The 56,086-nt window shown below is 64.2% G+C and carries 54 protein-coding genes and 3 tRNA genes (2 of these 57 running past the window's edge); 19 read left to right on the top strand and 38 right to left on the bottom strand.

Annotated elements, in window-relative coordinates:
• Nucleotides 1-240, bottom strand: the 5' portion of a protein-coding gene (locus ACIGJG_RS06660; RefSeq protein WP_041679560.1) for a LysR family transcriptional regulator. The gene continues 669 nt to the left of window position 1, outside the view; 240 of the gene's 909 nt are visible here — the first part of the coding sequence; it begins with the start codon at nt 238-240; the stop codon falls past the left edge of the window.
• 119 nt (nt 241-359) lie between these two features.
• Between ACIGJG_RS06660 and ACIGJG_RS06655 the strand changes: the two genes are divergently transcribed.
• The 3 genes from ACIGJG_RS06655 to ACIGJG_RS06645 all read left to right on the top strand — a co-directional run bounded on the left by ACIGJG_RS06655 (nt 360) and on the right by ACIGJG_RS06645 (nt 2,428).
• Nucleotides 360-435, top strand: a tRNA-Lys gene (locus ACIGJG_RS06655).
• A gap of 361 nt (nt 436-796) precedes the next feature.
• The gene (locus ACIGJG_RS06650; protein WP_011297462.1) at nt 797-1,774 is read left to right on the top strand and encodes a tripartite tricarboxylate transporter substrate binding protein BugE; all 978 of its coding nucleotides are present in this window, start codon (nt 797-799) and stop codon (nt 1,772-1,774) included.
• A gap of 267 nt (nt 1,775-2,041) precedes the next feature.
• Complete coding sequence (locus ACIGJG_RS06645; protein WP_011297461.1) at nt 2,042-2,428, top strand: hypothetical protein; 387 nt, start codon at nt 2,042-2,044, stop codon at nt 2,426-2,428.
• A 92-nt stretch (nt 2,429-2,520) separates the two neighbouring features.
• Here ACIGJG_RS06645 and scpC read toward each other — a convergent pair whose 3' ends face one another.
• Entirely contained in the window at nt 2,521-4,038 is a 1,518-nt protein-coding gene (gene scpC / locus ACIGJG_RS06640) for a succinyl-CoA:acetate CoA-transferase ScpC (RefSeq protein WP_011297460.1), read from the bottom strand.
• 393 nt (nt 4,039-4,431) lie between these two features.
• On the opposite strand from scpC, the gene ACIGJG_RS06635 reads away from it, so the two are divergent.
• The gene (locus tag ACIGJG_RS06635; protein WP_011297459.1) at nt 4,432-4,956 is read left to right on the top strand and encodes a MarR family winged helix-turn-helix transcriptional regulator; all 525 of its coding nucleotides are present in this window, start codon (nt 4,432-4,434) and stop codon (nt 4,954-4,956) included.
• A gap of 202 nt (nt 4,957-5,158) precedes the next feature.
• On the top strand, nt 5,159-10,000 hold the full coding sequence (locus ACIGJG_RS06630; RefSeq protein ID WP_011297458.1) for an NAD-glutamate dehydrogenase: 4,842 nt from the start codon (nt 5,159-5,161) through the stop codon (nt 9,998-10,000).
• A gap of 14 nt (nt 10,001-10,014) precedes the next feature.
• On the opposite strand, the gene ACIGJG_RS06625 is transcribed toward ACIGJG_RS06630, so the two are convergent.
• Nucleotides 10,015-10,341, bottom strand: coding sequence for a hypothetical protein (locus ACIGJG_RS06625; protein WP_041679559.1), 327 nt, complete (start codon nt 10,339-10,341; stop codon nt 10,015-10,017).
• A gap of 101 nt (nt 10,342-10,442) precedes the next feature.
• On the bottom strand, nt 10,443-10,715 hold the full coding sequence (locus ACIGJG_RS06620; RefSeq protein WP_235679916.1) for a hypothetical protein: 273 nt from the start codon (nt 10,713-10,715) through the stop codon (nt 10,443-10,445).
• A gap of 209 nt (nt 10,716-10,924) precedes the next feature.
• Here ACIGJG_RS06620 and ACIGJG_RS06615 point away from each other — a divergent pair, with 209 nt between their 5' ends.
• From ACIGJG_RS06615 to ACIGJG_RS06605, 3 genes are read left to right on the top strand one after another with little or no spacing between them, the layout of a single operon-like run.
• The gene (locus tag ACIGJG_RS06615; RefSeq protein WP_235679917.1) at nt 10,925-11,284 is read left to right on the top strand and encodes a hypothetical protein; all 360 of its coding nucleotides are present in this window, start codon (nt 10,925-10,927) and stop codon (nt 11,282-11,284) included.
• Between the two features lie 21 nt (nt 11,285-11,305).
• A complete protein-coding gene (locus ACIGJG_RS06610) occupies nt 11,306-11,818 on the top strand; it encodes a cupin domain-containing protein (protein WP_011297454.1) in 513 nt (170 codons plus the stop codon).
• A gap of 47 nt (nt 11,819-11,865) precedes the next feature.
• Nucleotides 11,866-12,126, top strand: a complete 261-nt coding sequence (locus tag ACIGJG_RS06605) for a hypothetical protein (RefSeq protein WP_041679557.1) — start codon at nt 11,866-11,868, stop codon at nt 12,124-12,126.
• A 184-nt stretch (nt 12,127-12,310) separates the two neighbouring features.
• On the opposite strand, the gene ACIGJG_RS06600 is transcribed toward ACIGJG_RS06605, so the two are convergent.
• From ACIGJG_RS06600 to ACIGJG_RS06540, 13 genes are all read right to left on the bottom strand, one after another.
• Nucleotides 12,311-12,387, bottom strand: a tRNA-Pro gene (locus ACIGJG_RS06600).
• Between the two features lie 55 nt (nt 12,388-12,442).
• Complete coding sequence (locus ACIGJG_RS06595; protein WP_011297452.1) at nt 12,443-12,874, bottom strand: MerR family transcriptional regulator; 432 nt, start codon at nt 12,872-12,874, stop codon at nt 12,443-12,445.
• A 124-nt stretch (nt 12,875-12,998) separates the two neighbouring features.
• Nucleotides 12,999-13,415, bottom strand: a complete 417-nt coding sequence (locus tag ACIGJG_RS06590) for an integration host factor subunit alpha (RefSeq protein ID WP_011297451.1) — start codon at nt 13,413-13,415, stop codon at nt 12,999-13,001.
• An 80-nt stretch (nt 13,416-13,495) separates the two neighbouring features.
• A complete protein-coding gene (gene pheT / locus ACIGJG_RS06585) occupies nt 13,496-15,943 on the bottom strand; it encodes a phenylalanine--tRNA ligase subunit beta (protein ID WP_011297450.1) in 2,448 nt (815 codons plus the stop codon).
• A gap of 59 nt (nt 15,944-16,002) precedes the next feature.
• The gene (gene pheS / locus ACIGJG_RS06580; protein WP_011297449.1) at nt 16,003-17,034 is read right to left on the bottom strand and encodes a phenylalanine--tRNA ligase subunit alpha; all 1,032 of its coding nucleotides are present in this window, start codon (nt 17,032-17,034) and stop codon (nt 16,003-16,005) included.
• 219 nt (nt 17,035-17,253) lie between these two features.
• On the bottom strand, nt 17,254-17,610 hold the full coding sequence (rplT, locus tag ACIGJG_RS06575) for a 50S ribosomal protein L20 (protein WP_008650487.1): 357 nt from the start codon (nt 17,608-17,610) through the stop codon (nt 17,254-17,256).
• 27 nt (nt 17,611-17,637) lie between these two features.
• Nucleotides 17,638-17,835 (bottom strand): 50S ribosomal protein L35, encoded by a 198-nt coding sequence (rpmI, locus tag ACIGJG_RS06570; protein WP_011297448.1) that lies wholly within the window; start codon nt 17,833-17,835, stop codon nt 17,638-17,640.
• Nucleotides 17,836-18,000: 165 nt separating this feature from the next.
• Nucleotides 18,001-18,522 carry a translation initiation factor IF-3 gene (gene infC, locus ACIGJG_RS06565; RefSeq protein WP_084791900.1) on the bottom strand — a complete coding sequence of 174 codons (522 nt, stop codon included), beginning with the start codon at nt 18,520-18,522 and terminating at the stop codon, nt 18,001-18,003.
• A gap of 48 nt (nt 18,523-18,570) precedes the next feature.
• Nucleotides 18,571-20,478, bottom strand: a complete 1,908-nt coding sequence (gene thrS, locus ACIGJG_RS06560) for a threonine--tRNA ligase (RefSeq protein ID WP_011297447.1) — start codon at nt 20,476-20,478, stop codon at nt 18,571-18,573.
• 368 nt (nt 20,479-20,846) lie between these two features.
• A tRNA-Val gene (locus tag ACIGJG_RS06555) sits at nt 20,847-20,923 on the bottom strand.
• Between the two features lie 21 nt (nt 20,924-20,944).
• A complete protein-coding gene (locus ACIGJG_RS06550; protein ID WP_483672923.1) occupies nt 20,945-23,170 on the bottom strand; it encodes a RelA/SpoT family protein in 2,226 nt (741 codons plus the stop codon).
• A gap of 26 nt (nt 23,171-23,196) precedes the next feature.
• Entirely contained in the window at nt 23,197-23,559 is a 363-nt protein-coding gene (locus tag ACIGJG_RS06545) for a RidA family protein (RefSeq protein WP_011297445.1), read from the bottom strand.
• 53 nt (nt 23,560-23,612) lie between these two features.
• Complete coding sequence (locus ACIGJG_RS06540) at nt 23,613-24,497, bottom strand: alpha/beta fold hydrolase (RefSeq protein WP_011297444.1); 885 nt, start codon at nt 24,495-24,497, stop codon at nt 23,613-23,615.
• 196 nt (nt 24,498-24,693) lie between these two features.
• On the opposite strand from ACIGJG_RS06540, the gene ACIGJG_RS06535 reads away from it, so the two are divergent.
• Entirely contained in the window at nt 24,694-25,470 is a 777-nt protein-coding gene (locus tag ACIGJG_RS06535) for a 3-hydroxybutyrate dehydrogenase (protein WP_220631503.1), read from the top strand.
• A 68-nt stretch (nt 25,471-25,538) separates the two neighbouring features.
• Here the strand turns inward: ACIGJG_RS06535 and ACIGJG_RS06530 are convergent, their stop codons facing one another.
• Both ACIGJG_RS06530 and ACIGJG_RS06525 read right to left on the bottom strand, forming a co-directional pair.
• Nucleotides 25,539-26,177 carry a CoA transferase subunit B gene (locus tag ACIGJG_RS06530; RefSeq protein ID WP_011297442.1) on the bottom strand — a complete coding sequence of 213 codons (639 nt, stop codon included), beginning with the start codon at nt 26,175-26,177 and terminating at the stop codon, nt 25,539-25,541.
• 14 nt (nt 26,178-26,191) lie between these two features.
• Nucleotides 26,192-26,893 (bottom strand): CoA transferase subunit A, encoded by a 702-nt coding sequence (locus ACIGJG_RS06525; protein ID WP_011297441.1) that lies wholly within the window; start codon nt 26,891-26,893, stop codon nt 26,192-26,194.
• A 171-nt stretch (nt 26,894-27,064) separates the two neighbouring features.
• Between ACIGJG_RS06525 and ACIGJG_RS06520 the strand changes: the two genes are divergently transcribed.
• A complete protein-coding gene (locus ACIGJG_RS06520; protein ID WP_011297440.1) occupies nt 27,065-27,610 on the top strand; it encodes a PAS and helix-turn-helix domain-containing protein in 546 nt (181 codons plus the stop codon).
• A gap of 28 nt (nt 27,611-27,638) precedes the next feature.
• Here ACIGJG_RS06520 and ACIGJG_RS06515 read toward each other — a convergent pair whose 3' ends face one another.
• From ACIGJG_RS06515 to ACIGJG_RS06495, 5 genes are all read right to left on the bottom strand, one after another.
• A complete protein-coding gene (locus ACIGJG_RS06515; RefSeq protein ID WP_011297439.1) occupies nt 27,639-28,040 on the bottom strand; it encodes an acyl-CoA thioesterase in 402 nt (133 codons plus the stop codon).
• 52 nt (nt 28,041-28,092) lie between these two features.
• Entirely contained in the window at nt 28,093-29,121 is a 1,029-nt protein-coding gene (locus ACIGJG_RS06510; RefSeq protein WP_041679555.1) for a DctP family TRAP transporter solute-binding subunit, read from the bottom strand.
• 53 nt (nt 29,122-29,174) lie between these two features.
• Nucleotides 29,175-30,479 carry a TRAP transporter large permease gene (locus ACIGJG_RS06505; protein ID WP_211951307.1) on the bottom strand — a complete coding sequence of 435 codons (1,305 nt, stop codon included), beginning with the start codon at nt 30,477-30,479 and terminating at the stop codon, nt 29,175-29,177.
• Entirely contained in the window at nt 30,476-31,078 is a 603-nt protein-coding gene (locus ACIGJG_RS06500) for a TRAP transporter small permease (RefSeq protein ID WP_011297436.1), read from the bottom strand. The genes ACIGJG_RS06505 and ACIGJG_RS06500 overlap by 4 nt, the downstream gene beginning before the upstream one ends.
• A 278-nt stretch (nt 31,079-31,356) precedes the next feature.
• Entirely contained in the window at nt 31,357-32,142 is a 786-nt protein-coding gene (locus tag ACIGJG_RS06495) for an SDR family oxidoreductase (RefSeq protein WP_041679554.1), read from the bottom strand.
• Between the two features lie 285 nt (nt 32,143-32,427).
• Here ACIGJG_RS06495 and ACIGJG_RS06490 point away from each other — a divergent pair, with 285 nt between their 5' ends.
• A complete protein-coding gene (locus tag ACIGJG_RS06490; protein ID WP_011297434.1) occupies nt 32,428-34,116 on the top strand; it encodes an electron transfer flavoprotein-ubiquinone oxidoreductase in 1,689 nt (562 codons plus the stop codon).
• 79 nt (nt 34,117-34,195) lie between these two features.
• On the opposite strand, the gene ACIGJG_RS06485 is transcribed toward ACIGJG_RS06490, so the two are convergent.
• Nucleotides 34,196-35,092 carry a flagellar brake protein gene (locus ACIGJG_RS06485; protein WP_140950005.1) on the bottom strand — a complete coding sequence of 299 codons (897 nt, stop codon included), beginning with the start codon at nt 35,090-35,092 and terminating at the stop codon, nt 34,196-34,198.
• Between the two features lie 209 nt (nt 35,093-35,301).
• Here ACIGJG_RS06485 and ACIGJG_RS06480 point away from each other — a divergent pair, with 209 nt between their 5' ends.
• Together ACIGJG_RS06480 and ACIGJG_RS06475 are read left to right on the top strand one after the other, a co-directional pair.
• Nucleotides 35,302-36,009: a FadR/GntR family transcriptional regulator gene (locus tag ACIGJG_RS06480; protein ID WP_483672920.1), complete on the top strand. Its 708-nt coding sequence runs from the start codon at nt 35,302-35,304 to the stop codon at nt 36,007-36,009.
• A 51-nt stretch (nt 36,010-36,060) separates the two neighbouring features.
• Nucleotides 36,061-37,167, top strand: a complete 1,107-nt coding sequence (locus ACIGJG_RS06475; protein WP_140950007.1) for an NAD(P)/FAD-dependent oxidoreductase — start codon at nt 36,061-36,063, stop codon at nt 37,165-37,167.
• Here the strand turns inward: ACIGJG_RS06475 and ACIGJG_RS06470 are convergent.
• The 5 genes from ACIGJG_RS06470 to ACIGJG_RS06450 form a co-directional block, all read right to left on the bottom strand.
• Entirely contained in the window at nt 37,089-38,357 is a 1,269-nt protein-coding gene (locus tag ACIGJG_RS06470; RefSeq protein ID WP_483672919.1) for an MFS transporter, read from the bottom strand. The two genes, ACIGJG_RS06475 and ACIGJG_RS06470, sit on opposite strands and share 79 nt — an antisense overlap.
• Before the next feature lies 1 nt (nt 38,358).
• Nucleotides 38,359-39,471 (bottom strand): chorismate synthase, encoded by a 1,113-nt coding sequence (gene aroC / locus ACIGJG_RS06465; RefSeq protein ID WP_011297429.1) that lies wholly within the window; start codon nt 39,469-39,471, stop codon nt 38,359-38,361.
• A 75-nt stretch (nt 39,472-39,546) separates the two neighbouring features.
• Nucleotides 39,547-40,287 (bottom strand): glutathione S-transferase C-terminal domain-containing protein, encoded by a 741-nt coding sequence (locus ACIGJG_RS06460; protein ID WP_483672918.1) that lies wholly within the window; start codon nt 40,285-40,287, stop codon nt 39,547-39,549.
• A 34-nt stretch (nt 40,288-40,321) separates the two neighbouring features.
• Nucleotides 40,322-42,220, bottom strand: coding sequence for an MFS transporter (locus tag ACIGJG_RS06455; RefSeq protein WP_011297427.1), 1,899 nt, complete (start codon nt 42,218-42,220; stop codon nt 40,322-40,324).
• Between the two features lie 127 nt (nt 42,221-42,347).
• On the bottom strand, nt 42,348-42,794 hold the full coding sequence (locus tag ACIGJG_RS06450) for a CBS domain-containing protein (RefSeq protein ID WP_011297426.1): 447 nt from the start codon (nt 42,792-42,794) through the stop codon (nt 42,348-42,350).
• A gap of 230 nt (nt 42,795-43,024) precedes the next feature.
• On the opposite strand from ACIGJG_RS06450, the gene ACIGJG_RS06445 reads away from it, so the two are divergent.
• The 3 genes from ACIGJG_RS06445 to ACIGJG_RS06435 all read left to right on the top strand — a co-directional run bounded on the left by ACIGJG_RS06445 (nt 43,025) and on the right by ACIGJG_RS06435 (nt 45,575).
• Nucleotides 43,025-44,335, top strand: coding sequence for an O-acetylhomoserine aminocarboxypropyltransferase (locus ACIGJG_RS06445; RefSeq protein WP_011297425.1), 1,311 nt, complete (start codon nt 43,025-43,027; stop codon nt 44,333-44,335).
• On the top strand, nt 44,335-45,159 hold the full coding sequence (locus ACIGJG_RS06440) for an alpha/beta fold hydrolase (RefSeq protein ID WP_140950010.1): 825 nt from the start codon (nt 44,335-44,337) through the stop codon (nt 45,157-45,159). The genes ACIGJG_RS06445 and ACIGJG_RS06440 overlap by 1 nt, the downstream gene beginning before the upstream one ends.
• A gap of 98 nt (nt 45,160-45,257) precedes the next feature.
• Nucleotides 45,258-45,575 (top strand): Mpo1-like protein, encoded by a 318-nt coding sequence (locus ACIGJG_RS06435; RefSeq protein ID WP_011297423.1) that lies wholly within the window; start codon nt 45,258-45,260, stop codon nt 45,573-45,575.
• A 15-nt stretch (nt 45,576-45,590) separates the two neighbouring features.
• Here the strand turns inward: ACIGJG_RS06435 and ACIGJG_RS06430 are convergent, their stop codons facing one another.
• Nucleotides 45,591-46,925, bottom strand: a complete 1,335-nt coding sequence (locus ACIGJG_RS06430) for a YihY family inner membrane protein (RefSeq protein WP_011297422.1) — start codon at nt 46,923-46,925, stop codon at nt 45,591-45,593.
• Between the two features lie 146 nt (nt 46,926-47,071).
• Between ACIGJG_RS06430 and wrbA the strand changes: the two genes are divergently transcribed.
• Genes wrbA through ACIGJG_RS06415 form a run of 3 tightly spaced genes read left to right on the top strand, consistent with a single transcriptional unit; the run spans nt 47,072 to nt 49,520 of the window.
• Nucleotides 47,072-47,674, top strand: a complete 603-nt coding sequence (gene wrbA / locus ACIGJG_RS06425) for an NAD(P)H:quinone oxidoreductase (RefSeq protein WP_011297421.1) — start codon at nt 47,072-47,074, stop codon at nt 47,672-47,674.
• Entirely contained in the window at nt 47,671-48,084 is a 414-nt protein-coding gene (locus ACIGJG_RS06420; protein WP_011297420.1) for a DUF2069 domain-containing protein, read from the top strand. Before wrbA ends, ACIGJG_RS06420 begins: the two co-directional genes overlap by 4 nt.
• Before the next feature lie 17 nt (nt 48,085-48,101).
• Nucleotides 48,102-49,520 (top strand): FAD-binding oxidoreductase, encoded by a 1,419-nt coding sequence (locus tag ACIGJG_RS06415; RefSeq protein ID WP_483672917.1) that lies wholly within the window; start codon nt 48,102-48,104, stop codon nt 49,518-49,520.
• Here the strand turns inward: ACIGJG_RS06415 and ACIGJG_RS06410 are convergent.
• From ACIGJG_RS06410 to ACIGJG_RS06380, 7 genes are all read right to left on the bottom strand, one after another.
• Entirely contained in the window at nt 49,513-50,367 is an 855-nt protein-coding gene (locus ACIGJG_RS06410) for an N-formylglutamate amidohydrolase (RefSeq protein WP_220631499.1), read from the bottom strand. The two genes, ACIGJG_RS06415 and ACIGJG_RS06410, sit on opposite strands and share 8 nt — an antisense overlap.
• 51 nt (nt 50,368-50,418) lie before the next feature.
• Entirely contained in the window at nt 50,419-51,447 is a 1,029-nt protein-coding gene (locus ACIGJG_RS06405) for a porin (protein WP_011297417.1), read from the bottom strand.
• A 142-nt stretch (nt 51,448-51,589) separates the two neighbouring features.
• A complete protein-coding gene (locus ACIGJG_RS06400) occupies nt 51,590-52,579 on the bottom strand; it encodes an ABC transporter ATP-binding protein (protein WP_483672916.1) in 990 nt (329 codons plus the stop codon).
• Nucleotides 52,576-53,538 (bottom strand): ABC transporter ATP-binding protein, encoded by a 963-nt coding sequence (locus tag ACIGJG_RS06395; protein ID WP_011297415.1) that lies wholly within the window; start codon nt 53,536-53,538, stop codon nt 52,576-52,578. Before ACIGJG_RS06395 ends, ACIGJG_RS06400 begins: the two co-directional genes overlap by 4 nt.
• A gap of 11 nt (nt 53,539-53,549) precedes the next feature.
• Nucleotides 53,550-54,500 (bottom strand): ABC transporter permease, encoded by a 951-nt coding sequence (locus ACIGJG_RS06390; protein WP_483672915.1) that lies wholly within the window; start codon nt 54,498-54,500, stop codon nt 53,550-53,552.
• A 37-nt stretch (nt 54,501-54,537) separates the two neighbouring features.
• Nucleotides 54,538-55,509, bottom strand: coding sequence for an ABC transporter permease (locus ACIGJG_RS06385; protein ID WP_011297413.1), 972 nt, complete (start codon nt 55,507-55,509; stop codon nt 54,538-54,540).
• 28 nt (nt 55,510-55,537) lie between these two features.
• On the bottom strand, nt 55,538-56,086 hold the 3' portion of the coding sequence (locus ACIGJG_RS06380) for an ABC transporter substrate-binding protein (protein WP_483672913.1). The gene runs 1,029 nt beyond the window's last position; only the last 549 of its 1,578 coding nucleotides appear in the window; its start codon lies beyond the right edge, outside the window — the gene reads right to left on this strand; it ends in the stop codon at nt 55,538-55,540.

The raw sequence follows: 56,086 nt of genomic DNA, 5'->3' as shown, positions 1-56,086 counted from the left end.
CTCACGCAGCGCCTCATGCTCACGCAGTGTCTGCCGGACGTGCGCGAGCACCATCTCACCAAGCGGTGTCAGGCGCAGACGTTTGTTGATGCGGTCGAAGACCGGCGCACCAAGCTCGGCTTCCAGATCGAGGATCTGCCGGTTGATCGCCGTGGGCGCCACATGCAGAGACTCGGCGGCCTTGCGGATGGAGCCGCGGCGTACCACCTCATCCAGATAGCGCAGGATCCGGGCATGCATGAACGTTGTCGGAACGGCCGTTGGGAACGGTCGGCATTGTAGCCTTGAGTGCATCAAAAGAAATTTCCACTTCCCTATTGCGTCTTACTAGATACCTTGCTAAAATCTTTTTCTTCGTTGGGGCGTTAGCTCAGTTGGTAGAGCAGCGGACTCTTAATCCGTAGGTCGAGTGTTCGAGTCACTCACGCCCCACCAGCGAATTCGAAAAAAGGCCAACCGCAAGGTTGGCCTTTTTGCTTTTCGCCCTCCCTCGTCCACACGGACCGCTGCCTCCCACGGCAGCACGCCTCGTTTCTTGATACGCGGGTTCTTACCGATACCGTTTCCCGCCCTTTCCCTGTTGAATGGCCGTCGGCGCACAACGCGGAACGTAGTTCCGTATTGCGGAACAAATCGTTTCGATGCTGTTGGCTGGCTATCGCATAACGATAATCAGTCCGCTGAGCCAGGACCGGACGCGATTCACCGACAAGCGCAGGCGAACCATAATCGTCCCGAAGAACGCCCCAGTATCCGGACTGGCCGACAATCAGTGAATGAAGAACGGAGGCACTCCTTGAAAGCAGTTCTCAAAGCAGGCGCTGCGGCCTGCATCGCGGCCCTTGGCCTGTTCCACGTCAGCGCGCAGGCGCAGAGCTACCCGACCAAGCCGGTCCGACTAATCGTGCCGTTCGCGGCAGGCGGCACTACCGATATCGTCGCGCGCGCCGTTTCCGACGCGCTCGGCCGTGAACTCGGTCAGCCCGTCGTGGTGGAAAACCGTGGCGGTGGCGGCGGCGCGATCGGCGCCGATGCACTGGCCAAGTCCGCGCCGGACGGCTACACGCTGGGCATCGCCACAGTGAGCACGATGGCCACCAACCCGGCCACCAACGCCCGCAACCCGTATGACCCGATCAAGGACTTCGCGCCGATCACCAACCTGGTAAACGTGCCGAACGTGCTGACGGTCAACCCGAAGGTTCCCGCCAAGACGCTGAAGGAATTCGTCGCACTGCTGAAGGCCAGCCCGGGCAAGTACAGCTACGCGTCGGCTGGCAAGGGCAGCATTTCGCACCTGGATGGCGAGCTGTTCAAGGACATCACCAAGACCGACATGGTCCATATTCCGTACCGCGGATCGGGTCCGGCGCTGAACGACACGCTGGCCGGCCAGGTCAACGTGCAGTTCGATAACCTGCCGTCCTCGATGCCGTTCATCCAGGCCGGCAAGCTGCGCGCACTGGCTGTGGCCGCGCCCAAGCGTGTGGAAGGGTTGCCTGACGTGCCGACCTTTGCGGAAGCTGGCATGAAGGACATGAACAATATGGCATGGTATGGTCTGGTCGCACCAGCCAACACGCCTGCCGCCATTATCACGCGCGTGCATGACGCCGCCGTCAAGGCGCTGCAGGATCCGGCGGTCAAGCGTCGACTGGCGGATAGCGGCGCCTATCCCGACGGCAACACGTCGGCGCAGTATGCCGCCCAGATCAAACGTGAACTGGACCTGCGCAAGAAGATTGCGCATGACCAGAACATCACGCTGGAATAAGCGGTCTCTCGCCAAGCAAGAAGCCGGCTGCGATCCAGCCGGCTTTTTTTATGCTTAAGCCCGCACTATCAGGGATCTCAGATACTTATTTTGCGTCAACTTGATCTTGCACAGTACCGTTCAGGACGAGAAGGCGTTCAATACATTCAGAAGAAAGTTTCACTTTGCGGACCAGCGCCGTCTCGGTAAATTAGCCGTGGAGTCCGCCAAACTCGGCCCCAACCGGATCGCGCAGGCGCTGCGCGACCGCTACTCGCGAGGATGAAGATGCTCAAGAAAACCGTTCCCACCCTGATCGTTGCCGCGCTTGCTGCCTTCGGTGCTACCCAGCTTGCGTACGCGCAGAAGAACTACACGGAGGGCGGCGACTTGTACGGCGGCAGCCACGCCAAGAAGAAGGCCAGTCCGAACCAGAGCGCCGCCAAATCTGGCAAGTTCGACCCATACACGGATGGTGCGAAGCAGTCGACCAAGGCTGACCTGGCTGGCAAGAAGCTCGACCCGAACACCGATGGTGCGAAGGTGGGCAAGTACGATCCGTACACCGACGGTGCCAAGTCCGGCAAGCCTGACCCGTACACCGACGGCGCAAAGGCCGGCAAGTTCGACCCGTACACCGACGGTGCCAAGGCACCTGCGGCCAAGTCGCAGTAAGCCCCTTAGGCCTGCTTTCCAGAGCAGGCCACGGAAACAAGACAGCCCGCATTTGCGGGCTGTTTGCTTATGGCGCTGAAGGAAGCCGGCTATCAGGCAGCCATGGCATGCTGGGGCACGGACTCGCGCATCGTGCCGCGATCGCGATATCGCACGTGCCAGGACAGCGCTTCTTCGAGCAAGTGCGGCGTCTGACCGCCCAGGCGGCTGGCGCGGCGGAAGTAGTCACCCAGCACATCGCGGTAGGCCGGGTCAGCGCAGTTGTCGATGATCTGCCTGGCACGCTCGCGCGGTGCAAGGCCACGCAAGTCGGCCAGACCGTGTTCGGTCACGATGATGTCGACATCATGCTCGGTGTGGTCCACATGCGAGACCATCGGCACGATGCTGGAGATATCCCCGCCCTTGGCCACCGACTTGGTCACGAACACCGACAGATGCGCGTTGCGAGCGAAGTCGCCGGAGCCGCCGATGCCGTTCATCATGTGCGTGCCGCCGACATGCGTCGAATTGACGTTGCCGTAGATGTCGCACTCGAGCGCGGTGTTGATGGTGATCAGCCCGAGCCGGCGCAAGATCTCCGGATGGTTGCTGATCTCCTGCGGCCGCAGCACCAGGCGCGAGCGGTACCGCTCCAGGTTGGCCAGGAAATGCTGGTAGACCGACCGTGACAGTGTCACCGACGAGGCCGATGCGAACGCAAGCCGGCCCGAATCGAGCAACTCGATCGTGCTGTCCTGCAGCACCTCCGAGTACATCTTCAGGTCGTGGAACGGCGAGTCGATCAGGCCGTGCAGCACCGCGTTCGAGATCGTGCCAATGCCGGCCTGCAGCGGCTGCAGCGACGGCGTCAGTCGTCCGGCGCGCACTTCGCGATCCAGGAATGTACTCAGATGTCCCGCAATATCACGCGTGCCTTCGTCGGGCGGCAGCGCGTTGGACGGGCTGTCGTCCTTGCCGGTGATAACGATGGCGGCAATCTTTTCGGGATCGATCGGGATATACGGCAGGCCGATGCGCTGCTCGGCGGAGATCAGCGGAATGGGCTGCCGGTACGGGCGCTGCACCGGGAAGTAGATGTCATGGAAACCTTCGAGCGCGAGCGGCATGTTCATGTTGATCTCGACGATCACCTTGCGTGCCAGCATGGCAAAGCTCGCCGAGTTGCCGACCGACGTGCTGGGCACGATGCCGCCCTGCTCCGTGATCGCCACCGCTTCGACCACCGCTACGTCCACCGGGGCAATCTGGCCGGAGCGCAATTGCTCGACCGTTTCAGACAGATGCTGATCGATGAACATGACCTCGCCCGCGTTGATCTTGCGGCGCAGCGTCTCATCGGACTGGAACGGCAGCCGGCGCGCGATCACATCGGCCTGCGCCAGCACCTTGTCGATGTCGTTGCCGAGCGATGCGCCGGTCATCAGCGTGATGCGCAGCGGCTCGGTGGCGGCGCGGCGCGCCAGCGCAAATGGCACTTCCTTGCAGTCGCCTGCCCGGGTGAAGCCGCTCATGCCCACTGTCATGCCATCGCGGATAAGCTCGGCGGCCACGTCGGCCGAGACCACCTTGTCGAGCAGCCGCGGCAGGCGAATGCGTTCCTTGTACATCAACATCTCCGGTTGCCGGGCGGTTCCGGTCCGCCCGTGCGCCCCTTGGCTTTAGCGCCGGGGTTGGAAAAGCAGTGTAGCCACGCGCATACATTCCCACAGGGATATAAATTCATACGTTTAAGTCGCAATCTTCATAGCTGGTGCGCGAAGTGAAGTGCCGGCAATGTCGCTTGCATTGGGCGCCATGTGACGCTGTGGCTTGGCGCACGACAGGACAAACCCTAGGGAACATACAAAAAACATTCGCTTCTGGTAGTGTCTGCCGCTATCAGGAAAGACCGCCCCGATTTGACCCTGATTTCGAGGCGCGGCACCTGTGCCGCCCGGGCCGGCCAAGCTCCGGCCCAAGAGCGTTGTAATGTCGGCGACAGACATGAGGAGACGCCAATCATGAACCCCAAACCACTCGAACCCAACGAGCCGGTTCTTCTTGCCCTGGTGGACGCTGTCACCGCGTGGCAAAGAGCGCTGGAGCAGACGCTGGCTGCTTCCGGTTTGAATTACGCCAAGTGGCTGTTGTTGCGAGCCATCCGACAAAATACCTTCGTGCGTCATGAGCCGCTTGCCGGTGCCATGCTGATCGATGCCGCCTGTTCGGAGCGTTTGCTGAGCGATCTGCTGCGCGATGGCTGGATCGAATGCGCCGACTCCAACGCCGCTCCGCACATCTGCGCTGCAGCAGAAGGCCGGCTGGAACGCGTATGGCAAGCCGTAAAAGCGCTGCATTCGGTATCGGTATCGCCGTTCAATTCCCAGGAACGCGTAGCGCTGGGCACGCTGTTGCAGCGCATGAAACTGACGCTGAGCGATCATTCCGAGCGCCGCAGCCGCAGCACGACGAACGAGCCGGCCGCCGCACTCGTTTGCGCAAGCCGATCCTCCTGTACCGGCACTTCGCGGCCTGCGTGCGCCTGACGCCGGGGGCCTGATCCCGAGCGCCTGATGGCACTGAACACGCGCCGCACTGGCGGCGCGGGCGCACGGCCGCTCGCCGTGACGACTTTCCCTTCGCATCGTCCTGTTTTTTCCTAAAGTATGAGCATGCCCCGGCACATGCCCCGCCTGCGTACAGGCGCGCGACATCACCGGCCCGCGCCCGATACCGCAAGGAGGCACCATGCCGCAGGAGAACGAAGAAAAAGTCGCACACCTGCAGGAAGAAATGCTGGCGTTCGCGCGGGAGCGGTTGCCCGCCGCAGGGTTCGAGCTGCTCCAACCGATTCTGCGCCATTACTACGACCAGACCGATTCCGATGACCTGATCCACCGCGAAGTCGCCGATATGTATGGCGCCGTGATGGCGCACTGGCAAACCGCGCAGAAGTTCGTACCGGGTACCGCGCGCATTCGCGTGTACAACCCCAACCTGGAAGAGCACGGCTGGCATTCGGACCACACCGTGGTCGAGATCGTCAACGACGACATGCCCTTCCTGGTCGACTCCGTGACCATGGAGATCAACCGGCTGGGCCTGGCCCTGCACTCCGCGATCCACCCTGTGTTCCGTGTGTGGCGGTCCGCCAAGGGCGGCATCGAAAAAATCGAGGTGGGCGGCGCCGGCGGCGATGCATCATCGCGCCTGGAATCGTTTATCCATTTCGAGGTCGACCGGACCGGCGAGCCGGCGCGACTGGAAGCATTGCGCACCGGCATTGCGCGCGTGCTCGGCGACGTACGTGCCGCGGTCGAAGACTGGCAGCGCATGCGCGATATCACCGAGACCACGATCGGCAATATGGCGCAGGCCCCGGATGCCGCCACTGCGGACAGCACCGAAGGCCGCGCCTTCCTGCAGTGGATGCTCGACAACCACTTCACTTTCCTCGGGCAGCGCGATTATCAGTTGGTCTCGCAGGACCAGCGCTATTTCCTGCGCGGCATGCCGGACACTGGCTGCGGCATCCTGCGCGAAAGCCTCCGCCCGCCAGAAGCCGACGACCTCACCCCGCTGCCCGCCGCGGCCACTTCCATCATCCAGGGGAGTTCGCCGATCTTCCTGACCAAGGCAAATTCGCGCGCCACGGTGCACCGGCCTGGCTACCTCGACTACATCGGCGTAAAGCTGCTCGATGCCAACGGCAAGCTGTTCGGCGAGCGCCGCTTCGTGGGCTTGTACACGTCCACAGCCTACACCTCACCGATTGCCGAGATTCCGCAGGTGCGGCGCAAGTGCGCGAATATCCTCGCGCGTGCCGGCTTCCTGACGAAGGGCCACCTGTACAAGTCGCTGGTCACCATCCTCGAACAGTATCCGCGCGATGAGCTGTTCCAGATCGACGAGGACGAACTGTTCGACATCGCGATCGGCATCCTGCGCCTGCAGGAACACCAGCGCACGCGCCTGTTCGTGCGGCGCGACCGCTTCGACCGCTTCGTGTCTTGCCTGGTGTTCGTCCCGCGCGACAAGTACAACACCGACCTGCGCCAGAAGATCCAGAAGATCCTGATGGGCGCATTCCACGGCAGCGCCTGCGAGTTCACGCCGCTGCTGTCGGAATCGCCGCTGGCGCGGATCCAGCTTATCGTGCGTAGCGAGCCCGGCAGCATGCCGCAGGTCGATACGCAGGAACTGGAATCACGCATCGTCCAGGCGAGCCGCCGCTGGCAGGACGACCTGGCCGCTGCCCTGCATGAAAGCCGGGGCGAGGAGCAAGGCAACCGCCTGCTGCGCCAGTACGGCAGCTCTTTCCCCGCAGGCTATCGCGAAGACTATCCGGCCCGCACCGCTGTGCGCGACATCGAGCTGATGGAGCACGCGCTGCACGGCAACGGCATCGCCATGAACCTGTACCGCCCAATCGAGGCAGTCCCTGGCGCGTTTCGCTTCAAGGTGTACCGCGCCGGCGAACCGATTGCGCTCTCGCACAGCCTGCCGATGCTCGAACACCTTGGCGTGCGCGTGGACGAGGAGCGGCCCTACCTGATCGAGCCCGATGGCGGCGCGCCGGTCTGGATTCATGACTTCGGGCTCGAGATCGCAGACAGCGCGAGCGGTGCCGACTTCGATATCGAGCGCATCAAGGCGCTATTCGAAGACGCGTTCGCACGTGCATGGAATGGCGAGATCGAGAACGACGACCTCAACCGGCTGGTGCTGCGCGCCGAGCTTGCCGCGCGCGATGTGACCATCCTGCGCGCGTACGCAAAGTACCTGCGCCAGGTCGGCTCGACCTTCAGCGATGCGTACATCGAACGCGCACTGACCGGCAATCCGGGCATTGCTGCGAAACTGGTGGCGCTGTTTGTCGCACGCTTCGATCCCGCTACGACCGCTACGCGCGACACGCGTTGCCAGCAATTACTTACCGATATCGAGACTGCACTGGACCAGGTACCGAACCTCGACGAGGACCGCATCCTTCGCCTGTTCCTCGGCGTGGTCAATGCGACCGTGCGCACCAACTATTTCCACCGCGATACCGACGGACAACCGAGGCCTTTCGTCTCGTTCAAGTTCAATCCATCGCAAGTTCCCGGGCTGCCTGAACCACGCCCGATGTTCGAGATCTGGGTCTATTCACCGCGCGTGGAAGGCGTTCACCTGCGCGGCGGCCGCGTTGCCCGCGGCGGTCTGCGCTGGTCGGACCGGCGCGAAGATTTCCGCACGGAAGTGCTGGGCCTGATGAAGGCGCAGATGGTGAAGAACACGGTGATCGTGCCGGTTGGCTCCAAAGGCGGCTTCGTCGTCAAGCGCCCGCCGCCGCCGACGGACCGCGATGCCTTCCTGCAGGAAGGCATCGCTTGCTACCAGACATTCCTGCGTGGCCTGCTCGACCTGACCGACAACCTTGTGGCCGGCAGGCTCGTGCCACCGCCTGACGTCGTCCGTCATGACGACAACGACCCGTACCTCGTCGTCGCGGCCGACAAGGGCACGGCCACCTTCTCCGACTTCGCCAACGCGATCTCCGCCGAATATGGCTTCTGGCTAGGCGATGCGTTCGCATCGGGCGGCTCGGTCGGCTATGACCACAAGAAGATGGGCATTACCGCGCGTGGCGCGTGGGAATCAGTCAAGCGGCATTTTCGCGAGATGGGCATCGACACGCAGACCACGGATTTCACAGTAGCTGGTGTCGGTGACATGTCGGGCGACGTGTTCGGCAATGGCATGCTGCTGTCGCCGCATATCCGGCTCGTGGCCGCGTTCGACCATCGGCATATCTTCCTGGACCCTGATCCCGACCCGGCTTCCAGCCTGCAGGAACGCGCTCGCATGTTTGCCCTGCCGCGATCCAGCTGGGCCGACTATGACACCAAACTGATTTCGACCGGCGGCGGCATATTCCCGCGCACGGCCAAGACCATCGCGCTGTCGCCGCAGGTCCAGGCCGTACTGGGTATTACCGCAAGCACCTTGTCGCCGGCGGAGCTGATCCACGCGATCCTGATGGCGCCTGTGGACCTGCTGTACAACGGCGGCATCGGCACCTACGTCAAATCGAGCCAGGAAACGCATTTGCAGGCCGGCGACCGCACCAACGACGCCGTGCGCGTGAACGGCGCGGAGTTGCGCTGCAAGGTTGTCGGCGAAGGCGGAAATCTCGGCTTCACGCAGCTCGGCCGCATCGAGTTCGCGCGCCGTGGCGGACGCATCAACACCGATGCCATCGACAACTCGGCCGGCGTGGATTGCTCGGACCACGAGGTCAATATCAAGATCCTGCTGGGCCAGGTCGTCGCCGAAGGCGAGATGACGGAAAAGCAGCGCAACAAGCTGCTGGCCGAGATGACGGATGAAGTCGGCTTGCTGGTGCTGCAGGACAACTACTACCAGACACAGGCCCTGTCGGTCGCGGGCCGCAGCAGTACTGCGCTGCTCGATGGCGAGGCACGCCAGATCCGCTGGCTGGAGCGCGCCGGCCGCCTGAACCGCGCGCTCGAATTCCTGCCCGGCGACGAAGAGATTGCCGAACGCAAGGCCGCAGGCGAAGGGCTGACCTCCCCGGAGCGTGCGGTGCTGCTCGCCTACAGCAAGATGTGGCTCTACGACGAACTGCTGGCCTCTGACGTCCCTGAAGATGCGCTGGTGGCAGGACTGCTCGTTGACTATTTCCCGGTCCCGCTGCGCCAGCGCTACGGCGACGCCATGCAGCGCCACCCGCTGCGCCGTGAAATCCTGGCCACGCACCTCACCAACCTGCTCGTCAACCGGATCGGCGCGACCTTCGTGCATCGCATCATGGAAGAGACGGATGCGCGTCCGGCGGACATCGTGCGCGCGTGCCTGATCGCGCGCGACGTATTCGGGCTGACTGCGCTGTGGGAGGACATCGACGCCCTCGACAACCGCATAGCCGATGCCGAACAGGCACGGATGTTCAGCGCGGTCGGACAGCTGCTTGAGAGGGCCTGCCTCTGGTTCATCCGGTACCTGCGCACTGGCGGCAGCACTGCAGCGGACATGACTCGCTTCACGCAGGCGGCCCAATGGCTGGTCCCGCAATTGCCGGCCTTGCTACCGCAGGCCGATGCCGCGGCACTGGCCGATCGCACGCGTGCGCTGACCGAAGCCGGCGTCGAGCCGGCGCTGGCCCGGAAGGTAGCCAGCAGCGATATCGCCGCTGCGGCGCTCGATATCGCAGAGGTCGCAGCATCGTGTGATCGCCCGCTGGAACTCGTGGCTGGCGTCTATTTCGCGCTCGACACCCAGCTCAGCTTCGGCTGGCTGCGCGAGCGCGCGCAGGCGCTGCCCGCGGATACGCACTGGGACCTGCTGGCCCGCACCACCACGCTGGATGATCTGGGACGCCTCAAGCGCGCCCTGATGACCAGCGTGCTGGCGCAGGCTGGATCCTATAACACCGCCGAGCCGCTGATCGACAGCTGGCGCGGCAGCCGGCAAACCGCGCTCGAGCGCTTCACCCGCATGCTGACCGACCAGCGCGCATCGGGCGCCACGGGGCTGTCGATGCTGTCTGTGGCTATCCGCGAGATCGGGATGCTGGAACGAAGCTGAGGAGACGCGCGGCCCTATTCCCCTTCCTGTTCCTCGTCGGGCTGGTGCGGGCGGAATTCGAGCCCCAGCAACAGCACCAGTTCGAAGGCGTCCGCGAGCAGGTGTGTCTGCCGTGGCAGCAGGCTGGCGTAGGGCATGTCGTAGATCGACTGGTGCGCGGCGCGCTGGCCCTTTAGGCCACGGTCTCGGGCAATGTCCGAAAGCAGCGCAGCAAAGCCGGACAGGTCCTGAGCGGCCAGCGCGGAATTCAGTACCCTGGCGATCACCTCGGGGGATGCGCCTGCCCAACCGATGAGTTCGGCATTGGAGGCTGACTTGTGAGGGCGGTCGGAAATGTCCATGGGCAGTCTAACGGTCTGCGGACCTGCTCCTTGAGTGCAAAGTGACGCAGCAATTACCCTACATACGAGGGGTTCAGCCAATCCATCGGTTGACGAGTATCTCAGCCATTGTTCTGCACCCACTGGCGTGCCCATGCGATGGTTGCCACGCGCGCTTCTTCCGGTGTCGGATACGTAGTGGGTGGCGAGCCGCCTTCCAGCGCGACGGCGCCGGAATCCCAGATATCGCAGATGCCGCGAAAACGGCCGCCCCCCAGCGCATGGCAGAACACATGGACCACAAAACCGCGGTATTCGATGATATCGGTGGCCGCTTCCGGCAACGGCTCAGGGTCCACCGCCTGCTCCTGCTCCGCGAGCATGGCAGCGGCCATGTCCGCCCCGGCATCGCGACGCGCGCCGTTCGCCAGCCACGCACCCAGACACGCCGCAGCAGCGCCGGAGAGCAAACCCAGCCCAAACCAGCAGGCTCTGTTATGACAATGCGCCATGGCTGCCCCCTTAGATTTCACGGAGCTACGTGGAGCGGCGTTCGTACCCCATATGGTTCAGGTTATACCAAAGCCTGAAACGCAGTCGGCGCATGCCGCATTCGTCACTCAATATCACGCTCAAAGGAGATGACGCACGCGTCCTCGGCATTTATACTGTACATCCATACAGTACTCACAAAGGCACTGCCATGCCGCTCTATCAATCCGATTCCATCTTGCTGGAGGCGCACTATTTCGGGGACGATGCGGAGTACATGCGCCTGTCTTGCGCACACGTCAGCGTCGGCAACGGCGCCATCGTCGTGCAGGGCATCGAGCCAAGGCAATTGCAAGGCTTGCGCTGGACGCCCGATTTCCTGTCATTCGACGTGAGCGGCAACCACCACCGCTACCCGGTTGGCCGACCGGCCTTCATCGGCCCCGACCGCGCGCAATTTGCACTGCTCTGAAAGAGACCTCCCGCCGATACCATGCTAGCTGACTACGCCGCTGATCGACTGATCAAAGCTCTGGATCTGCTGCCCCATCCAGAAGGCGGGTATTTCCGTGAAACCTACCGAAGCGCGGAGAATATCCAATGCAGCGATGGCCGGCAGCGCAGCGCGTCGACGGCCATCTACTACATGCTGCGCGACAGCGATTTCTCCGCATGGCACCGCATCCGGTCGGATGAACTGTGGCACTTCCACGCGGGCACTCCGCTCGATGTGCATGTCCTGACCAGCGACGGCAACCTTGTCACGCATCGGCTTGGCAATCCGCTGGAGCACCACGGGGCTGTGTTTCAGGCCATGGTTCCTGCCAATCATTGGTTTGCCGCCGAACGCGTGCCGTCAGGTTCGCAGGATTTTTCGCTGCTTGGTTGCACCGTTGCACCAGGGTTCGAGTTCAGTGAATTCGAGCTGGCAGATGCATTGGAGCTTGTGGCTATTTTTCCTCGTCAAGCCGACCTGATCCACCGGCTCTCGCGTCGGCATGCGTAAGCGTTATCGGGATGCTACGATGACCTCAAAGAGCCTGGGAGACGCCCATGGTCCTAAAGCGTTATCACGAATTCCCTGCGGAAGAACGGGACGCCTTTGAAACTGCCTGTGCGCGGCATGGTTTTGTTGTCGAAGATTTTGAACTGACCGAAGACGATAACCGACCCGCCGCGCAGCGGACCATCAACGTTGGGCGTGTTGTGGGAAGTCAGTTCGAACGATACACGACAGCGGATGGCGTGCTCTGGGTGGAACGCTTCGAGCGCGACCTGGCTGACGATGTGTTTGGGTTTCCGTTGGCGGATTGAGTGGCGCGCAGCGCTTTTTTTGGACCCCATTACGTTCGATCGCACCGTCTCCCGAGCCCGTGCAAATGAACCTGTACATGACAGCAACGCCCAGAAGCCGATCACAAGGCAGTAGCGCGATTGAGGATGTCGGCCAATTAGACAAAAGGCCTGACAGATAAAACCTGTCAGGCCTTTTATTTACTGGTCGGGGCGAGAGGATTTGAACCTCCGACCACCTGCACCCCATGCAGGTACGCTACCAGGCTGCGCTACGCCCCGAAGAAAAAGATTATAGCAGACGCATTTCCCCGCTGACCAGCGGTGCTGGTGAAATTTATGTGCGCCGCGCGATCTGCTGAAGCTGCGCGAGCAGGTGCTGCACCTCGATGAGTTCACCTCGCAGACTGGCGATATCCACCGACGGCACCGACGTCTCCGCCGCAGTCTCCACAGCCAATTCTTCTGTCTCGGTCTCAGCATGATGATGCGCGTGCCGCCCTTCATCCAGCCGATTGCGCGCACCATTGATCGTGAAGCCCTGCTCGTACAGCAGTTCACGGATGCGTCGGATCAGCAGGACTTCATGATGCTGGTAGTAGCGCCGGTTGCCGCGGCGCTTGACCGGTTTGAGCTGCGTGAATTCCTGTTCCCAGTAGCGCAGTACATGCGGCTTGACTGCGCACAGTTCGCTGACTTCACCAATGGTGAAGTAACGCTTGGCGGGGATGGGCGGTAGCGCTATGCGCTCGCTGGATTTGTCCGACATGAGTGGTGTAGACAGGCGTCAGGCCATGCCGGCCGGTTCGAGTTGGCGCGTGGATCAGCGCGCCATGAAGCATACAGACGCCTGCTGCGCCAAGCAATCCGCCGTTGGGGTGAGGCCCCTTCGGTCAGCCCGGCACGTCCAGGCCCGCACGCTCTTCCACCAGGCTCTTGAGCTTCTGGCTTGCGTGGAATGTCACGACGCGGCGCGCGGTGATGGGAATGACTTCACCGGTCTTCGGATTGCGGCCCGGGCGCTGCGGCTTGTCGCGCAACTGGAAGTTGCCGAAGCCGGAGAGCTTGACGCTGTCGCCCTGCTCCAGCGCTTCCCGAATGACGTCGAAGAAGGCTTCGACCATGTCTTTCGATTCGCGTTTGTTCAGGCCGACCTGGTCGAACAGCATTTCGGCGAGTTCGGCCTTGGTCAGCGTCGGCACCTCGGCGGCGCGGTTTTCCGGCATGGAGTCGTCGCGGGAGGAAGCCTGCCGGTCGCTCATCTCGCCCAAAGCTGCTGCGGTCATGGAGTTCGCGTCTCGATCTTTCATGTCGATCGCTCAAGGAATTCTGTCTGGCGATCCGCCCGGGTGCACTGCCCGGGCGCCCTGTCTGTGGTATGTGCTGGTGGTCAGCCGCGCAAGCGAGCCTGGAAGGCTTCGCCCAATGCGTCGACCATGCAGCGCACCGCGCTGTCGACGGTCTCGTCCTGCAGGGTCGACCCAGTATCTTGCAAGGTCACCCGGAACGCAAGGCTTTTCTCGTCGGCCCCAATGGCGGCCGAAGCAGCCTTCGGACGGAACTCGTCGAACAGCACGAGGCTCTGGCAGAAGCGGCCACAGCCCTGCTTGTCGAGCGCGGCGCGCATGCTGTCAAGCATGTCCTGCACGCGTACCGATTGCTTCACCACTACCGCCAGATCACGCACGGCGGCAGGGAACTTCGAGATCTCGGCGTAGGTCGGCAGACCTGCTTCGCGCAGTGCGTCAAGCTCGAGTTCGAACAGTACCGGCGCCTGCGTCAGTTCATACTCCTGCAGCCAGCGCGGATGCATTTCGCCCACGACGCCGACCGGCTTGCCGTCGATCAGCATGCGTGCCGCGCGGCCCGGGTGCAAAGCCGGATGTTCGACCGGTTCGAAGCGAGCAACACGCGGATAGAACAGCGTTTCCACATCGCCCTTCACGTCGAAGAAATCGACGTTGCGCGTGGTGATGCCCCATTGCTCTTCGAATGCGGGACCGTAGGCGATACCGGCAGCCATCATCGGTTGATGGTAGCCGGCCACCGTCAGGCCGCCGTCCTTCACATCGGCATCGCGATGGAACACGCGGCCGACTTCGAACAGGCGCACGCGCGCGGCCTTGCGATTCAGGTTGTAGCGCACCTTGTCGAGCAGGCCACCGATCAGCGAGGAACGCATTACCGCAAGCTGGCTCGCGATGGGATTCAGCAAGCGGATCGGGTTGTCATTGGCGGCGAAGTCGCGCTCCCACTTCTCTTCCACGAAGGCAAAGTTGATGACTTCCTGGTAGTCGCGCGCGGCCAGCGCGTGGCGCACTACGTGCGTGGAGCGGCGGCCTTCGTTGGTCGGGCGCATTTCGCTCTCCGCCACGGGCGGACGCGCGGCAATGCGCTCGAAGCCGTAGATGCGCGCGACTTCTTCGATCAGGTCCTCTTCGATCTCGATGTCGAAGCGATAGCTCGGCGGGGTCACCTCGAACACTTCGCCGTCGGCGCCCTGCGAGCGCGTGAACGGCAGTTGCAAGCGCTGGAATACATCAGCCACGACGGCCGACGACAGCTCGATGCCCAGCACGCGCTCGGCACGCGCCAGACGCAGGCTGACCGGTCTACGCTGCGGAAGATTGACGATATGGTCATCGACCGGACCGGCCTGGCCACCGCAGATCTCGAGGATCAGCGCGGTGATGCGTTCGATATGCTCAACCGTCGTCGCATAGTCCACGCCGCGCTCGAAGCGATGCGCCGCATCGGTCGAGAAGTTGTAGCGGCGCGCGCGGCCCTGGATGGCCGACGGCCACCAGAACGCGGCTTCCAGGTAGATGTTCGTCGTGTCGAGCGTCACGGCAGTGCTGTCGCCACCCATGATGCCGGCCAGGCTCTCGATTTCCTTGTCGTCAGCGATCACGCCGACTTGCTCGTCCACCTCGATGGTATTGCCGTTCAGCAGCTTGATCTGTTCGCCCTTGCGGCCCCAACGCACATCGAGGCCGCCGTGGATTTTGTCCAGGTCGAACACGTGCGACGGGCGGCCCAGCTCGAGCATCACGTAGTTGGAGATATCCACCATCGCCGAGATGCTGCGCTGGCCCGAGCGCTCCAGGCGCTGCACCATCCAGGCCGGCGTAGCCGCGCGTGCGTTCACGCCGCGGATCACGCGACCCGAGAAGCGGCCGCACAGGTCGGGCGCCGACACCTTTACCGGCAGCTTGTCGTCGATGGTGACCGCCACGGGCTTCATGTCCGGCAGCGTCAGCGTAGCGCCGGTCAGGGCCGACACTTCACGCGCCACACCGTGGATCGACAGGCAGTCAGCCTTGTTCGGCGTCAGCTTGATGATGAAGACCTGATCGTCGAGGTCCAGGTATTCGCGGATGTTCTGGCCGACCGGCGCATCTTCCGGCAGCACCAGCAGGCCGCCATGGTCTTCCGACAGCTTCAGCTCGCGCGCCGAGCAAAGCATGCCGTAGCTCTCCACGCCACGCAGCTTGCCGACCTTGATTTCGAACGGCTTGCCTTCGGCCTCTGCAGGCGGCAGCACGGCGCCCACCAGCGCGCACGGGACCTTGATGCCGGGCTTGACGTTGGGTGCACCGCAGACGATCTGCAGCGTCTCGCCGGTGCCGGCGTCGACCTGGCACACGTTGAGCCGGTCTGCATTGGGATGGCGCTCAGTCGACAGCACGTGCGCGACCACGATCTTGTCGAACGGCGGCGCGACCGGGCCGACCTCCTCCACTTCGAGCCCGGCCATGGTCAGGCTGTGCGACAGCGCGTCGGTGGAGATCTTTTCAGGGTTGGCGAAGGTGCGAAGCCAGGATTCCGAGAATTGCATGGCGCTTCTGATCCGGTAAGTATTCTGTGATGTCTTTGACGAAGGGCTGGACGCGCGCGTCAGGCGAACTGGCGCAGGAAGCGCACGTCGCCTTCGAAGAACAGGCGCAGGTCGTTGATGCCATAGCGCAGCATCGTCAGGCGCTCCAGGCCCGAGCCGAACGCGAAGCCGATGTAGCGTTCCGGGTCCAGGCCCATATTGCGCAGCACGTTCGGGTGCACCTGGCCGGAGCCGGAGATCTCCAGCCACTTGCCGTTGCCGAACGCCATGTCGATCTCGGCCGACGGTTCCGTGAACGGGAAGTACGACGGGCGGAAACGCACCTGGATGTCGTCGCGCTCGAAGAACTTGCGCAGGAAGTCGGTGTACACACCCTTCAGGTCCGCAAAGCTCACGTCCTCGCCGATCCACAGGCCTTCGACCTGGTTGAACATCGGCGAGTGCGTGGCGTCGCTGTCGACGCGGTACGTGCGGCCCGGGCAGATCACCTTGATCGGCGGCATGGCCTTGCCGGCGTACTTCTCGACGTGCATCTTCGCGTAGCGCACCTGCATGGGGCTGGTGTGCGTGCGCAGCAGCAGGAGCTTGTCGTCGCTGTCGCGGCCGTCGATATAGAACGTGTCCTGCATCGAACGCGCCGGATGGTTGTCCGGGTTGTTGAGCGCGGTGAAGTTCATCCAGTCGGTTTCGATCTCGGGACCATCGGCCACGTCGAAGCCGATCGAGCCGAAGATCTGTTCCACGCGTTCCCACGTGCGCATGACCGGGTGCAGGCTGCCGCGGCTGACCGCGCGGCCCGGCAGGGTCACGTCGATGGCCTCGGCAGACAGGCGCGCATTCATCAGCGCATCGGCCAGTGCCTGGCGGCGCGCCGTCAGCGCGGCTTCGACCTGCTGCTTGACCTGGTTGATGCGCGCGCCTTCAGTCTTGCGCGTTTCCGGGTCGAGCTTGCCGAGGCCCTTGAGCAGTTCGGTCAGCGCGCCGGTCTTGCCGAGGAACCTGGCCTTCTCGTTTTCCAGCGTGGCGTTGTCGTTGGCGGCGGCGAAAGCGGCCTGGGCGTCGGCGACGATTTGATCCAGATCCTGGGACATGGCGGTCGTGGAAATAGCTTGGCGCCGTGACATTGCTGCCGTCGCGGCGTGGGTTGGTGTTCGTTTCGAATGGCGTTTCGGCACTGCTTGCGGCAAGGACTGCACAGCAATCGCCGAAGCGGCATTCGAAAATGAAAACGGGGCCCGTGAGAGCCCCGTTTCAGCAGACCTTGCGGTCGGTGCTTGCCCGGCAACCTCTACGGGTTGCCGCAGCCGGCATCAGGCAACAGTGGCTTTCACCTGGTTGACGATGGCGGCAAAGGCAGGCTTGTCGTGAATAGCCATGTCCGACAGCACCTTGCGGTCCAGTTCAATCGAGGCCTTCTTCAGACCGTTCATGAACACGCTGTAGGTCATGCCATGCTCACGCGTCGCGGCGTTGATACGCGCAATCCAGAGAGCGCGGAACACGCGCTTCTTGTTGCGGCGATCGCGGTACGCGTACTGGCCAGCACGCATGACCGCCTGCTTGGCGATACGGTAGACATTATTGCGACGGCCGCGGTAACCCTTGGCAGCGTCGATAACTTTCTTGTGACGGGCCCGTGCAGTGACCCCACGCTTTACTCGAGGCATGTAATTCTCCTTTCGTTTTCGTAAGGGTTATGCGTAAGGCATCATCGCCCGCACCGACTTCAGGTTCGTCTCATGGACGTCCTGAGTACCGCGCAGGTGACGCTTGTTCTTGGTGGTCTTCTTGGTCAGGATGTGACGCTTGAAGGCCTGGCCACGCTTGAACGAGCCATTCGGACGGGCAGTAAAGCGCTTGGAGGCGCTTTTCTTCGTCTTCATCTTCGGCATGAAAAACTCCAGCTCTATGACATGCATGCAGGTGGACGGCTCACGCCGACGCTTGCAAGACCCGCATCCACTTGTTGTTGCACGGCGCCACAAGGGCTCCGCGCTACTTCCACGCGACACAACGCCGGAATGCCTCGGCATCCCGGCCGCCGCATCGCGCAAAAATTACTTCTTCTTCTTGGGGGCGATCACCATCACCATCTGGCGCCCTTCCATCTTCGGCATCTGCTCGACCTGGCCGATTTCTTCCAGGTCCGCCTTCAGGCGTTCGAGCACACGCACGCCGATTTCCTGGTGCGCCATCTCACGGCCGCGGAAGCGCAGCGTGATCTTGGTTTTGTCGCCATCTTCCAGGAAGCGCTTCAGGTTGCGCAGCTTGACGTTGTAGTCGCCATCATCCGTGCCAGGGCGGAACTTCACTTCCTTGACCTGGATGATTTTCTGCTTCAGCTTCGCCTCGTGTGCGCGCTTGGCTTCCTCGTACTTGAACTTCCCGTAATCCATGATCCGGGCGACGGGCGGAGTCGCGTTCGGGGCGATCTCCACCAGGTCCAAGTCCTTGTCCTCAGCCAGCCGCAGAGCGTCCATGAACTTGACGATGCCGAGCTGCTCGTTATCAACCCCTACCAGGCGCAGCTCAGGCGCACTGATCTCCCGGTTGATGCGATGACCTTTGTCTGTAGCGATGTTGCGTTACCTCAAGAAGACAAAAAAACAAGCCGTGCTTCCGACCCATCAGGCTTTGTTGGTGACGTCCTGTTGCAGACGCTCCACAAACGCGGAGACGGGCATCACACCCAGATCCACGTTGCCACGGGCACGCACGGCCACTTGATTGGCATCCCGCTCCTTGTCGCCCACCACCAGCAGGTAGGGGATCTTCTGAAGCGAATGCTCGCGGATTTTATACGTAATTTTCTCGTTACGCAAATCGGCCTTCGCCCTAAACCCTTGTTTTAGCAGCGATTGCACGACATTTTCGGCATATTCAGCCTGCGATTCCGCGATATTCATGACAACCACCTGCTCCGGTGCCAGCCAGGCGGGCAGCGCACCTGCGTGGTTTTCGAGCAGGATGCCAAGGAAACGCTCGAACGAACCCAGGATCGCACGGTGCAGCATCACCGGACGCTTGCGCGAATTATCCTCGGCGACGTATTCGGCACCGAGGCGCTCCGGCAGCACCAGGTCGAGCTGCAGCGTGCCGCACTGCCATGAACGGCCGATGGCATCTTTGATGTGGTACTCGACCTTCGGACCGTAGAATGCGCCCTCGCCGGGCAGTTCTTCCCAGTCCACGCCACAGGCGCGCAGCGCCAGGCGCAGGCCTTCTTCGGCGTGATCCCAGACCTCGTCCGAGCCAGCGCGCTGTGCCGGACGCAGCGACAGCTTCACCGCCACATCCTTGAAGCCGAAGTCGTCATAGACCGAGAACGCGAGTTCGTTGAAGGCTTTCGCCTCGGCAACGATCTGCTCTTCCGTGCAGAAGATGTGCGCATCATCCTGCACAAAACCGCGCACGCGCATCAGCCCATGCAGCGCGCCCGACGGCTCGTTGCGATGGCAGGCGCCGAACTCGGCCAGGCGCAGCGGCAGGTCACGGTAGGAACGCAGGCCATGGTTGAAGATCTGCACATGTCCCGGGCAGTTCATCGGCTTGATCGCGTAGTCGCGCTTCTCCGACTCCGTGACGAACATGTTTTCCTTGTAGTTCTGCCAGTGGCCGGACTTCTCCCACAGCGAACGGTCCATCACCTGCGGCGTGCGCACTTCGTCATAGCCGGCGGCCGTCAGGCGGCCGCGCATGTACTGCTCGACGGCCTGCCATACCTGCCAGCCCTTCGGGTGCCAGAACACCATGCCCGGCGCCTCTTCCTGCAGGTGGAACAGGTCGAGCGACTTGCCCAGTTTGCGGTGATCGCGCTTTTCGGCCTCTTCGAGCATGTGCAGGTAGGCTTCCTGGTCTTCCTTCTTGGCCCACGCCGTACCGTAGATGCGCTGGAGCATCTCGTTGTTGGCATCGCCGCGCCAGTAGGCGCCGGCCACCTTCATGAGCTTGAAGACCTTGAGCTTGCCCGTGGACGGCACGTGCGGGCCACGGCACAGGTCGACGAACTTGCCTTCGCGATACAGACCGATTTCCTGGTCCGCCGGAATCGAGGCGATGATCTCGGCCTTGTACTTCTCGCCCATCGACTCGAACAGCGCCACCGCCTCGTCGCGGTTCCAGACCTCGCGCGTGACCTTCTCGTCCTTGCGGGACAGCTCCGTCATCTTCTTTTCGATGGCAGCCAGGTCTTCCGGCGTGAAGGGACGCTTGTAGGCGAAGTCGTAATAGAAGCCGTTTTCGATCACGGGGCCGATCGTCACCTGGGCATCCGGGTACAGTTCCTTGACCGCATACGCGAGCAAGTGGGCCGTGGAGTGACGAATGACATCGACGCCGTCAGCGTCCTTATCCGTGATGATGGCCAGCGCCACATCGCGATCGATCGAGTAGCTCGTGTCGACCAGGTTGCCGTCCACCTTGCCAGCCAGCGCGGCCTTGGCCAGACCCGTGCCGATGCTTTGCGCCACTTCGGCGACCGTCACCGGGCCGGGAAACTCGCGACGGGACCCATCCGGCAGCGTGATTGCGATCATTTCGACTCTCCAGGATTCCACCCCGGCGCTGGCGCTCGGCGGGCGGATCAAACTGCATCTTTTGTAGCACCGGCCCACCCCGAAACAGGCGGCGTACCGACAACGTTCTTGGTGCTTGCGCACGGCAGGCGGCAAGCTTATCAGGCAGCTGGCAGGCGACAGACGAAAAAAAACGCGGCCAAGGCCGCGTTTCTCTTTGTCAAACCCGACTCAATCGGGACGGAGGCGCACCTCGACTACTGTCGCATACCAGCGGTAGTAGTTCGCGGTGTCATGAACATAATGCCCTTCCGTTCCTTATGAGATTGAATCGGACTTGCCGCACTGTATTGTTGTACTGCTTCTTTTACTGCTTTACTGCAATTCGTTGGTAGGCTCGATTGGACTCGAACCAACGACCCCCACCATGTCAAGGTGGTGCTCTAACCAGCTGAGCTACGAGCCTAGCGAAGCAGCAATTATAGCCTCACTTTCTTCGTGCTTGCAATACCCCCTGCACATCTTCGATGATCGACAGCGCGCGCTGCAGTTGCGTGGCCTCCGACACCTCGGCTGTGAACTGCATGCGCGCCACGCCCTTGCTCGACAGCGTCTTCACGCCGGTCACGTTGATCTTCTCGCGCGACAGCACTTCGGAGATATCACGCAGCAGCCCCTGGCGGTCGATGGCCTCGACGTGGATGTCGACCGGATACACGGCATCGCTCTTCTTGCCCCACTCGGTCTGGATCACGCGCTCGGGGGCGCGCGCCGAGAGTTGCTGGAACGTGTGGCAGTTGCGCCGATGGATCGACACGCCGCGCCCGCGCGTGACGAAGCCGACGATCTCGTCCGGAGGTGCCGGCTTGCAGCAGCGCGACATCTGCGTCATCAACGAATCCACGCCGACCACAAGCACGCCGGATTTGGCGCCGCGCGCCACGCTGGTGGCGCGGCTCTTCTTGGTGACGGCGTCTTCCTCGTTGAACGGCGCCTGCACCTCGCCCTCGGGGTGCCGCAGCGCTTGCTCGACATGCCGCAGGCTGAACTCCTCCTTCGCCACTGCGGCGAAGAGGTCGTCCGGCGACTTGAAGCCGAGCCGCGTGGCGAGGTCTTCGAGCTTGACGGCGGTCTTGCCTTCGCGCTGCAGCGTCTTGTCGATCAGCACGCGGCCTTGCGCAATAGTCTCCTGCGAATCCAGCGCATTGAACCACGCCCGTACCTTGGCCCGCGCGCGGCTGCTGGCCAGGTAGCCGAGTTCGATGTTGAGCCAGTCGCGCGACGGCCCGCCCTGCTTCACGGCGATGATCTCGACGGTCTGACCGTTCTTCAGTGGCGTATTCAGTGGCACCATCGTGCCGTCGACACGCGCGCCGCGGCACCGGTGGCCAAGATCACTGTGCAGGTAATACGCGAAGTCGAGCGGCGTGGCACCTTGCGGCAGCGCGATCACGCGTGCCTGCGGCGTCAGCACGTAGATGTGGTCGTCGATCGCCGCGTGCTTGAGCTGCTCCCACGGCGACGGCGACTCGTCATGCGCCACGCTGTGGTCGGCATCATCCTTCCAAGCCAGCAGTTGCCGCAGCCACGCGATCTTCTCGTCGTAGCTGTCGCTTGCCGCGAACTGTCCGCTGTAGCCCTTGCTGCCCGCTTCTTTGTAGCGCCAGTGCGCCGCCACGCCGTACTCGGCGAAATGGTGCATTTCCTGCGTGCGGATCTGTACCTCGAACGCACGCCCGTCGTCCCCGATCACCACCGTATGCAGCGACTTGTAGCCGTTCGATTTGGGCCGCGAAATGTAGTCGTCGAACTCGCGTGGAATCGGCTGCCAGATATGGTGGACGATACCGAGGACCGTATAGCAGTCCTTGATGTCGTCGACGATCACGCGGAACGCGCGCACATCGTACAGGTCGGCAAAATCCAGCTCCTTGCCGCGCATCTTCTTCCAGATGCTGTAGATGTGCTTGGGCCGCCCGCTTACCTCGGCGCGGATGCCGGCGTCGGCCAGCTCCGATTGCAGGCGCGCGATGGCGCTGGCGATGTAGCCCTCGCGCTCGATGCGCTTTTCATCGAGCAACTTTGCGATGCGCTTGTAGGTATCAGGCTGCTCGAAGCGGAAGGCCAGGTCCTCGAGCTCCCACTTCATCTGCCAGATGCCGAGGCGGTTCGCCAGCGGCGCATAGATGTCGAGCGTCTCGCGCGCGATGCCGGGTAGCGGTTCACGCTTGTTCTGCGCAAGCCAGCGCAGCGACTGCAGCCGCGAAGCCAGGCGCACCAGCACCACGCGGATATCTTGCGCGAACGCCAGCAGCATCTTGCGCAGCGCTTCGACCTGCTCGTGCCGGGCTTGCGCCACGTTGCGCGATGCCTCCTGCGCGTCGTGGCCGCCGGCAATGGCGCCGATGCGCAGCAGTTGCCGCACGCCCTTCACCATCCGGCATACATCTTCGCCAAAGCGCGCCTCGATTTCCGGCTCTACGGCGGGCGCGAATTCGGCCAGCGGGAACAGACAGCACGCGGCGCGCGCGGCATCATCCACGCGCAGGCCGTCGAGGATGCGCAGCATTCCTTCCGCATGCGACAGCACCGGCTCGCCAGTCGGCAGCACGGCGTCGCCCGCCTGCTCGCGTACGTACGCGAGCGCGCGCTCGACCATGTCGGCGTCCGGGACGCCGGCCACCTGGCCGGCCAAGTCGGTGGACGTCACCATAGGGTCACCATGTCACAACGCCATCTTCAGTTGAGCGCAGCGGTCACCACCACTTCGATCAGGTAGTCGGGATTGGCCAGCCTGGCTTCGACGGTGGCGCGCGGCGGCGTATTGCCCTGCGGCACCCACGCGTCCCACACCTCGTTCATCTTGCCGATCATCCCGATGTCAGTCAGGAAGATCTGGCATGACAGGATGCGCGTCTTGTCGCTGCCCGCTTCGGCGAGCAGCCGGTCGATATGACCCAGCACCTCGCGGGTCTGGCCGCTGATGTCGGCCTTCGGTTCCACTTCCGGCACTTGCCCAGCCAGGTAGACCACACCGTTGTACACCGCGTATTCCGACAGGCGTGCACCCACGTGGGCGCGCTTCAGTTCATTGCTGCTCATGACTAGTTAAAACGATTTCTGGTTGATACGAACGATTTCAGGCGCCACTCGCCTCACGCGCTTCCGAGAAAGAACTGGCGCGCCACGGCAATCTGCGCCGGATTGACAAAAGTCGGTGCATGCCCCACATCGGGGATCTCCACCGAACTGACATGTTTGCCGCGGGACACCATGTCGGCCACGGTATCGCGCAACAGCAGGTCCGACTGCGCACCGCGAACGACCAGCACCGGCGCTTCAATGGCCTCGAACAGTTGCCACATCGTGGCTTCGCCGGCTGCGAGTTGCTCCGGCGTGGCGCCGCGGAACGGTACGGCCAGCGCAGGATCGTAATGCAAGCCCCATTCCAGGCCTTGCGCACCCTGTACAGGCTTGAGGATCGCAGCGTTGAGCTCGCGCCATTGCTCCGGCGTATGGCGTCCGAACGATGCGCTGATGGTCTGCAGGTAGGCCAGCCCTTCTTCGAAGGTCTTGAACCGCACCGGGAGTCCAACGTACGAGCCGATCCGCTCCACGGCCGCAGCCGTGATGCGCGGCCCCACATCGTTGAGCAGCAGCTTGCGCACCGGCGAATTGGGCAGGCCCGCCAGCGCCATGCCGATCAGCCCGCCCATTGACGTGCCGAACCAGTCGACCTTGTCGACGTTGAGCCTGGCGATCAGCGTAACCATGTCCGCCACGTACTTGGGCACCACGTAACCGGACGGATCAAGCAGCCAGTCCGAGCGCCCGCGGCCAGCCACGTCGGGGCACACCACGCGGTAGTCGCCGCACAGCGACTGGGCCAGCGCATCGAAATCGCGGCCGGTGCGCGTCAGGCCGTGCACGCACATCAGCACGCGCGGATTCGCCGGGTCGCCCCATTCGTGATAGGCCATGCGGTGCAGGCCCGCCGGACTGATGCACTGAACGAAGCCGAGGCGCGGACTGGCAGACATCTGAACTCCCTGACGAACCGGCTGCCGCACAAGCATTGCCGGAGGTTGAGCAAAGCAGGATTGTACGCCGCAGCGGTTACAATGCCACAGCACTAGTCCACTGCGTCAGCCGCTACGCCGCGGCAATCGCGACGCGGTCCGGCCGGCCGTGACCGGCCACGTATTCTTTCGACTTTCGATCTCGACGGAGGCTTACATGCTCAAAGGCAAGACGGCACTGGTGACTGGCTCGACCAGCGGCATCGGACTCGGCATCGCGCAGGCACTGGCCGCGCAGGGCGCCAACATCATCGCCAATGGCTTCGGTGACGTGGAGGCCGCAAAGCAAGAGATCGCGCAGGCCGGCGCGGGCATCAAGGTGGGCTACCACGGCGCGGACATGAGCAAGTCTTCCGAGATCGAGGACATGATGCGCTATGCCGACTCGGAATTCGGCGGCGCAGACATCCTTGTCAACAACGCGGGCATCCAGTTCGTGGCCAATATCGAGGATTTCCCGCCTGAGCGCTGGGACGCGATCATCGCCATCAACCTGACCTCGGCGTTCCACACCACGCGCCTGGCGCTGCCCGGCATGAAGCAGAAGAACTGGGGACGCATCATCAATGTCGCTTCGACCCACGGACTCGTGGCGTCGGCCCAGAAGTCGGCCTACGTGGCGGCCAAGCACGGCATCGTCGGCCTGACCAAGGTCACCGCGCTGGAGACCGCGCAGACCGGCGTCACCGCCAACGCGATCTGCCCCGGCTGGGTGCTGACGCCGCTGGTGCAGAAGCAAGTCGATGCGCGCGCGCAGAAGGAAGGCATTCCGGTCGAGCAGGCCAAGCGCGAACTCGTGATCGAGAAGCAGCCGTCCGGCCAGTTCGTCACGCCCGAGGAACTTGGCGCGCTGGCGGTCTTCCTGTCGTCCGAGGCGGCGCGCCAGGTGCGCGGCGCGATCTGGAACATGGACGGCGGCTGGGTCGCCCAGTAAAGCCAACCCATGCAGGAATGAAAAAGCCCCGCTTCACAGCGGGGCTTTTTGCATCCGACCTGCAGCGCTTACAGCAGCGTCGCGCCGGTCTTGCTCTGGATTTCCTCGCGGCTCACGCCCGGGGCGGTTTCCACGAGCTTCAGGCCGTCCGAGGTCACGTCGATCACACCGAGGTCGGTGATGATGCGGTTGACCACGCCTACGCCGGTCAGCGGCAGGTTGCAGTCCTTCAGGATCTTGATGTCCTCGGTGCCGTCCTTCTTCTTGGCGGTGTGTTCCATCAGCACCACCACGCGGCCCACGCCGGCAACCAGATCCATCGCGCCGCCCATGCCCTTGACCATCTTGCCCGGGATCATCCAGTTGGCGAGGTCGCCCTTTTCGCTGACCTGCATCGCGCCGAGGATGGCCAGGTTGATGTGGCCGCCGCGGATCATCGCGAAGGAATCGGCCGACGAGAAGATCGAAGAGCCAGGCAGCGTCGTCACGGTCTGCTTGCCGGCGTTGATCATGTCGGCGTCGACTTCGTCCTCGGTCGGGAACGGGCCGATGCCGAGCAGGCCGTTTTCCGACTGCAGCCACACTTCCATGCCTTCCGGCACCCAGTTGGCCACCAGCGTCGGCAGGCCGATACCCAGGTTCACATAGAAGCCGTCCTGCAGCTCCGCCGCGGCGCGCGCGGCCATTTCGTCACGTGTCCATGCCATGATGTGTCTCCCTCTTACTTGGCGGCACGCACGGTGCGCTGCTCGATGCGTTTTTCGGGGGTCGTGTTGAGCACGAGGCGCTTGACGAAGATGCCAGCCAGGTGGATCTCATCGGGGTCAAGCTCGCCAGTTTCGACGATATGCTCGACCTCGGCCACGGTGAACTTGCCTGCCATGGCGCACATCGGATTGAAGTTGCGCGCGGTACGGCGGAACACCAGGTTGCCGGCCTTGTCGGCCTTCCAGGCCTTGACCAGCGCCACGTCGGCGGTCAGCGAACGCTCCATCACGTACTTCTCGCCGTCGAATTCGCGAATTTCCTTGCCGTCGGCGACGATGGTGCCCACGCCGGTCTTGGTGAAGAAGGCCGGGATGCCCGAACCACCGGCGCGAAGCTTCTCGGCCAGCGTACCCTGCGGCGTGAATTCCAGCTCGAGTTCGCCGGCCAGGTACTGGCGCTCGAACTCCTTGTTCTCGCCCACGTAGGACGAAATCATCTTCTTGATCTGGCGTGTTTCCAGCAGCTGGCCCAGGCCAAAGCCATCCACGCCGGCGTTGTTGGAGATGCAGGTGAGCTGCTTGACGCCGGTGTCGCGCAGCGCAGCAATCAGCGCCTCGGGAATGCCGCACAGGCCGAAACCGCCAACGGCGATCGTCTGGCCGTCGCGGACGACGCCTGCAAGCGCCTCGGCGGCGCTGGCGTAGACCTTGTTCATGGTTCGCTCCTTCCTCGGTAGCCCTCGTCGCCGATCCCGCCGCAAGGGTGTGCGGCGCACGACGCAAGGAAATTGTAACGGTACAATCAGCGGCGGCTGCCGCGCTCTCGTCCGACCGAAAGGATACGCAAGGCGCGCCGCCTACGCCATTACGTAAAAATACATAAGTAGATGCCCGCCATCGATTACCAGACCGCTTTCCAGCTCGCCCCCGTGGGGCTGGTGCTGTCCCGCGAGCGCAAGATCGAAGACTGCAACGACGAGGTCTGCCGCATCTTCGGCACCACGCGGCAGGCGCTGATCGGCGAATCGTTCCAGGTACTCTACCCCACCGCAGACGAATTCGAGAGGACCGGCGCACGCATCGTACCGATCATGAACAAGCGCGGTATGTACTCGGACGAACGGATCATGAAGCGGGCCAGCGGGGAACTGTTCTGGTGCCACGTCACCGGTCGCTCGCTGGACCGATCTCAGCCGCTGGGTGCGGGCATCTGGACGTTCGAGGACCTCTCCCAGAAGCGCCAGGTCACGGCGGAACTCACTGCACGCGAGCGCGATATCGCCGCGCAGCTTGTGGAAGGCAAGACCAGCAAGCAGATCGGCAAGCTGCTGGCGATCAGTCCGCGCACCGTCGATATCTATCGGGCGCGGCTGATGAAGAAATATGGGGCCAGTACGTCGGTGGATCTGGTGCAGCGGTTGGTGAACCACTGAGCGCTTCCCTTGCGCTGGTTCCGTCGTATCACCCTTCGATGATTGCCCTGATCTCCGGCGGCACCGGCACCGACTTTTCGATCGAGTAATCGCACCACACCACCTTGGCGCCGCCCTCAGCCCACACCACATCAGGCATGTCGGTACGCACGATTTCCATACGCGTCTCGAAGCTCGTGCGGCCAAGCTGGCCGGCATAGAGCCGGCATTCGATCGTGCCCGGATAGCGCAACTGCTTCAGGAACGTCATATGGGCATTGATGATGACCGGCCCCTGCCCGTTCGGATCCTTGCCACCGCGACCGAGCGACGCAAACCACTCGATGCGCGCCTGTTCCAGGTACTGGAAATAGACAGTGTTGTTGACATGGCCCATCGCGTCCATGTCGCCCCAGCGGATCGGCAGGACCGCTGTAAAGACGTGCTTCATCACGATCTCCAATGCAACAGGCCCGCCGATACCGACGGGCCTGCCCGATGATTTAGCGCTTGGCGATCGAGGCTTCCGCCTTGGTCACCAGATCGGCGCCAATCTGCTTCTTCCACTTGTCGTAGACCTTGGCGGTGGCCTTGCGGAAGGCGTCATGCTCGGCCGGCGTCAGGTGCGTGACCTTCACGCCGTGGGTCTCCATGTCCTTCCACGCCGGCGCGCCCGGCTCGGCCAGGCCCTTGCGGGCCAGCGCGATTTCCTGCTTGCCGGCGTCGATGGCGGCCTGCTTGACGATCTCGCGGTCGGCCGGCGTCCAGCTTTCCCAGATCTGCTTGTTGACCACGAAGATCAGCGGATCGGCCACGTAGCCCCAGGTCGTCACGAACTTCTGGCCCACCGTGTACAGCTTGGCCGCGGCGAACACCGATTGCGGGTTCTCCTGGCCATCCACGGCGCCCGATGCCATGGCCGGCTGTGCATCGGCCCAACTCATCTGCGTCGGATTGGCGCCCAGCGCGTTGAAGGTCTCGATGTACAGCGGCGAGCCCACCACGCGCAGCTTCATGCCCTTGAGGTCTTCAGGCTTGTGGATTTCCCTCTTCGAGTTGGACACTTCGCGAAAACCGTTTTCGCCCCATGCCAGCGGCACCACGCCCGCTTTTTCCAGCGTCGTGAAGATGTGCTTGCCGACTTCGCCCTGCGTCAGCGAATCCAGCGCCTTGTAGTCGGGCATCAGGAACGGCAGCGAGAACAGGTTCAGCTCCTTGACCTGCGGCGACCAGTTGATGGTCGAGCCCACGGCCATGTCGATCACGCCCTGGCGGATCGCCGAGAACTCGCGCGTCTGGTCGCCGGCGACCAGCGAGGTGCCCGGGTACAGCTTGATGTTGATGCGGCCGTTGGTGCGCTGCTTGACCAGGTCGGCCCAGATCTCGCCGCCCTTGCCCCACGGGAATGCCGGGCCGAGCACCAGCGACATCTTGTACTCGGGCTTGTAGGTCTGGGCCATGGTGGCGGCGGGCGCAAAGGCGGCAGCGGCGATCGTGGCAGCGATCGACAGCATCAGGGCACGGCGTTTCATCAGGTCTCTCCTCTTGGGAATCGTTGCTTGCAGCTTGTTGTATGTAGCGGGCATCAATAGCCCAGATAGTCCGGCAACCACGTCGCCAGCGGCGGATAGGCCAGCACCATCAGCATGGCGATGAACATCGCCAGCAGCATCCAGACCACCCAGGGCACGGTCTCCTCCATGCGCACGCGGGCAATCCGGCACGACACCATCAGGTTCACGGCCAGCGGCGGCGTGAACTGCCCCAGCGCCACCTTGAGCGTGAGCACCACCCCGAACCACACCGGGTTCCAGTGGAACGCGTTGGCGATCGGCAGCAGCAGCGGCACGAAGATCAGGAAGATAGAAATGCCGTCCAGGAACATGCCAACCGTCATCAGCAGCAGCACGATCAGCGCCAGCACGCCGTATTCGCCGAGACCGGAGTTGGCGATCGCGTTTGCGAGCGGGTCAATGACGCCGAGCGTCGACAGCGCATACGCGAAGATGCCAGCCAGCGCGACCACCAGGAGGATCACGGCCGAGGTCTCCGCCGCCTCCTGGAAGATCACGAACAGGTCCTTCATGCCAATGCTGCGGTAGATCACCATGCCCACGAACAGGCCATAGACCACCGCAACCACCGCGGCTTCGGTTGGCGTGAACCAGCCGGCGCGCATGCCACCGAGAATCAGGAATGGCGCGACCAGGCCCCAGGCTGCCTCGCGCAGGCTCTTCCAGAACGGCGGGCGCGGCAGCGCGGCTTCGATGGCGCCCATGTTGTGCTTGCGGGCCAGCCACACCGCCGGCACGATCAGCGCCACGCCGGCCAGCACGCCCGGGATCATGCCGGCCGCGAACAGCGCAGGCACCGAAGCACCCGGCACCAGCACGCTGTAGATGATGAAGGCCACCGAAGGCGGAATCAGGATGTCGGTCGCCGCCGCGGCGCCGACCACTGCCGCGCTGTACGAACCCGGATAGCCGGCCCGCGACATCGCCGCGATCATCACGCCGCCGACGGCGGCCGCGTTGGCGGGGCCAGAGCCCGAAATGCCGCCGAGAAACATGGCCACCAGAATGGCGACCAGCGGCAGCATGCCGGGGCCACGCCCGACGATAGCGATGGCAAACGTCACCAGGCGCTGCGCCACGCCAGAGCGATCAAAGATCGATCCGACCAGCACGAACATGGGAATGGCCAGCAGCGGATACTTGGCCAGACCGGCATAGAAGTTCTGCGGCACGGCCAGCAGGCCGAACATCTGGGTATCGAGGTTCGACAGGCCGATGGCGACAAGCCCGCCAAGGCCCAGCGATACGCCGATGGGCACGCCCAGCAGCATCAGGCCGATAAAGACCACGAACAGGATGATGGCGACCAGTGTCATGGCTTGCGCCCCGCTTGTTCGTTGCGGGCGGCATGCAGCCCCTTGAGCGCGCGCACGTTGCGCGCCATCAGCCCGAACGCGCGCAGCGCGATCGCGGCCGACAGCACGGGCAACCAGACCGAGTACCACCAGCTCGGTACGCCGATGCCTGGGGACGTTTCGCCAAAGGTGTATTCATCCCACGTAATGCGCGCCCCCAATACTGCCAACGCGATAAACATCACGGCGACCGCCAGCGCCGACAGGATGGCCAGCCGTTTCTGCCGTGCCTCGCTGCCACGCTCGAAAAAAAATTCGATACGGATATTCCGATCGCGCGCCACGGCCGCACTGCCGGCCACTAACGCGAGCACGATCATCAGAAAGACCGAGAATTCCTCGGTCCATGCGAACGATTCGTCGGTGAAGTAACGGACCACCACATTGGCGAAGGTGATGCAGACCAGCAGCACCATCACGATCACGCCGATCCAGTCCTCGACGCGGGGTGACACCCGGAAGTCGGCGTCTTGCGCCTCGTCTGCCGCCTGCGGGATGACCGCGGAATCGACGACGTGTTGCGGCACGGCGTCACGCCGTGCCTGCTCTTGTTGCTCCATCTCCCCGGCCTCCGGTCCGGGCTGCTCGGGCGAATCAGGCTGATCGGCCACCGCAGCTTATTTTGTATGTAAAGACTTAATCAGAAAACATGGCGGATTATGCCAAGACTGGGCCGCCCTGTATCGGGTTTTATGATTACCCGAGTGGAAGACACGCTCGAATATCGCCCAAGGGGACCGGATAAGCCCTGGAACGACCCATGAAAAACGCTGCCCGCCGGCTTTTGGCCCGGGCAGCGGAGCGGCGTCTCGACGCCTGTTGCCTTCCCCCTTTGGGGTCAGACCATGCCGTCGTCGGCGGTGATCACAGCGCCGTTAATGAATTGCGACTGGTCAGAAGACAGCAGAAGCAGCAGGCCATCCAGGTCTTCCGGCTTGCCCAGGCGCTTGCGGGGCAGCATCTGGATCAGCTTCTGGCCGGCATCGGTATCCCAGTGATGGTGGTTGATGTCGGTGTCGATATAGCCGGGGCAGATCGCATTCACGTTGATGCCGTGGCGCGCCCACTCGAGCGACATCGCTTTGGTCATGTGGACCACCGCGGCCTTGCTCATGCAGTAGATGCCGATTTGCGACAGCACCTTCAGGCCAGCCACCGACGCGACATTGATGATGCGCGCCTGCGGCAGCGGGTTGCCATTCTTCTCGGCGCCCTTCGCACGCGCAATCATGCGCTTGGCGACTTCCTGCGCGACGAAGAAGGCGCCGCGCGTATTGGTGTCGAAGACAAAATCGAAGTCTTCCGTGGTGACGTCGGTCAACCGTTGCGTCGTGGAGACGCCCGAATTATTGACGAGGATGTCGATGGATCCCGCCTCGGTTTCCGCGTGCGCGACAGCCGAACGGATGCTGGCCTGGTCGGTCACGTCCAGGCGCACCACATGGGCGCTGCCGCCATCGGCCTCGATCGATGCGCGCAGGTCCTTGAGGCGCTCGGTGCGGCGCGAGGCCAGCACCACCTTGGCGCCGGCGGCGGCGAGAACGGTTGCAAAACGCGAGCCCAGCCCGCTCGAGGCACCGGTCACCAGCGCGACCTTGCCCTCCAGATTGATCGACAAACCCATATCTGCCTCTGTGTGCCCGCTGACCATGTGGCGTACCCTGCCTAACGTGATTCGAAAGGCAGGATACCAAAAAAAAGAACGACCGTTCCAAAAAAAATCTTGCCTGAGGGTGACGAGTCCCGGACAATGCCGGAGATTCTAAGAACTTGGCTAGTAAAGGGAAAGAGGGAAAACGCGCGGAACCGCGCATCCTGGCGCCCTTTGCGCGCAGGCCGGTTCGCTACGAACAAACAAGCATTTCCCACAATTGCAGGCAAGGCGCCAAGAAACAGAGGGTTAGAGACAATGGATCAGCAGCAACTCCTGGAGCAGTTCGGGCCACGTGAGGCCATGGAATACGATGTGGTCATCGTCGGCGGCGGTCCTGCCGGCCTGGCCACGGCCATCCGCCTCAAGCAACTGGCACAGGAGAAGGGCAACGACGTCAACGTCTGCGTGCTCGAAAAGGGCTCGGAGCCCGGCGCGCACATCCTGTCTGGCGCCATCATGGACCCCCGCGCACTCAATGAACTGTTCCCGAACTGGAAGGAACTGGGCGCGCCGCTGAACCAGCCCGTCACCGAGGACCGCTTCCTGTTCCTCAACGAATCCGGCTCCAAGGGCACCCCGAACGCGCTGCTGCCGGAATGCTTCCACAACCACGGCAACTACATCGTCAGCCTGTCCAACGTCACGCGCTGGCTGGGCCAGCAGGCTGAAGCGCTGGGCGTGGAAATCTTCCCCGGCTTCCCGGCCGCTGAGGTGCTCTACAACGAAGACGGCTCGGTCAAGGGCGTGGCCACCGGCAACATGGGCATCGGCAAGGAAGGCGAGCCCACCGACAACTTCCAGCTCGGCATGGAGCTGCATGCCAAGTACACGATTTTCGCCGAAGGCGCGCGCGGCCATCTGGGCAAGCAGCTGATCGCGAAGTTCAAGCTCGACGCCGGCAAGGACCCGCAGAGCTACGGTATCGGCATCAAGGAATTGTGGGAAATCGACCCGGCCAAGCACAAGCCTGGCCTGGTGGTTCATACCGCCGGCTGGCCGCTGGATCCGGCCACCTACGGCGGCTCGTTCCTGTACCACATGGAAGACAACAAGGTCGCGGTCGGTTTCGTGGTCGGCCTCGACTACAGCAACCCGTGGCTGTCGCCGTTCGAGGAATTCCAGCGCTTCAAGACCCACCCGGAGATCCGCACGTTCTTCGAAGGCGGCAAGCGCCTGTCCTACGGCGCGCGCGCAATCACCGCAGGCGGCCTGCTGTCGCTGCCGAAGACCGTGTTCCCGGGCGGCGCTCTGGTCGGCTGCGATGCTGGCTACCTGAATGCCTCGCGCATCAAGGGCAGCCACGCCGCGATCAAGACCGGCATGATGGCCGCTGAAGCCGCCTATGACGCGCTGCAAGCCGGCCGCCAGGGCGACGAGCTGACCGCCTACCCGGCCGCGTTCGAGCAGAGCTGGCTGCACAAGGAACTGCTGCAGGCCAAGAACTTCAAGCAGTGGTTCAAGAAGGGCCGCACCACCGCCACGCTGATGACCGGCATCGAGCAATGGCTGCTGCCGAAGCTCGGTATCCGCAACCCGCCCTGGACCATCCACCGCACCAAGCCGGACCACGTCTACCTGAAGCCGGCGGCCGAGTGCGAGAAGATCGTCTACCCGAAGCCGGACGGCAAGCTAACCTTCGACCGCCTGAGCTCGGTGTTCATCAGCAACACCAACCACGAAGAAAACCAGCCGGCTCACCTGACGCTGAAGGACGCCAGCGTGCCGGTCAACGTCAACTGGGAAAAGTTTGCCGGCCCCGAAAGCCGCTACTGCCCGGCCGGCGTGTACGAGTTCGTGCAGGACGAGGCCTCCGGCAAGGAGCGTCTGCAGATCAACGCGCAGAACTGCGTGCACTGCAAGACCTGCGACATCAAGGACCCGACGCAGAACATCGTGTGGGTCACGCCGGAAGGCGGCGGCGGCCCGAACTATGTGAACATGTAAGGGCTGTGCCCGGCCATTGGCCGGGCCTCCAAACGAGAAGAGGCACCCGCGGGTGCCTCTTCTCGTTTGATGCGGTGTATCAGCGGTGGACGCCCAGACCGCTGCTGGTCAGCAATTGCTCGTAGATGAAGCACTGAAGCAAGGTCATCTCGCGTTCACCCAGTACGTCGAACGAAATGCCGAAGGACGGGAATTCGGCGTCCGCAGTGTCGCTGGTAACGGCGCGGACCCAGGCATCGGCAACGATCTCGCTATCGAGCGATGCGGTGCGCAGGCGGAAGCGTAGCTGCACACGGCTGCCCGTGACGGGCGCCGGCCCGGCAGCATGTATCTGCGCTCCTCCGGTGCTGAGGTCCGACACCATGACCAAGCGCGCGGCACCGTTTGCCATCTCGGCGGAAAACGCGTCTTGATCCGCCTCCTGAAAACTTTCCTGCGACTGGGTCATGTAGGCAGCCATCCGGGTCGGCACACGTGCCGCCTTGCGCACCGGCATCTGGTCAAGCTGCGAGGGCGCCGACAACACCAGATAGCGAAACGGGCTACGGCAGACCGCGGTGATCGTCGAGGTAAAGCTGTGGATGACACGGCCCGAGAATCCGCGTAGCAGCAGCGTATCGCCCGCTTGCACAGGCAGATCCCGCCCGCCCAGTTGCGGCCAGGTCATGAACAAACCCTGTTCCACGAAGCCGATCAAGCGGCTGGCCGCGGCGCGGCTGTTGTCGCCCGGCTGTTTGACGTGCAATAGTGTCCCGACCTGCAACCCCAGCGGGCCCCGCGGAAGCGGATCATCCTGGGAATCCCCGCCCGAATCCGCTTCCAGGCGGCACAGTTCGCCATGGCGGAACACCAGCGCAACATCGCGCGTATCGGGAATAACGTTGCCGCTGCCCAGCACCAGATTGCCGTCGCCGTCTAGCAGCGACCAGGGCAAGGGAGCCCCCACGGGAAGATCGTTGGGCGAGAGATGGATCATGATTACTCCGGCATGCGATGCGGCCAAGGCCTGACAGATTGTGTGGCGACTGCGGACTGCGCAGTATGCGCCACCCGTTTCATATCGACGCGTATCGGAAAACATTGAGCGACATTTTCAAGCGCGGGCGGCCGCCTCTTGACGATCAGGACTCCGATCGGCAGAATCCAATCGAAATCTGTCTGACAGCCTGACACTTAAGAATCATCGTGGATATCCTGCCCCGCCCGGCCTCGCTGGCCAACCGCATCGCCCAATCGCTACGCGAGGACATTGCCGCGGGCCGGTTCGCAACCGGCGCGCGCTTGCCCGCCGAGTCGGCACTGGCCGAAAAGTTTGGCGTGAGCCGCCCGATCGTGCGCGAGGCGATCGCTTTGCTTAAGGCGGACGGCATCCTCGTAACGCGCAAGGGAGCTGGCGCCTACGTCTCTGATACCCCAGGCGGACAAGCGTGGCGCGTCGCCAGCGCACCGGACGGCGGTCCGACGCTGGCCCAGCTGTTCGAGCTGCGCATGGTCGTGGAAACCGCGTGCGCCGAAATGGCCGCGGCACGCAGGACAGAGGCGGACCTGCTGCAGATCCGCGAGGCACTGGCTGGCATGCAGGACCAGGCCGGCGATTTCGCGGCCGCGGCTGCTGCCGATATCGCGTTTCACCACGCCATCGCCCAGGCCGCGCACAACCCGTGCTTCACCGGGCTGACCGATTTCGTCAGCCAGCAGATGCTGGCCGCGCGCCAGCGCGCCTGGGAAAACACCGCCCGCTTGCAGGTTCGGGACGGCGCCGCGCGGGCCGCGGATTCAGAACACGCGGCGCTGGTGGACGCGATTGCCGGCGGCAACCCGGCCACTGCGCGGCAGGCGGCACTCGACCACCTGAACGCCGCCGCCGGACGGCTGGGCCTTCGCCTGGCCTGAGACGGTCAGGCGCATATCGAATACAGCATCAACCAGAACAAGGGAAAGACTATGGAGAACGTCGATTGCGTGGTGATCGGTGCAGGCGTCGTCGGGCTGGCTGTCGCCAGGGCGCTGGCGCAGAACGGGCGCGAAGTGATCATCCTGGAGGCCGAGAATGCGTTCGGCACCATTACCAGCGCGCGCAACAGCGAGGTGATCCATGCCGGCATCTACTATCCGGCCGGCTCGCTCAAGGCCGAACTATGCGTACGCGGCAAGGAGATGCTGTACGAGTACTGCGCCTCGCACCACGTTGCCCATCAGCGTTGCGGCAAGCTGATCGTCGCCACGAGCGAGGCGCAGGTCGCCACGCTGGAAGGCATCCGAGCGAAGGCCGCGGCCAATGGCGTGCATGACATGCAGCTGCTGACCCGAGCCGAAGCGCAGGCCCTGGAGCCGCAACTGCAATGCCACGCCGCCCTGCTCTCGCCATCGACCGGCATCGTGGACAGCCACGGCTTGATGACAGCGCTGCTCGGCGACGCCGAAAGCGCGGGCGCGATGCTGGCCGTACAGTCGCCGGTGCTGCGCGGCGCGATCACGCCTGCAGGCATCGAGCTTGAAGTCGGCAGCGAGGACGGCGGCAGCACCACGCTGCTGGCCCGCTCGGTCGTCAACTCGGCCGGCCTGACCGCGCCCGAACTGGCTCGGCGTATCGACGGCATGCCGGAAGACCACATCCCGCCGCAGTATTACGCCAAGGGCTGCTATTTCACGCTAGCCGGGCGTGCGCCGTTTTCGCGCCTGATCTATCCGGTGCCCGAAGCCGCCGGCCTCGGCGTGCACCTGACGATCGACATGGGCGGGCAAGCCCGCTTCGGCCCGAATGTGCGATGGATCGACGACATCGAATACAGCGTCGACCCCGCTGATGCAGACAGCTTCTATGACGAGGTGCGCCGCTACTGGCCGGCGCTCGCCGACGGGGCGTTGCAGCCCGGCTATGCCGGCATCCGTCCGAAGATCAGTGGCCCGCATGAAGTTGCCGCCGATTTCCGCATCGATGGCCCCGCGGTGCACGGCGTGCCGGGACTGGTTCACCTGTTCGGCATCGAGTCCCCGGGGCTGACCTCGTCGCTGGCCATCGCCGAACGCGTGGCCGCCGAATTGTCCTGAGCCGCGCCCGAGCCGCTACGGAAACTCATCGCGGCACAGATGGCACCCGCGGCAGCAGCGGCCGCCGCAAGACCGAAGGTATGCGCGGGGGCGAGCGCCTTCCAGGTCCAGCCCATCACCAGCCCACCCAGTGTGCCGCCAACGCCGTAGGAAATCCCCGTGTACAGCGCCTGTCCCCTGCCCTGCAGCGGCCCGGCGAACCAGTGCTGCAGGCGCTTGAGGCTGGCGCTGTGGTGCGCGGCAAACGTGGCGGCGTGGAGCACCTGCACGGCGGCCATCAGCCACAGCGCTTCCGGAAAGTAGCCGGTCAGCCCAAATCGCACCGCGGCCAGCACGAAGGTCCCGGCCAGGATCGTCCCGAGCGGCACGCGCGCGAACAACCGGCCCTGGAAATAGAAGAACACGATCTCGGCAACCACGCCGATCGTCCACATCACGCCGATCGCAAACTTGCTGTACCCCAGCCGCTCCAGATAGAGTGAATAGAACACGTACAGCGCCGCGTGCGCGAACATCATCAGGAACGCCGACGCGAAGAACCACGCCACATCGGGCCGCCGCAGCAACGGCAGTGCGGGCGGCGGTCGCACGCGCGGACCCTCGTCGGGCGCGTCGCGCATGCCGAACACCATCGCCATCAGGATCGCGAGCATCGTGCTGGCGACCCATGGAAAGGTCTGCATGCCGAGTTGCTGGAACAGCGCGCCGCCCGCCAATACGGCTGCGATGAAACCGACCGAGCCGAACATGCGGATGCGGCCATAGCGGTGGTCAAACGCGCCGTAGCGGCGCAGCGTGGAAATGGTCAGGGCATCGCCGAGCGGCGACATCGCGCTGGTGATGAGGCTGATGGCCACCATCATTGCCATCATGCCGCCGTAGCTATGCACGGCCGGCAGCGTAAGGAACGCGGCGAGTGCGCCCACGGCCGTGAAACGCAGGATGCGCACGCGCGTGTGCATCATGTCCGAAAGCCAACCCCACAGGTACGGGCCGAGGATGCGGCTGAACTGGAATGAGGCCATCAGCACGCCGATCTGCACGGCGTTGAAGCCGCGCGCGGCGAAGAACAGGCTGACGAACGGCGAAATCACGCCGACGTAGCCGTAGTACCCCAGGTAGAAGAGACCGAAGCGGCCATATTCGGGCCGCGCCGGAACGGCGCTGACGGTCTCGGGCGCCGCGGCCAACTCAGCCGGGCTGGCCAGGGGCCTGCGCGGGGATGCGCGGCGTGTCCACCTTGACGTCGCCGCACTGCGCGCGGTGGCGCAGCGCGTGGTCGACCAGCACGAGCGCGAGCAGCGCCTCGGCGATCGGCGTCGCGCGGATGCCCACGCACGGATCGTGGCGGCCGAAGGTCTCGACCGTCGCGGCATTGCCGGCCTTGTCGATCGACTCGCGCGGCGTGCGGATGCTGGAGGTCGGCTTGATCGCCAGCGACACGGTGATGTCCTGACCCGTGGAAATGCCCCCGAGGATGCCACCCGCGTTATTGCCGCGGAAGCCCTGCGCGGTAAGCTCGTCGCCGTGCTCGCTGCCGCGCTGCTCCACGCTCTTGAAGCCGGCGCCAATCTCCACGCCCTTGACCGCGTTGAGGCCCATCATCGCATGCGCGATATCGGCATCGAGGCGATCGAACAGCGGCTCACCAAGGCCCACTGGCACATTGCTGGCAACGACTTCGATGCGCGCGCCGACCGAATCGCCGTCGCGGCGCAGCGCGTCCATATAGGTTTCGAGTTCCGGAACGATGTCCGCATTGGCGGCGAAGAACGGGTTCTCGGGCACATGCGACCAGTCGCTGAACGGCACCTCGATTTCGCCCAGCTTCGACATATAGCCGCGGATTTCCGTGCCGAACTGCTCGCGCAGCCACTTCTTGGCCACGGCGCCCGCCGCCACGACCGGTGCGGTCAGGCGCGCCGACGAGCGGCCGCCGCCGCGATAGTCGCGGATGCCGTACTTCTGCCAGTAGGTGTAGTCGGCATGCCCGGGGCGGAACGTCTCGACGATATTCCCGTAGTCCTTGCTGCGCTGGTCGGTGTTGCGGATCAGCAGGCAGATCGGCGTGCCCGTGGTCTTGCCTTCGAACACGCCCGACAGGATCTCGACCTGGTCCGGTTCCTTGCGTTGCGTGACGTGCCGCGAAGTACCCGGCTTGCGGCGGTCCAGGTCGCCCTGGATATCGGCTTCGGTCAGATCCATGCCCGGCGGGCAACCGTCCACCACCGCGCCGATGGCGGGCCCGTGCGATTCGCCGAAGGTGGTGACAGTGAAGAGCAGGCCAAGGGTATTGCCGGACATGATGGAAACCGCACAGAAATTGGGGACGGCCTACATTGTAAGGCCATTGCCGCCGGTTCTGCGCCCGCTTGCCGCTCAGCGGCGCGACAGGTCGCCGCTGAGCGCGGTGGCGGGATCGAAATCGGGATAGAACTCCTGGCGCATGCGTTCGACGTAGGCGACGAGGTTGGAATGTTCTTCCGCGGCCGTGCGGATCGGGGTGTCAAAGACCGGGCACAGCAGGCTGCCGGCAAACGCGAACAGCGTGGCATCGGCGCCGCATGGCTTGCCTCCCATCAGGTACTGGCGGTCGCCAAGGATGTCTGCGATCGATGTCACGCCCTTGTTGGCCAGCGCTACCAGCTCTTCTTCGCTATGCCGCCCCAAACCCTGATTCCACAATGTGCGGCGCACCTTGTGCCGTACGAGCCGCTCGGCCAGCCCACGCATCGGCGCGGGCACGCCCCGGAAGAACTGCGCTGGACCGCGCTCGAAGTTCGCCTCATCGAGCCACCGTACGCGCGCCACGGCCCAGTACAGGTTGTCTTCCATGAGCTTCTCGGCGGCCCAGGCGATGCCCCGCTCTTCCGTGCTCAGATCCCCATCGAAATCGATGTGGTAAGTTTTCTCGATATGCCAGCGGATCAGCGTGGAATCGGCCACGATGCGCCCCATATCGTCGAGATAGGGCAGCTTGCCCTTGGGCGCACGCCGCAGGCTGCCGCGCCTGGTCTCGTATGGCAGGCCGGCGAGCTTGAGCAGCATTTCGGCCTTCGTGACGAACGGGCTGGCGTCGGGAAGGCCAAAAGCGGGTCCGAACGTGTAGAGCGTCAGCATGGCGAGGTCGGAAAGGATGGCGTCAGAGCGCCGGCTAGCGCCATTCGCCGCGCAGCGAGGTCACCATCTGCTGCAGGCCTTCCGGCGTAGCGCTTTCCGGCGGCACCGGCTCGCCCACGACGAGCTCAAGCCGGCTCAGGATGCCGCGCCGGAACGGCCGCGTCATGGCCGCCCCGCCCTTGCGCGAGAAGAAGCTGCCCCACAGGCCGCGCAAGGCCATGGGCACCACCGTGACCGGCGTGCGCTGGATGATCTGCTGCACGCCCTGCTTGAACGGATTGATCTCTCCGTTAGCGGTGATCTTGCCTTCCGGGAAGATGCAGACCAGGTCCCCGTCCTGCAACGCAGCGGCCACGTCATCGTAGGCCTTGGCCAGCAGCGCGGGATCTTCATGCGCGGGCGCGATCGGAATAGCACGCGCATGCCGGAAGAACGACGACATCAACGGGACCTTGAAGATGCGATGGTCCATCACGAAGCGCACGGGGCGCGGGCTGGCAGCCATCAGCACCACCGCATCGGCGAAGCTCACGTGGTTGCAGACGAGCACGGCCGGGCCGTCTGCCGGGATACGCTCGGCATTCACCCGACGCAGCCGGTACACCGTATGCACCAGGATCCAGGCCACGAAGCGCAGCAGGAATTCCGGTACCAGCGAGTAGATGTAGATCGCGACCAGCGCATTGAGCAGCCCCACCACCAGGAACAGCTCCGGAATGCTGAAGCCCGCCTGCGTGAGCGCCACGCCTAGCAGCGAAGCGCCGATCATGAAAAAGCTGTTGAGGATGTTGTTCGCGGCGATGATCCGCGCACGATGCGTCGGCGCACTGCGGCTCTGGATCAGTGCATACAGCGGCACGCTGTAGAAACCGCCAAACATCGCGAGCAGCAGCAGGTCCGCCAGCACGCGCCAGTGGCGCGGCTCGGCAAGGAAGCCGCCGATACCCGTCAGCGTGCCGCTCGCCTGCCCGTGGCTGGCGAAGTACAGGTCCACGGCAAACAGCGTCATGCCGATCGAGCCGAACGGCACCAGGCCGATCTCGACATGCCGGCCCGACAGCCGTTCGCACAGCAGCGAGCCGATGCCGATGCCGATCGAGAACACCGCGAGCAGCAGCGTCACCACGTTCTGGTCGCCACCAAGCACGTCCTTGGCAAAGCTGAAGAACGACGTCAGGAACGTCGCGCCGAGAAACCACAGCCACGAAATGCCAAGCAGGCTCAGGAAGACCGTGCGGTTCTCGCGCGCCAGCATCAGGTTGCGCCAGGTCTCCGTGAACGGGTTCCAGTTGATGCGCAGGTCGGGCTGTGGCGCGGGCGACACGGGCACGCCGCCGGACACGACGCGCCCAGCCACGGCAATGGCGATGCAAGCGATGCCGACGTACAGCGGACCCATGAGCTTGCCACCCTGCTCCAGGCCTGCCATTTCGCCGCCGATCAGCGTGCCGATCAGGATCGCGACAAAGGTGCCCATCTCGACCAGCCCGTTGCCGCCAACCAGTTCGGTTTCGTCGAGGTGCTGCGGCAGGTAGGCGAACTTCACCGGGCCGAACAGCGTGGAATGCAGCCCCATCAGGAACGTGCCTGTATAGAGCAGCGTCGCGCTGTGCCAGGCAAATCCGGCGCACCCGAGCACCATGATGGCGATCTCGAGCGACTTCACCAGTCGGATCAGGCGCGACTTTTCGATCTTGTCGGCGATCTGCCCGCTGGTCGCAGAAAACAGCACGAACGGAGCGATGAAGATCGCAGAGATCAGGAATGCGGCGCTGCGGGCATCCACGCCCTCGAACAGTGCCGTGTGGTAGGTCACCAGCGAGGTGAAGGCGACCTTGAAGACGTTGTCGTTCATCGCCCCCAGGAACTGGGTCCAGAAAAATGGGGCGAAACGGCGCGCGCCGAGCAGTCGGAACTGGCTGTGTTGGCTCATGTTGGCAGGCCCGGGGGCCCGGATCGGTTGGCCCCGGGATTCTGCCGGGGCGGCTTTCCGGCCGCCATCATGCCATCAGCGCATGGCCGGACTGCACCGGGCCGGGACAGACCAGGCCCGGCGTTGCTCAGTCTGCGCGCTCTTCGGGCCAGTCGCGGATATAGGCCTTGAGCATCTTGTTCTCGAAGCTCTGGTCTTCCACCACGGCCTTGGCCACGTCGTAGAACGAGATCACGCCCATCAGCGTGCGGTTGTCGAGGATCGGCAGGTAGCGGGTGTGACGCTCCAGCATCATGCGGCGGACCTCATTGACGTCGGTCTCCATGGTGCAGGTGAGCGGCGCATCATCCATCACCTTGCGGATGCTGGTGGTGCCGACGCTGCCGCCGTTCTTGGCCAGCGTCTCGATGATCTCGCGGAAGGTCAGCATGCCGACCAGGTCGCCGTACTCCATCACCACCAGCGAGCCGATGTCGTGCTCGGCCATGGTGTGGACGGCAACCAGCAATGCGGTGTCAGGCGTCACGGTGTAGAGCGTATTGCCCTTGATCTGGAGGATGTCGCTGACTTTCATATTTGTCTCCGCTACCGGTGCCTGCGGCATGGCGCCCGATGGGGCCTGATGCCTGATCTTTTCTGTTGCTGGGAAATTGGGATTTGCGCGGACAAGGGGGTGCCCGTGCGCCGATCCTAGCCGAAATCAGCCGCATAAGTAAAGCACAGGCCGGTTTCCGGGCGGATGGCCCCACCGTCTCACGCACGGTGCTACGATGCAGCCCGGAGACAACTCTCGCCCGAATCGCCATGTCTGGTACCCGTTTCGACACGCTGGCGCTGCACGCCGGCGCCGCGCCCGATCCCGCCACGGGGGCCCGGGCCACGCCCATCCACCTGAGCACCTCGTTCGTGTTCAAGGACAGCGAGCATGCCGCCTCGCTGTTCAACATGGAGCGCGCCGGCCACGTTTACTCGCGCATTTCCAACCCCACCGTGGCGGTACTGGAAGAACGCATTGCCGCACTGGAAGGCGGCGCGGGCGCGATCGCGACTGCCTCGGGCCAGGCTGCGCTGCACCTTGCCGTGGCCACGCTGATGGGCGCCGGCTCGCATATCGTTGCGTCCACCGCGCTGTATGGCGGCTCGCAGAACCTTCTGCATTACACGCTGCGCCGCTTCGGCATCGAGACCACCTTCGTCAAGCCGCGCGACATCGACGGCTGGCGCGCCGCCATCCGCCCGAACACGCGACTGCTGTTCGGCGAATCGCTCGGCAATCCGGGCCTCGATGTGCTGGACATCCCGACGCTGGCGCAGCTCGGCCAGGACAACGGCATTCCGCTGCTGGTCGATTCCACGTTCACCACGCCCTACCTGCTGCGCCCGTTCGACCACGGCGCGGGCCTGCTCTACCATTCGGCCACCAAGTTCCTGGGCGGCCACGGCACCACCATCGGCGGCGTGCTAGTGGAAGGCGGCACGTTCGATTTCGAGGCCTCCGGGCGCTTCCCGGAACTGTCGGAGCCGTATGAAGGCTTCCACAACATGGTCTTCACCGAGGAAAGCACGGTCGCTCCGTTCCTGCTGCGCGCGCGCCGCGAAGGCCTGCGCGACTTTGGCGCCTGCATGAACCCGATGGCCGCGTGGCAACTGCTGCAAGGCGTGGAAACGCTGCCGCTGCGCATGGCGCGCCATGTCGAAAACACGCGGCGCGTGGTGCAGTTCCTGGCGTCGAACCCGATGGTCGAATCGGTCGCGTATCCCGAACTGGAATCGCACCCCGACTACGAACTGGCCAAGCGCCTGCTGCCGCGCGGCTGCGGGGCGGTGTTCAGCTTCAACCTCAAGGGCAACCGCGAAGCCGGCAAGCGCTTCATCGAAAGCCTGTCGCTGTTCTCGCACCTGGCCAATGTCGGCGACGCCCGCTCGCTGGTGATCCACCCGGCCTCGACCACGCACTTCCGCATGGATGCCGCCGCGCTGCAGGCGGCCGGTATCACCGAGGGGACCATCCGCCTGTCGATTGGCCTCGAAGACGCCGACGACCTGATCGACGACCTCAAGCGCGGCCTGAAGGCTGCGGAGAAGGCGATGAGCGGCAAGGGAGGGCAAGCCTGATGGAACTGAAGATCGCAGGCCAGCCGGCCTACGCCTACACCGGTGGCAAGCCGTTCGACCCCACCTTGCCCTGCGCCGTGTTCGTGCACGGTGCGCAGAATGATCACAGCGTCTGGGCGCTGCAGACCCGCTGGTTCGCGAACCACGGCTTCTCCGTGCTGGCAGTGGACCTGCCGGGCCACAACCGCAGCAAGGGCGCGCCGCTGGCCACCGTCGAAGAGATGGCCGACTGGGTCATGTCGCTGGTGGCTGCCGCTGGCGTGACCGCGCCCGCGCTGGTGTTCGGCCACAGCATGGGCTCGCTGATCGCGCTCGAATGCGCGGCGCGCCATCCGCAGGCGGTGCGGGGTATTGGACTGCTGGCAACGGCTTATCCGATGAAGGTATCCGATGCCCTGCTGGACGCCGCGCTGAACCGAGAAGACCAGGCCATCGCCATGGTCAATGCGTGGTCGCACTCGAGCCTGGCCAACAAGCCGTCGTTCCCGGGACCCGGCGCATGGATGCAGGGCGGCAGCCAGCGACTGATGGAGCGCGTGTCGCGTAACAATCCGTCTATCCACGTGTTCCACAACGACTTCAAGGCCTGCAACAGCTATGCGCATGGCGAAGAAGCCGCGGCGGCGCTGGTCTGCCCGGCGCTGTTCATCACGGGCAGCAAGGACATGATGACCTCGCCCAAGGCCGCGCAGGCACTCGCCGCGAAGATGGCCAATGCCAGCATGGTGTCGGTGCCTTGCGGCCACGCCATGATGGGGGAGCGGCCGGACGAAGTGCTCGACGCCCTCGCCGCCTTCGCGCGCAAGGTGGTAGCGGCGCGCTGAGCGACCCCACCAGCGGACGGGCCGCGTGGCGCCGTCCGCACCTGCCGCGCCGGGCGGACTACACTTGGTCCTATCGGAACAAGGATTCGGAGACAGCCATGGCCGGCGCCCACACGCGCGAATTCGAAAGCTTTGCGGCGTTCTACCCCTACTATCTGAGCGAACACCAGGACCGCACCTGCCGGCGCCTGCATTTCGCCGGCTCGACCGTGGCCTTGCTTTGCCTGCTGATGCTGGTTGTTACCGGAAATGCCTGGTGGCTGCTCGGCGCGGTACTGTCCGGTTACGCCTTTGCCTGGGTGGGGCACTTCGTGTTCGAGAAAAATCGCCCCGCTACGTTCCGCCACCCGCTCTACAGCCTGATGGGGGACTGGGTAATGTATGCGGATATCCTGCGCGGGCGGATTCCGTTCTGAACACCCCCCGCCCTTTTATCCCCGCCTGCCCGGCGGGACCATCTCCAGCGCTGGTCGCAGTGTCTCGTTTGCCCCGGACGCCAGTGGATCCGTGGCAACCTGCTGCCTGAACACCACGTCCAGCGGCTGATCCAGCTGCGGATTGACCAGGATCGACTTGAGCACCTCGGCGCCCTGCAGCTGCTGCGCCACCGCCGTGCGCGGCAAGCGCGGCAAGTTCAGCACCAGCCGGTCATACAAGGTCCGCAGCGGCACCTGCGACGGATCGCACAGCAGCGCCCAGTGCGCCTGCCCGCGTTCCTGCTGCAGCTTGCCGATCAGATGCATGGCCTTGAGCTTGCCGAGCAGCACGCCGAGGTAATCGGCCTCCACGCGCAGCTTGCGGCTCAGGTCCATTTCCCCCACGCTGCGCGGTACTTCGTCGCGCGCCTTGTATAGCAGCAGCAGCACGCCGAGCGCATCGAAGAACTCACTGCCGGCGAAGGTACGCCGGCGCCAGTGACCTTGCCGCACGACCGGAAGATTGGCGGCGATGGTGGCGCCGAGCAGCGTCACCAGCCAGCTCAGGTAGATCCACAACAGGAAAATCGGCAGCGCCGCAAACGTGCCATAGACCGCCGTGTACGTCGGGATATGCGTGATGAAATAGCCAAACCCACGCTTGGCGAATTCGAATGCGATGGCTGCGACAAGCCCGGCCGCGATGGCGTCGCGCCACTCGACATAAGCGTTGGGGACCGCGGTATAGAGGAACGCAAACGCAAGCGCCGACAGCACGATAGGCGTCGCGCTGACCAGCAGCCCCAATCCGATCGGCATATTGCCGACATAGCCGGCAGACACCGAGATCAGGTACGAACTGACCGACAGGCTTGCGCCGATCAGCACCGGGCCGAATGTCAGCACAGCCCAGAACATCAGCACGCGCTGCGCAAATGGCCGGCGCTGCTTGACGCGCCAGATCCCGTTGAGCGCGTCCTCGACCGTCAGCATAGTCAGCACCGATGTCAGCATCAGGCCGCCAAGGCCCATGGCCGTCAGGCCGCGCGCACTCTTGGAAAACTGGCCGAGATAGCGCGAGATCGATTCGCTGACGTTGCCGGGAATCAGGTTCTGGAACAGGAAGGTCTCGATGTCCGAGCGGAATTCGCGGAACACCGGGAAGGCGGCCAGCAAGGCGAAGGCCACGGTCAGCACCGGCACGACCGACAGGAAGGTGGTGAAGGTGAGGCTGGCGGCAACCTGGGGCAGGCGGCCTTCGCCCGCGCGGCGCAGCGCGTAGCGCGAGAGCGCGCGCAGCTTCTGCAGACTCCATTCCCTGCGCAGGCGGGCAACGCGGGTTCCTAACATGCGGCAGCAGGCTCCTGTGTGTTGATGTGGAGAGGGGGCGACCCCGCTGACGTGGCGGGGGCACAACTATAATACGCGGATTGTTCCGCCTCCTCCGCCGTACACCCCGGGCCATACGCCTCAGGCAGCGCCCGCCGACCTGTTCCATGACCGACATCCTCGTCCTCTATTACAGCCGCCACGGCAGTACCCGCAAACTGGCCGAACTGATCGCCACCGGCATCGACAGCGTCCCCGGCGTCCAGGCGCGCCTGCGCACAGTGCCGCCTGTCTCCACCATCTGCGAAGCCACCGCTTCCGACATCCCTGCCGACGGCCCGCCCTATGCCGAATTGCGCGACCTCGAGGAATGCGCCGGCCTGGCGCTGGGCAGCCCGACGCGCTTCGGCAATATGGCTGCGCCGATGAAGTATTTTCTCGACGGCACCGTCGCCCAGTGGCTGTCGGGCGCGCTCACCGGCAAGCCGGCCTGCGTGTTCACCGCGACCGGAAGCCTGCACGGCGGCCAGGAAACCACCTTGCTGTCGATGATGCTGCCGTTGCTTCACCACGGCATGCTGATCATGGGGCTGCCCTATTCCGAGAAGGCGCTGATGACGACCACGGCCGGCGGTACCCCCTACGGCCCGAGCCACCACGCGCATGGCGACAACCGCGGCCCGGTCACCGACGACGAGGCCGCATTGGCCATGGCCATGGGAAAACGACTGGCCGAAGCGGCCCTGCGACTGGCAGGGGACCGCGCATGACCGCCGCGCCGGAGGTCAGCGACAGCGCCCTGCATAACGCCGCGCTGTATCGCCTGAGCGTCGGCAGCCTCGTCGCGCTGATGTTGCTGTGCATCGCGTGGGAGTGGTTCCTGGCACCGCTGCGGCCCGGCGGATCGTGGCTGGTCCTCAAGTTTCTGCCGCTGCTGCTGCCGTTGCGCGGCGTGCTTACGCGCGACCGCTACACCATGCAGTGGTCGTCGATGCTGATCCTGTTGTTCTTCACCGAAGGCGTCGTGCGCGCCACCAGCGACCGCGGGCCCTCTTCCACGCTGGCATGGATCGAAGTGGCGCTCACCCTGCTGTTCTTCTTCAGCACCATCTTTTACCTGCGCCCGTACAAGCGCCGGGCCAAGGCGTTGAAGACCACCTCGGCCGACACCGGCAAGTAGACGCACCCGGACACGACATGCCTGCCTCGCACCACGACTCCTTCCTCGATCTCTGCCGCGCCGCACTCGGTCCCCAGCACGTGTTGACCGATGCCGCCGACAAGGCGCCCTACCTGACCGACTGGCGCAAGCGCTACACCGGCGACGCCATTGCCATACTGCGCCCGGCCAATGCCGAGGAAGTCGCCGCCGCCGTGCATGCATGCCACGCCCACAAGATCGCCGTGGTGCCACAGGGCGGCAATACCGGCCTGTGCGGTGGCGCTACGCCGACCACGACGGATTCCGTGGTGATTTCGCTGCAGCGGCTGAACCGCGTACGGCAGGTCGATCCGCTCAATAACACCATCACGGTCGAATCCGGCGTCGTGCTGCAGCATCTGCAGGACGTGGCGCACGAACACGGCAGGCTGTTTCCGCTGAGTCTCGCGGCCGAAGGTAGCTGCACCATCGGCGGCAACCTGTCCACGAACGCTGGCGGCACCGCGGTGCTGCGCTACGGCAATACGCGCGAACTCTGCCTGGGGCTGGAAGTTGTGACGCCGAAGGGCGAGATCTGGCACGGCCTGCGCGGCCTGCGCAAGGACAACACGGGCTATGACCTGCGTGATTTGTTCATCGGCGCCGAAGGCACGCTCGGCATCATTACCGCTGCGGTCATGAAGCTGTTCCCGCTGCCGCGGGCAAGCGTTACGGCGCTGGCCGCCGTGGCGAGCCCGCGTGCGGCGCTGGCGCTGCTGGCCATCGCGCAATCGCATGCCGGTGCCATGCTGACCGGCTTCGAGCTGATGTCCGCGCTGAGCATGCGGCTCGTCACCACGCACTTCCCGCAGCTGCGCTACCCGTTTTCGGAGGTGCATCCGCAACTTGTGCTGATGGAGCTGTCCGATAGCGAAAGCGAAGACCACGCGCGCGCGATCTTCGAAAAGCTGATGCAGGTTGCCTTCGACACCGGCGTGGTCATCGACGCCGCGGTGGCCGAATCCGGGCAGCAGTCGCGCGATTTCTGGAACCTGCGTGAACACATTCCGCTTGCGCAGGTCGAGGAAGGCAAGAACATCAAGCACGACATCGCCGTGCCCGTGTCACGCGTGGCCGATTTCATCGAGACGACCGACGCGCTATTGCAGGTGTCGTTCCCCGGTGCACGCATGGTGACCTTCGGCCACCTCGGCGACGGCAACCTGCACTACAACGTATCGCCGCCGGCTGGCGTCGATCATGACGACTTCCTGCGCAACCAGGACGCCGTCAACCGCGTCGTGCATGACAGCGTGCATTCGCACGGCGGCTCGATCTCCGCCGAGCACGGCCTGGGCCAGCTCAAGCGCGAGGAGAACCGCCTTTACAAGAGCGAGGTAGAGCTGGCGATGATGCGTGCCATCAAGCAGGCACTGGACCCGCTGGGGCTGATGAACCCCGGCAAGGTCATCTGAACGCCGGCACCTCGCTGCGCACATAGGCCGCCACGGCCTCCAGCAGCAGATCGAGGTGCGCGCGCAGCATCGCAAACCCTTCGCTGCGGACAAAGCGCGCCTCGTCCAGATACAGCGCGCGATTGACTTCAATCTGCAAACTGTGCCGTCCGCGCGCGGGGTCCGAATAGGCGCCGATCAGCTCGGCGCCCTTGTAGGGCCAGTTGACCGACACGTTGTAGCCAAACCCGCGCAGACGTCCGGCCACCACCTCGATAAACTCGGCCGAACTGGTCTTGCCGTCCTGGTTGCTCACCACGAAATCCGGCCGTGCTGCGCCGTTGTCGATGTTCATCGCATTGCCGCGCGACTTCATCGAATGGCAGTCGATATGCCAGACCGCGCCGAATCGCGCGTGCTGCGTACAGATCAAGCCTGCAATCGCGGCGTGGTACGGATCGTAATACCGCTTTAGCAGTTGCTCCGCGAATGCGGCCGGCAGCCTGGACGCATAGACCGGAACGCCCGGCAGTGCCTGCCGGCGCAGTACGCCCATGCCTCTCCGGGCCTTGTCACTGGGTCGCAGCGGGTACGGCATCTGTCCTTCCAGCAGATCGGGGTCCAGGTCGTCGCGCGCGCGGTTGGCATCCACCAGCCAGCGCGGAAAGCCCGCGTGCAGCAGCGTGCCGCCCACTTGCGGCGCGTAGCCGAACAGTTCGTCGACATAGGCGTCCCAGCCGGTGAGCAACTGGTCCGGGGTCGCCGACATCGGCAGGATCTCGTCGTGATGGAGACCGCTGTGCGGAGAATCCACCACCAGGGGCAAGGCAGCGACGACAGGTTCGATCAGGGTGTAGGGATGGGGCATGGAACGGACAGACAGGTACGAATTGACAGTGCAGCCGACGCGCTTCGCCGGTCAGAACTTGTGCTGGATGCCGATGCCGTAGGTAACTACGGTATCGCCGGGCTTGCGGCTGTTGCCGTCTTCGTAGTCGAAGAAGACGTAAGGCATGGTGCGCTTGCTGAGGCGATAGCCATAGCCGGCCTGCGCCTTGCGCAGCCTGCCGCTCGTGCTGTTCTGCACGTCGCGCTCCATGTAGTTCACGGTCAGGCTGTGCGCGCCGTAGGGAACCGTGAAGCCGGCGAGCCAGTAGCGCACGTCGGTGCGCGAACTGGCCGTGCCGACATAGCGGTCGCGCCCGTACACGCCGTACACGTTGACGAACTTGAAGTCATAGGCGGCCGTTGCCTGCATCTTGTCGCGAAAATCATTGGCGACGAGCCCGCCGGTCTTGGCATCGCGCGAATAACCGAGGCCCGCGGAGAAGTTGCCCGAGGCATAGTTCAGCCCGGTGTCGTACTGGCGAAAATCGTCCTCTTCCTTCACCGGGGAACTGGCATTGGGCGTAGCGGGATCCGGCCCGGCCAAGTTGATACGGGCACGCAGCGAGAACCCCCCGAAATCTGGCGTCGCGTAGCCGAGCGCGTTCGATACGCGGTTGCGCGCATTAAGCACCTTGGTGCCGATGGCGGTGGCGCCGGCATCGTGGATCACGAAATCGACGTTCTGCGTAATCTGCGAATAAATGGGCGAACCAACCGACGTCGCGGAATCGAGCCGCCCCAGCGCAAACGCGCCAAACACGCCGCTCAGGCCAACAAAGGCATTGCGGAACTGCGGATTGGTGGCAGTGCCATTGTCAGCCTGGAAGCCCTGCTCCAGGCCGAAATCCGCACGCAGCGAACCGCCAAGGTCTTCGTTGCCGCGCATGCCCCAGCGCGATGCGTTGTCCACCATTTGCGCCGCATTGCCGCGCGGACCGCGCTGATATTCGATATCGGTATCGATACGGCCGTAGAGCGTCATGGCAGCGTCCGCGCCGGCCGACGCTGCCAGCAGCGCGCCGCCCAGGCACGCTCGCCCGATAAAACTGAATGACTTCATGCTGTTCTCCTTCTCCCTTTGCGAAACAACCCCGCCGCCATGCGCCACGCTTCATGAGCGCGAGCGCCGCCCTCCGCGCCGTTGACCGGAACGGATGCCATGCGGCAAACCCCGTGGAATGCGCCGCCGTGGCGGCGCGCGATCAGGCCGCTTTCATCTGGCCTGTTTCGTTGAGATGGCACGCCGACATGCGGCCGCCACCGATATCGCGCAACAGCGGCACCTCCGCCGCGCACCGCGCGCTCGCATGCGGGCAGCGCGGATGGAACGCGCAGCCGGACGGCGGCGCGAGCGGGCTAGGCAACTCGCCCTGGATTGGCTGGTGACTGGCTGAACTGCCGTCGAGCCTCGGCGCATCGGCCAGCAGTGCGCGCGTGTAGGGATGGCCGGGCTGCGCAAATACCGAGCGCGCATCACCCATCTCGACGATGCGGCCCAGGTACATGATCACCACGCGGTCCGACATGTGCTCCACCACCGCAAGGTTGTGGCTGATGAAAACGTAGGTCAGCTCCTGCTGCCGGCGCAGGTCCATGAACAGGTTGATGACCTGGGCCTGCACCGAGACGTCCAGCGCCGACACGGCCTCGTCGCAGACCACAAGGCGCGGCTGCAAGGCGAGCGCACGCGCAATGGCGACACGCTGGCGCTGGCCGCCGGAGAATTCGTGTGGATAGCGCTCGGCATACGAAGCATCGAGCCCCACCATCGCAAGCATTTCCCGTGCAAAAGACGCTGCCTGCCCGCGTCCGATCAGCCCGTGATGCAACGCACCTTCCGTGATGGCCTGGCCGATGCGCAGGCGCGGGTTGAGCGATGCATAAGGGTTCTGGAACACCATCTGCACCGCGAGGTGGTAGGAAGCCGCGGCGGTGTCGGCACGCGCGCCTTCCCACAGCACATCCCCGCCACTGGGCGCGAGCAGGCCGGCAAGCATGCGGCCCAGCGTCGATTTACCGCAGCCGGACTCGCCCACGACCCCCAGCACTTCACCCCTGTGAACCTGCAGCGAGACATCGTTGACCGCATGCACCACCGGCTGTGCCCTGTGGCGCCCCGTCACGCGGCCGATCAGGCCTGGCTTTTGGGAAAACTGCTTCTGCAGATGGCGCGCTTCGAGCAGGACAGTCATGCCGCCTCCAGGGGGTGAACGCAGCGCAGCGACCGGCCGCGCACGGAAACTTCGAGAGGCGCCTGCGCGCAGCTTTCGCTGGCCCGGGTGCAACGCGGTGCGAATGCACAGCCTGGCGGCAAGCCATACAGCGCCGGCGCGGCGCCGGGAATCGCACGCAAGGTGCGGCCGCGCGTCTCGTGCGCGGGCAGCGAATCGAGCAGGCCCCGCGTATAGGGATGCATCGGCTGACGGATCACGTCCGCCACTGGCCCCTGCTCCACCACACGCCCCGCGTACATCACGCACACGCGGTCGACGAGATCCTTGACCACGGCCAGGTCATGGCTGATCCAGATCACGGCCGCGCCGGTCTCGCGCACGAGCTGCTTCATCTCGAACAGGATCTGCGCCTGGATGGTCACGTCGAGTGCCGTGGTGGGCTCGTCGGCAATGATCAGATCGGGTTGGTTGATCAGCGCATTGGCAATCGCCACGCGCTGGCGCATGCCGCCCGACAGCTCATGCGGATACGCCTGCATGCGTTCCTGCGGCGCGGGAATGCCAACCTTCTTCAGCGCATCGACGGCACGGTCATGGGCCTCCGTGTGCGAGCAGCGGTGATGCACGCGCACCGTCTCGATCAGCTGCGCGCCGATGCGCATGACCGGGTTGAGCGACATCATCGGGTCCTGGAACACCATCGCGATACGGTCTCCGCGCAGCGCCTGCCACTGGCGCGGCGTGCACGTACGCAGATCCTGTCCCTTGAAGCGGACCGTCCCGCCAGTGACGCGGCCAGGCGGGTCGAGCAGGTTCATCAGCGAGAACGCTGTGACCGACTTGCCAGATCCGGACTCGCCGACGATGCCGAGGATTTCTCCTGCATTCAGCGAGAAAGAAACATTGTCGACCGCAGTGACCGCGCCGTGCTCCAGGGCGAAGCGCGTGGTCAGACCGTTGACTTCCAGCAGTGCCATGATTTCTCTCCTCAGCCCTCGTTGCGGGGATTGAGCACGCGGCGCAGCCGGTCGCCCACCAGGTTGATGGCGCCGATCAGCAGCACCAGGGCCACGCCCGGGAAAATGCTGATCCAGTACTTGTTCGACAGCATGTATTCGAAGCCATTGGCGATCAGCATGCCCAGCGACGGCTGCGTGCGCGGCAGGCCGATGCCGAGGAAGCTCATGGTCGCTTCCAGCGTGATCGCATGCGCGATCTGCAGCGTCGCGGTCACCACCAGCGGTGCCATGCAGTTTGGCAGGATGTGGCGGAACATCACGCGCCAGGCAGACAGCCCCTGTCCGAGCGCCGCTTCGACGTAGTCCTTGCGCCGTTCGACCTGTGCCGATGCGCGCACGGTCCGCGCGAAGTAGGCCCATTGCACGATCACCAGCGCCATCAGCGTCTTGTCCACGCCCTGCCCAAGCACTGCGAGCAGAATCAGCGCGACAAGAATCGCCGGCAAGCTCAGCTGGAGGTCTACGATGCGCATGATCACGGCGTCGACCACGCCGCCGCAGTAGGCCGCGATCAGGCCAATCGCGGCACCGAGCACGAGCGCCACCACGGCGCTGATCACGCCGACACCGACACTGATGCGGATGCCATAGAAGATGGCACTGACCAGGTCGCGCCCAGCACCGTCGGTGCCGAGCCAGTAGCGCATCTGGCCGTCATAGCCGACCGCGCCGGGCGGCAGTTCGGAATCGATGACTGACACGGTGGCCAGGTCATATGGATTCTGCGGGCTGATCACGTCGGCGAACACGGCGACCAGCATCAACGCGAGCAAGAGCGCCAGCGCTGCCGCCGCCACGCGGTTGCGCAGGAAGCGTGAGAGAAAAGACGGCCGATGCGGCCGCGCGGACGCTGTGCCCGGCGCGCTGGCAGACGCCAGCGGCGCACCCGTCGTACCGGGTTCAGTTGCAGGGATGGACATCGTAAAACTTGGCGAATGACAGGTTCAGAAAAAGGGTTCAGGCTGCCTTGTGGCGCAGGCGCGGATCGAGCAATACGTAAAGCAGGTCGACAATCAGGTTGAGCACCACGAACAACACCAGCGTGACGAGCAGGTAAGCCACGACAACCGGCCGGTCCAGCGCCAACACCGAGTCGATGATCAGCTTGCCCATGCCGGGCCACGAGAACACCGATTCGGTCACGACCGAGAACGCGATCAGATGGCCGAACTCGAGCCCGACCACGGTCACGATCGGAATCAGCACATTGGGCACCACATGGCGTAGCACCAGCCGCGCGCCACCCACGCCCTTCGCTCGCGCGAACTTGATGTACTCCTGCCCCGCTACTTCTCGCGTGCCGGCTTCCGTCAGCCGCGCCACCAGCGAAATCTTGAACAGCGACAGCGTCAGCGCCGGCAGCAGCAGGAAACGGATGCCCTCCCAGCTCGTCACGGACAGCGGCATGCCCAGCACCGTGCTGATCGGCCCGCGTCCGCCCGACGGTAGCCAGCCCAGGTTCACCGAGAACACGAGGATGCCGATCATGCCGATCCAGAACGTCGGCATGATCACGCCGCCGAGCGAGCACGCCATCAGCAGCCGCGACAGGCGGCTCGCAGGCTTCAGGCCCGCGAAGATGCCCATCGGGATGCCAATGGCCAGCGACAGCAGCAGCGCGGTCACTGCCAGTTCCAGCGTGGCCGGAATCCGGCTGACGATCAGCTCGATCGCGGGCCGGTTGTAGATGAACGAATCGCCGAGGTCGCCGTGCAGCGCGCCCTGCACGAAATGCAGGTACTGCTGCTGCACAGGCAAGTCCAGCCCGAGCGAGTGGCGCGCCTCGGCAATCTCCTGCTCGGTCGCGGTCGGGCTCACCAGCAGGTGCACCGGATCGCCGATCAGATTCACGGCGCAGAAGGTCAGGACGGACATGATCCAGAGCACCACAATGCTCTGCAGCAGCCGTTTGAGAAGGGTTTCCAGCATGGTTGCTTCCGGGGATGGCTGCGGTGCCTCAGGGGCGTGCGGCCGGTCGAATGTTCATGGCGTAGGTGAAGCCATCGCTGCGCGGCTTCACGGCCAGGCCGTTGCGGTAGGCCCACGTCGCGCGCAGGTGGTGCAGCGGCACCACGCCAACGTCTTCGGCCAACGTCACGGCCGCCTGGCGCTGCACCTGCTCGCGCGCGGGCGGGTCCATCGTGCGCATCGCTTCGTCGACCAGCGTGTCGACGGCGGCGTTCGCATAGCCGCTGCGGTTGTTGGCACCCAGGCCGGCCTTCTTGTCCTGCGAGTGAGCGGCGGCCACCAGCGGTTCCAGCGAATCGCCGCTGACCGCCCCGATGCCAAGCATGAAGGCGCTGAACTCTGGCTTGCCGCCCTCCCCGCCCGACGTGGCGCGCGTGATGTACACCGAATAGGGCAACGTGCGCACCTCGGTCCGGATGCCCGCGCGGGTCAGCATCTGGCCGATCGCCTCGCAGGTCTTGGCATCGTTCAGGTAGCGGTCGTTGGGGCAATGCAGCGTCAGGCGGAAGCCCGCCGGATAGCCGGCTTCGGCGAGCAG

Source organism: Cupriavidus sp. C1SS-2L (assembly GCF_057073735.1).
Note: the sequence above shows the minus strand (reverse complement) of the source record. Positions and strands in the feature narration are given on the sequence as shown.

Excerpts from the sequence above, each read along its gene's own strand:
- ACIGJG_RS06645 (WP_011297461.1), top strand. The coding sequence starts at position 2,042 with ATGCTCAAGAAAACCGTTCCCACCCTGATCGTTGCCGCGCTTGCTGCC.
- scpC (WP_011297460.1), bottom strand. The coding sequence starts at position 4,038 with ATGTACAAGGAACGCATTCGCCTGCCGCGGCTGCTCGACAAGGTGGTC.
- ACIGJG_RS06635 (WP_011297459.1), top strand. The coding sequence starts at position 4,432 with ATGAACCCCAAACCACTCGAACCCAACGAGCCGGTTCTTCTTGCCCTG.
- ACIGJG_RS06630 (WP_011297458.1), top strand. The coding sequence starts at position 5,159 with ATGCCGCAGGAGAACGAAGAAAAAGTCGCACACCTGCAGGAAGAAATG.
- ACIGJG_RS06625 (WP_041679559.1), bottom strand. The coding sequence starts at position 10,341 with ATGGACATTTCCGACCGCCCTCACAAGTCAGCCTCCAATGCCGAACTC.
- ACIGJG_RS06620 (WP_235679916.1), bottom strand. The coding sequence starts at position 10,715 with ATGGCCGCTGCCATGCTCGCGGAGCAGGAGCAGGCGGTGGACCCTGAG.
- ACIGJG_RS06615 (WP_235679917.1), top strand. The coding sequence starts at position 10,925 with ATGCCGCATTCGTCACTCAATATCACGCTCAAAGGAGATGACGCACGC.
- ACIGJG_RS06610 (WP_011297454.1), top strand. The coding sequence starts at position 11,306 with ATGCTAGCTGACTACGCCGCTGATCGACTGATCAAAGCTCTGGATCTG.
- ACIGJG_RS06605 (WP_041679557.1), top strand. The coding sequence starts at position 11,866 with ATGGTCCTAAAGCGTTATCACGAATTCCCTGCGGAAGAACGGGACGCC.
- ACIGJG_RS06595 (WP_011297452.1), bottom strand. The coding sequence starts at position 12,874 with ATGTCGGACAAATCCAGCGAGCGCATAGCGCTACCGCCCATCCCCGCC.
- ACIGJG_RS06590 (WP_011297451.1), bottom strand. The coding sequence starts at position 13,415 with ATGAAAGATCGAGACGCGAACTCCATGACCGCAGCAGCTTTGGGCGAG.
- pheT (WP_011297450.1), bottom strand. The coding sequence starts at position 15,943 with ATGCAATTCTCGGAATCCTGGCTTCGCACCTTCGCCAACCCTGAAAAG.
- pheS (WP_011297449.1), bottom strand. The coding sequence starts at position 17,034 with ATGTCCCAGGATCTGGATCAAATCGTCGCCGACGCCCAGGCCGCTTTC.
- rplT (WP_008650487.1), bottom strand. The coding sequence starts at position 17,610 with ATGCCTCGAGTAAAGCGTGGGGTCACTGCACGGGCCCGTCACAAGAAA.
- rpmI (WP_011297448.1), bottom strand. The coding sequence starts at position 17,835 with ATGCCGAAGATGAAGACGAAGAAAAGCGCCTCCAAGCGCTTTACTGCC.
- thrS (WP_011297447.1), bottom strand. The coding sequence starts at position 20,478 with ATGATCGCAATCACGCTGCCGGATGGGTCCCGTCGCGAGTTTCCCGGC.
- ACIGJG_RS06550 (WP_483672923.1), bottom strand. The coding sequence starts at position 23,170 with ATGGTGACGTCCACCGACTTGGCCGGCCAGGTGGCCGGCGTCCCGGAC.
- ACIGJG_RS06545 (WP_011297445.1), bottom strand. The coding sequence starts at position 23,559 with ATGAGCAGCAATGAACTGAAGCGCGCCCACGTGGGTGCACGCCTGTCG.
- ACIGJG_RS06540 (WP_011297444.1), bottom strand. The coding sequence starts at position 24,497 with ATGTCTGCCAGTCCGCGCCTCGGCTTCGTTCAGTGCATCAGTCCGGCG.
- ACIGJG_RS06535 (WP_220631503.1), top strand. The coding sequence starts at position 24,694 with ATGCTCAAAGGCAAGACGGCACTGGTGACTGGCTCGACCAGCGGCATC.
- ACIGJG_RS06530 (WP_011297442.1), bottom strand. The coding sequence starts at position 26,177 with ATGGCATGGACACGTGACGAAATGGCCGCGCGCGCCGCGGCGGAGCTG.
- ACIGJG_RS06525 (WP_011297441.1), bottom strand. The coding sequence starts at position 26,893 with ATGAACAAGGTCTACGCCAGCGCCGCCGAGGCGCTTGCAGGCGTCGTC.
- ACIGJG_RS06520 (WP_011297440.1), top strand. The coding sequence starts at position 27,065 with ATGCCCGCCATCGATTACCAGACCGCTTTCCAGCTCGCCCCCGTGGGG.
- ACIGJG_RS06515 (WP_011297439.1), bottom strand. The coding sequence starts at position 28,040 with ATGAAGCACGTCTTTACAGCGGTCCTGCCGATCCGCTGGGGCGACATG.
- ACIGJG_RS06510 (WP_041679555.1), bottom strand. The coding sequence starts at position 29,121 with ATGAAACGCCGTGCCCTGATGCTGTCGATCGCTGCCACGATCGCCGCT.
- ACIGJG_RS06505 (WP_211951307.1), bottom strand. The coding sequence starts at position 30,479 with ATGACACTGGTCGCCATCATCCTGTTCGTGGTCTTTATCGGCCTGATG.
- ACIGJG_RS06500 (WP_011297436.1), bottom strand. The coding sequence starts at position 31,078 with ATGGAGCAACAAGAGCAGGCACGGCGTGACGCCGTGCCGCAACACGTC.
- ACIGJG_RS06495 (WP_041679554.1), bottom strand. The coding sequence starts at position 32,142 with ATGGGTTTGTCGATCAATCTGGAGGGCAAGGTCGCGCTGGTGACCGGT.
- ACIGJG_RS06490 (WP_011297434.1), top strand. The coding sequence starts at position 32,428 with ATGGATCAGCAGCAACTCCTGGAGCAGTTCGGGCCACGTGAGGCCATG.
- ACIGJG_RS06485 (WP_140950005.1), bottom strand. The coding sequence starts at position 35,092 with ATGATCCATCTCTCGCCCAACGATCTTCCCGTGGGGGCTCCCTTGCCC.
- ACIGJG_RS06475 (WP_140950007.1), top strand. The coding sequence starts at position 36,061 with ATGGAGAACGTCGATTGCGTGGTGATCGGTGCAGGCGTCGTCGGGCTG.
- aroC (WP_011297429.1), bottom strand. The coding sequence starts at position 39,471 with ATGTCCGGCAATACCCTTGGCCTGCTCTTCACTGTCACCACCTTCGGC.
- ACIGJG_RS06460 (WP_483672918.1), bottom strand. The coding sequence starts at position 40,287 with ATGCTGACGCTCTACACGTTCGGACCCGCTTTTGGCCTTCCCGACGCC.
- ACIGJG_RS06455 (WP_011297427.1), bottom strand. The coding sequence starts at position 42,220 with ATGAGCCAACACAGCCAGTTCCGACTGCTCGGCGCGCGCCGTTTCGCC.
- ACIGJG_RS06450 (WP_011297426.1), bottom strand. The coding sequence starts at position 42,794 with ATGAAAGTCAGCGACATCCTCCAGATCAAGGGCAATACGCTCTACACC.
- ACIGJG_RS06445 (WP_011297425.1), top strand. The coding sequence starts at position 43,025 with ATGTCTGGTACCCGTTTCGACACGCTGGCGCTGCACGCCGGCGCCGCG.
- ACIGJG_RS06440 (WP_140950010.1), top strand. The coding sequence starts at position 44,335 with ATGGAACTGAAGATCGCAGGCCAGCCGGCCTACGCCTACACCGGTGGC.
- ACIGJG_RS06435 (WP_011297423.1), top strand. The coding sequence starts at position 45,258 with ATGGCCGGCGCCCACACGCGCGAATTCGAAAGCTTTGCGGCGTTCTAC.
- ACIGJG_RS06430 (WP_011297422.1), bottom strand. The coding sequence starts at position 46,925 with ATGTTAGGAACCCGCGTTGCCCGCCTGCGCAGGGAATGGAGTCTGCAG.
- wrbA (WP_011297421.1), top strand. The coding sequence starts at position 47,072 with ATGACCGACATCCTCGTCCTCTATTACAGCCGCCACGGCAGTACCCGC.
- ACIGJG_RS06420 (WP_011297420.1), top strand. The coding sequence starts at position 47,671 with ATGACCGCCGCGCCGGAGGTCAGCGACAGCGCCCTGCATAACGCCGCG.
- ACIGJG_RS06415 (WP_483672917.1), top strand. The coding sequence starts at position 48,102 with ATGCCTGCCTCGCACCACGACTCCTTCCTCGATCTCTGCCGCGCCGCA.
- ACIGJG_RS06410 (WP_220631499.1), bottom strand. The coding sequence starts at position 50,367 with ATGCCCCATCCCTACACCCTGATCGAACCTGTCGTCGCTGCCTTGCCC.
- ACIGJG_RS06405 (WP_011297417.1), bottom strand. The coding sequence starts at position 51,447 with ATGAAGTCATTCAGTTTTATCGGGCGAGCGTGCCTGGGCGGCGCGCTG.
- ACIGJG_RS06400 (WP_483672916.1), bottom strand. The coding sequence starts at position 52,579 with ATGACTGTCCTGCTCGAAGCGCGCCATCTGCAGAAGCAGTTTTCCCAA.
- ACIGJG_RS06395 (WP_011297415.1), bottom strand. The coding sequence starts at position 53,538 with ATGGCACTGCTGGAAGTCAACGGTCTGACCACGCGCTTCGCCCTGGAG.
- ACIGJG_RS06390 (WP_483672915.1), bottom strand. The coding sequence starts at position 54,500 with ATGTCCATCCCTGCAACTGAACCCGGTACGACGGGTGCGCCGCTGGCG.
- ACIGJG_RS06385 (WP_011297413.1), bottom strand. The coding sequence starts at position 55,509 with ATGCTGGAAACCCTTCTCAAACGGCTGCTGCAGAGCATTGTGGTGCTC.